Consider the following 57,671-nt stretch of genomic DNA (forward strand, 5'->3'; position numbering starts at 1 on the left):
AGAACCTATCAACTCCACTAGTTGCTGAGTCTGCTGAGCAGAAAGTACTAGATAACAAACAGCGTCGTATGCTTGGTTCACTTATCGCAGTTGCAGGTGTTGGTGTAATGCTAATGTTCTTGCTACCTAACCCATTGTGGGGCCGCTTTATCTTTGTATTGTGTGGCGTGATTGTTCTGAGTGTTGGTTTACTACTTGTGAAAGCAGTTGATGACACCGTTGAAGAACTACGTGAACAAACCGCGAAATAATAGAGTTTTATAATTATTCAATGCGGGCCTTTTAAGCCCGCATTTTTTTGCTTTGCAAACCCTAAAAGAAGAGACAATAAAATGAAAAAAACTGCCATTGCCTTAGCTGCTACGTTAGCTTTGTCTGGATGTAGCCTTTTCAACAACTCTCAACCAGAAGAGCCTATGACGGTTGCGGATGTAAACCGCAGCATGCTTTTAGAAAGTGATCGTTTAACGGTTATTGAAAAAGCGTCTATGGAAGAAGCCTATAAAGGTGAAGTTGATGCACTTCGTGAGAAGATCCTCAATGCGAAAAATGGTGACGTGATTGAAATCGAACCAGGCAAGTATCGCAATCTTGGTCAACTGACTATTGAAGCGAATAACGTAACGATTAAAGCGAGAAAGGCAGGTACTGCTTGGATCACAGGTCTTGTTCAGTTTGAACTGAAAGGTGACGGTATTACTTTAGATGGATTGGTATTCACTGAAGGTGGCCCAAACGAGCGCTTTGGTGGCGTACGTATGATGGGTGACCGAATCACATTGAAGAATTCAACATTCTATTACTTCAATGATGATTACCCATATGAACCAGACGAGCGTCGCTCTGAGTATCCTAAGTACCTTTGGGTTTCTCTATGGGGTAAAGACGGTCAAGTGATCAACAACCGTTTTGAAGGTAAACAAAAGCGCGGTACGTTGATTGGTGTTCAGAAGAATGAAACGCCTGATAACCATATTATCAAGCACAACATTTTCTTGGATCAAAAACCAAATCAATTCAATGAGTTTGATATCAAAGAAGCGATTCGCTACAACGGCAACAGCTGGGAAGCCATTCGCATTGGTGACTCTAAAGCATCACAGTGGCCTTCAAACAGCCAGTTTGTAGAGAACCTAATGGTTAATATGGACGGTGAGCGTGAGCTTATCTCTATAAAGTCTGGTGGTAACATCATTGGTGGCAACACTATTTTTGAGAGTACCGCTTTGATTTCTCTTCGTCACGGCAAAGCCAACGTAGTTGAAGACAACGTAGTTCTGGGCAATGGCAAGCGTCTCACGGGCGGCATGCGCATCTATGATGAAGACCATGTAATCCGCAATAACTACATTGCTAACACTCGTGGTCGTGATGGTCTAATTGAAGGTAATGCGGATCTTCGTGGTGGTATTGTTATTAATACTGGCATTATCGATGTGGCGAATGGCGAAGAGCTTGATCAATCGGTTAAAGGCAAAGAGCTAAACAAGCAGTGGACTCCAAAGAACATCGCGATTGAAAACAACACGTTAGTTGATACAGAGTGGGGCATTGTTTATGGCAACCAGACTCACCGTGTAAGCCTGTTCGACAACAAAGAAGTGGAAAATATCTTTGGTGGTGTAGATGTACACTTTAGCAAGAATCTTGTAGACAACTCTGCCAACCCTGAGTTTGTTGCTGTTCGTGCTACTGCTGACTTCCCGCTTGATGCTGCAACTTATGCTGATGAAGTGTACGTTGGTCAAGTGACAGAAGCTGAGCAAGTTTCTAACTACTCTACTGAATTGCCAGAAATCACAAACGTGAATGGCTTTGAATCTGCAGAAAACGTGGGTGCTGATGCTTCTAAATTGAAGATCATCACCGCTGACGTTGCAGGACCAGACTACGTAATCCAATAAAAAATAACAACGTAGATGGCTAGGTAAAATAAAGGCGAGCATTGCTCGCCTTTTTCTTTGGATTGAACTTATTAATGCTTATGCAGGCATCTTGGCGCTATCTTGTTGGTTCTTGCATCGATTTAACTGATCTCTGACGATTTGCTTGTACACCTTGATCAGCTCAAACGATATGAAGCTGGTGTCAAGATAAAGCAAAGGAGCAGAGATAGCTTCACCCTTGGTGAGATCGTGCATTGAGTCTGCTAGACGAGCAATGGCTTCATCCAGAGTATATTGATTATTAAAGCCCTGATCCTGAAAACGCTTCGCTTTATTAAGTAAATTGCTAGCGCGCCCTACCAGCAGTTTTGGATTTCGTAATCCGTTTTGAACCACCGAACTGATACAGATTCGATATTGTGTTAGAGCATCCACCGTATCCATCAGTGTTTGCCACTGTTCGTTGTAGCGCGTCATTGATAATTCTTGCCCCTTCAGGCTTCTGAGCACAGCGCAATCACAGCAAAAGAACAATAAACGTATAGTTTGTCCGTGAACGACGAGTCGCTTTGACAGTGATTGTTCTTCACTGGTTTGGCTTAAGGCCTCTAGACGCATACTCAAGATGTGTCGCTCAGGTCGACTGCCTAGGTAGCTGTAGCTGCTGACTTTGTTGCTCAGGGAAAACAGCGTCGATTTAACTTCGGCAAACGCCTCTTGATCTATCTCTTCGCCCGTCATTTCTTCGTAGACAAACGAACGATGAAGTCGTACTGCATCTATTGCATCAAAAACAAACTTGACGGCTTGTTGCCCTTGGGTGATAGGGGATTCAAAGGGCGAAGAGAGTGCGTTAGTGAGGCCTGCTCGGTTGATCAGTAGCATGTTGCTTGATATGTCCATAATCACATCCTTATTTATGAAGACATTTATCATATTTAATCAAGCAACTATGATGCCAATCTATAACTTGTTGTTTTCTCTGGTTTTTATTGTTGGTGCACTGAATGTTTGTGCTTTTATCTTGTGCAGTTAGCACCAATTAGGTGCACTAGCATACAGGCTTATACAAGCAAAAATTCGCCTTGTTGTTTTACCGAATAAAGTGGCACAAGTGCTTGAATCTACTAAGGTGTTTACAGGTAATCACAAAGTTGAAGAGTCACTATGCACGAAGATTGGGCTGCGCTGGGTATTGCTGCTGTAGGTATTGTTGGGCTTGGGTGCCAATGGCTAGCTTGGCGCCTGAAATTACCGGCTATTTTGTTTTTGCTTGTAGCGGGTATTATTGCCGGTCCCATCATGGGGTGGCTACAGCCTCAAGTGGTTTTAGGCGAGCATTTCTTTGCTCTGGTATCACTGGCTGTTGCGGTGATTCTTTTTGAGGGAAGTTTGACCCTAAAGTTCTCTGAAATAAAGGGCGTCAGCAATACCGTGTGGAGCATTGTCTCTATAGGAGCCTTAGTGTCTTGGGCGGTAACGAGTATCGCTACGCACTATTTATTGGGCTTTGAATGGTCGCTGGCACTGCTGTTTGGTAGCTTGACAGTGGTAACGGGTCCTACAGTGATAGTGCCCTTACTTAGAACGGTCAGACCCACCGCGCGCTTATCCAACATTCTTCGCTGGGAGGGCATCTTAATTGATCCCCTTGGTGCGCTGTTTGTGGTCATGGTGTATGAGTTCATTATCTCAAGCAGTTCAGCGCAAAGCTTTGAAGTGTTTGGGCTTATCTTAGTGATAGGTTTTGGTATTGGTATTGCTGCGGGCGCTGGTGTGGCTGAAGTGCTCAGGAGAGGTTGGTTGCCAGAGTATTTACAACCTTTTGGCGTGTTAACCATTGTTCTTGCGGTGTTTGCAGTTTCAAACCATCTAGAGTCTGAATCTGGGCTCTTAACCGTGACGGTGATGGGAATGTGGCTTGCCAATGCCAGAGACGTGAATATTCAAAGTATTCTGCACTTTAAAGAAAACCTAACGGTCATGTTTATTACGGGCTTGTTCATCATACTAGCGGCTCGTATTGACCTTGAAGATTTCCAAGCCCTTGGTTGGAGTGCTGTAGCTTTGTTCGTCGTCATCCAACTTGTTGCTCGCCCTTTATCTATCTTTGCTTCTACATTACGCAGCAGTTTAGGCTTCAAAGAGAAGGTCTTCCTGGCTTGGGTTGCTCCTAGAGGTATTGTTGCCGCGTCTATCTCTGCTCTGTTTGCGATCAAGCTATACAATTTTGGTATGGAAGAAGCGAAATTGCTGGTTCCTTTGGTATTTATGGTGATCATCGGTACCGTTGTTTTACAAAGCTTTTCAGCTAAACCCATGGCGAAACTATTAGGTGTAGCAGAGACGGCTCCACGCGGTTTCTTGATTGTGGGAGCTAATGATGTAGCTCGCGCTGTCGCACTAGCCCTGTCTAAGTACGACTTAAGGGTTGTGGTGACGGATTCTAACTGGGATTACATTAGTCAGGCTAAAATGGCCGGTTTAGAGTATTACTATGGTAATCCTACATCGAGCCATGCTGATGAATACCTCGACCTGATTGGAGTTGGGCATGTGGTGGCTATGAGCCCTGATAAGCATTTTAATATCATGGCATGTATGCAGTATTTGTCCGATTTTGGTGTGAATCGAGTGTTCTGTCTAAGGGATATAAAAAACACCAATGGTGATAAACATATTGTGGGTAAAAAGTCCTTTGGACAAACGCTATTTGCTGGGCAGCATAGCTTTAAAAAGCTGGCGAGCTTGATCAATCAAGGAGCGGAAGTTAAGCATACCAAGTTGAGTGATAGCTTTACTTATCAAGACTACCTCACACAATATAATGACAGCCTTATCCAACCTTTGTTTGTAGTCACAGCTCAGCAACGAGTCCATATGGTCGGTGATGATAGCGAGTTTTCCCCTCAGCCTGGTGAAACGGTCGTTTCATTAATTAAAAAGCAGTGGACAGGAGAGGACAGGCGAGGAGATAGAGCCTAGCCGTATCAATTCAAGCCTCGTTTAACACGAGGCTTTTTTAGTTGCCTATCTTATTTATGCCTCTCAAACATTACATCCTAAATGGAAATCATTATGGAAATATTTATCCATAATGATTGGAAATATTGGCTCTTTTCAAAGTGTGATGAACCTCTTATTATGCTCGCCATCGACAACGCTTATGAGGAATTTCATTATGTCGCACCCAATCATTAAAGATCTAAACAGCCGTTACACAGCAAAGAAATACGATGCAGACAAGCGCATCTCTGCTGAAGATATGGAAGTGATCAAAGAAGCTATTCGTCTATCAGCATCTTCTATCAATTCACAGCCTTGGAAATTTATTGTGGTTGAGAGTGATGCGGCTAAGCAGCGTTTTCATGACACTTTTGCCAACATGCACCAATTTAACCAGCCGCACGCTAAAGAAGCGTCGCACGTTATTTTGTTTGCGCATAACCCTAACTACACCAAAGACGACTACCGTAAAGTTGTCGATGTAGAAGTAAGCTCTGGCCACCTACCGGCAGATATGTACGACAACATGTTAAACGGTGCATACGGTTTTGCAGAGCTAAACACTGACGAGAGTGGCTTCAACGGCAACTGGACTAAGGCTCAAACCTATATTGCTGTTGGTAACACACTGCACGTTCTTGCACGTATGGGTATTGCTTCTACTCCAATGGAAGGCGTTGACCCTGAGCTGATTGGTCAAGAGTTTGCACAAGAGCTTGGTGGCTACCAATGTGATTTCGCACTAGCGATTGGCTATCACCTAGATGGTGAAGACTACAACTACGGCAAGCCAAAAGCTCGCCTAGCAACAGAAGACGTTATTACTGTTGTTTAAGTTGTAGCAATTAAATGAATAATGAAAGGCTAGGTGCATAAACCTAGCCTTTTTTCGTTTGTATTGATCCGTCATACCCGCAGTCTCTTATCGGGTATCTAGAGCGCTGAATTCCTAACAGTAGTACCCACTAGATCTCCGATAGGGGCACACGGAGATGACAGTATCGAGATCAGCTGTACCCTTAACGAACCTTGCCATACCCGAAGTGTGTTATTGGATATCTAGAGCGCTGAATACCCAACGTAGTATCCACTAGATCTTCGATAGGAGCGCTCGAAGATGACAGTAGCGAGATCAGCTATAACCATAACGAAACTTGTCATACCCGAAGTGTGTTATCGGGTATCTTAAGCGCTGAATACCTAACATAGTACCGACTAGATCTCCGATAGGAGTGCTCGGAGATGACAGTATCGAGATCAGCTGTACCCTTAACGAACCTTGCCATACCCGAAGTGTGTTATCGGGTACCTAGAGCGCTGAATACCTAACATAGTACCTATTAGATCTTCGATAGGAACGCTCGGAGATGACAGTATCGAGATCTGCTATACCCTTAACGAAACTCGTCATACCCGAAGTGTGTTATCGGGTACCTAGAGCGCTGAATACTTAACATAGTACCGACTAGATCTCCGATAGGAGCACTCGGAGATGACAGTATCGACCTTAACGAACCTTGTCATACCCGAAGTGTGTTATCGGGTATCTAAAGCGCTGAGGACCTAACATAGTACCCTCTAGATCTCCGATAGGAGCACTCGGAGATGACAGTATCGAGATCAGCTATACCCATAACGAAACTCGTCATACCCGAAGTGTGTTATCGGGTATCTAGAGCGCTGAATACCTAACGTAGTACCGACTCGATCTCCGATAGGAGCACTCGGAGATGACAGTATCGACCTTCACGAACCTTGTCATACCCGAAGTGTGTTATCGGGTATCTAGAGCGCTGAATACCTAACATAGTACCGACTAGATCTCCGATAGGAGCACTCGGAGATGATAGTATCGAGATCAGCTATACTCTAAACGAACCTTGTCATGCCCGAAGTCTCTCATCGGGCATCTAAAACCCAGCAGTGAAGTGCCTTAATCAACATAAACCTTCATATTCGGATTCATCGAAAACGCAAAGATCATCTCAATATCTTCCTTCATGGTTCGTCCTTTAGAAAGCTCTGGTAGTTCATCAATAGCAAAGAAACCAATTTCAGAGATTTCCATGTTAATTGTGGGTTCGCCCGACTCCAACTTACACAAGAAAAACATCTTATAGATATGAAAAGGGTAAGGAGGAGTGTAGGGGTGCACAGCTCTGTCTTTTATAGCGACGAGTTCAGGATTAGAAACCACATACCCAGACTCTTCAAAAACTTCCCTGACAACACCTTGTGTTGGGGTTTCACACACATCGCCCCAACCTCCAGGCAGAGTCCAGCAATTGTCTTCACGCTCGCGAACCAGAAGGATTTTTCCGTCCTTAATAACACCAGCTCGAACGTCAATCTTCGGAGTTGGGTATCCGCGTTCATCGATAAATAGATTCGCCACTTTCTCTACAGGCTGGTCGCTCAGTTCAGCAAACATTTTATTTGAGATATCAGCTACTTGATCGAAGCGTTCTAGGTCAAACTTATCTACGGAATAAGTCTTTCCTGCCTGGCTTATTGCTTGTAATTGTTTAGCCCACTCTAGCCATTGACTCATGTTGATTCCTTTGCCGCTGCAATTAAACAGTCATAGAAGGCGGATGCGGCGGGAGAGAGCCCTCTAAGATGATTTCTAAGTACGATGGAAAACTGACTACTAAAGTGCCACTGTTTTGGCTTCAATGCTGTGAATTGGTCTCGATAATCGTGGTTTTCGATAAGGTGAGTAGGAAGAAAACTAATGTGCGTTCCCGCAAGGGTGAGCATTAAGCCTGATTCCACATGCCAACCGTCGATAAGCTTTAGATTTTGATATTGGCTAACATCGAGTAGGGAATACATGGTATCTGCGGCATAGCCTCCGACATTGATTCTCTGAGATTCCAGTGAATAGTTGTTGTTGCGTATGGTTTCGGCAAGATCCTTGCGTGCATACAAACAGCTTTCTTCAGTGAAAATCGGTTCTACATGAGGGTAAGAGTAGGTTTGATGATCGTTGAGAACTACAATCATCATATCCAGTTGGTTTTTTGCTAATTTCTCGTTGAGAACGGTGAAATCTCCAATCTCTAAGGTAAGCTCAACATCGTCGCTGAGTTTGTAATAGGCTTCGATGGCTTTTGATAAAGGGTTAGAAGAGAGAGAAACGGTATTGTCTAAACAGCCTACGCGAACATGGCCGATTAACTTAGATTGAACGCCCTTGAGTTTAGCGGCGTAGTCGGACAGCAAGCTATTGATCTCATTTGCATAATTATATACTTTGCATCCTTCGTCTGTTAACACAAAACCACTTCGTCCGCGGTTGCAAAGTACCACTCCGAGGCTTTTTTCTAGGGTGATGAGTTCCTTGCTAAGTACTGGCTGACTGAGGCCTGTGGTTAAGGTGGCATTGCTGATCCCACCCTGCTCAACGATCTCGGAAAAAAGTTCTAACCGACGTAGGTCTCGCTTGTCTAATTTTTCTATATTAATCGACATAAAAGCAATACATAATAAATTTAGAATGTTTAGATTCAATAATATGTATTTATTTACATGTAACAAGGTGCTAACTTTTTTTATGTGACCAATATGGATAAATATGTAGGAGAGACGGATGTCAGAACAACCTAAGTCAAAGATTGACGATTTCGAATTAGAGCCAGTGCCCGAAAATGCCAAGCGTTCTTGGTGGGTAATTAGCCTAATTTGGCTGGCTATTGGTATTGATATTTCAGGGTTGTTCCTAGGAGCAATCTTGAGTGAAGGCATGGCAATCAACGATGCCTTGCTAGCGACCTTTATTGGTTCGACCATTCTTGCTGTTCTTGCCATGCTCTGTGCAAATATTGGCTTTCAATCAGGTGTATCTACTCCGCTAGTGAGTAGCGCAGTGTTCGGCCGCAATGGTGGTAAATTATTAGGCCTAATTACAGGTGTGTCTCTTGTCGGATGGTTCGCTTTTCAGGCCGATTTCTTTGCGTTAATTCTGGTAGAGGCTCTTGCCAAATATAATATAGACGTATCCCATTTCGCTGCCTTAGTGGGAGGCGGAGCCCTTATGATGGCTACCGCTATTTATGGTGTCCGCGCACTTGGTAAGCTTTCAACTTACTCCGTACCGCTAATGGTTGGTTTGATTACCCTTGGCCTTATCATGGCATCGGGCACACAAACAGGCGGTGAACGAGAGTTAGTTGCGCCAATGTCTATGGGTGAGGCAATTTCCTTTGTTATGTCTATCTGGATTTTGGCTGCGATTGCGTCTCCTGATATCGCTCGTTACGCTAAAACTCGAAAAGATGCCATTCTAGGCGCCGGGTTTGGTTTCTTGCTTGGTAACAGTGCGACTATCGTTGTTGCGCTTCTACTTACTCAAATGACAGGTACAGATAACCTAGTTGAAGTCTTCTTTGCCATCGGGCTTGGCATGGTTGCGATTACCATTCTGGTATTTGCACAGTGGACAACCAACAGTAGTAACCTAGTGTCAGGTGCTCTGGGTATGTCAGTAGCTCTTCCTCGTGTTCCTCGCCCTGTTTGGGTTGTATTAATGACGGTTATCGGCCTTGCGGTAGCGCAATTCGGTATGGTTGATAAGTTTACCGCTTTCTTGACTCTTCTTGGTGTCACGATCGCACCATCAGCGGGTGTTTACCTGGCTCAATATTACTTCATCAATAAGAAAGACTTTACCTTTGAGGCAATTCAGAGCGTTCCGGCTTGGAAACTGAATGGTTTGCTGGCATGGGCCTTTGGTAGTGCAGTGAGTGCATGTACTGCGGGTGAATTTTTCAATCTATTTAGCATCACCTCTATCTCGGCAATCGATGGCATTCTCGCTGCATTCGTCGCTTACATGGTTCTGGCTAAGGTAACGGCATTGGGAAAGAGCAAGGAGACAGTCCGTGATTATTAATGACCAAATCATTGACGATATTGCTCTGGGTGCCACAGTGCTTGGTACAGGCGGTGGCGGTGACCCTTACAGTGGCGCTTTGATGGCAAAGGCAGCTATCGCCCAGTCGGAAAAACCGGTAGAGATTATTTCTCTTGAACAAGTTGATGACAACTGCATGACGGTTCCATCTTCTATGATTGGCGCTCCTACCGTTGCAATAGAAAAACTGAACTCTAAAGAGCAGATGCTGGTGGCCTTTGAGGCAATGGAAAAGGCGCTAGAAGAGACGATCTCTGTGACTTTCCCTATTGAAGTGGGCGGGTTCAACTCTCTCATTCCAATCCTGATTGCAGCTCAAAAAGGCATTCCTGTTGTCGATTGTGATGCCATGGGGCGTGCCTTTCCTGAATCACAGATGGTGACCTTCTATTTAGATGGTTTGCCTTCTGCGCCAAACACCTTGGCGGATGAGAAAGGAAATGTTGTTACCCTTCATCCATTAGATGGTGTTTGGTCTGAGCGTTTCGCTCGCCCAATCACAGAAGAGATGGGTGGGTCTGCCGCTATGTGCGACTATCCAATGCGAGGCGTGGATCTAAAGAAGAGTGCACTTGGCGGAACGCTAACCAAAGCCATGAACATAGGCAAGGCGATTCGCCATGCCAATGACAACAGCGAAAATGCGGTTGATGCGGTTCTCGATATTGTTGGTGGCCAACGCATTGTCAGCGGCAAGATCTTGGATATCCATCGCACAACATCAGGAGGGTTTGTTACCGGTGGTGTTGTGATTGAAAAACTGCAGTATTCAGATAATCAGGATCAGCCTGATTCAGTGGTGGTGCATTTTCAAAACGAATTGCTATTGGCTCACAAAGGTCGCTCTGCGGACGATCTAAGCCAAGAAAACCTGCTCGCGACTACGCCAGATCTTATATCGATACTGGATCATGAGACAGGTCAGCCCATCACCACTGAGCAACTTCACTATGGACAGCGCGTGGATCTCATCGCTTATCCTTGCGACCCTAAGTGGCGCACGGACAAGGGCATTGAGGTGGCTGGACCTAATTACTTTGGTTACGAAGTTGAGTATCAAACAATCGAATCCTTGCTAGAAACAGGTGGTAAGTAGTCATGCAAGATCAAGTTTTTCGTCTAGGTATTGATGTTGGTGGCACCAATACCGATGGGGTGCTGTTAGATAGCGCTCTAAATTGCATCGCTAAGGTGAAGGTAGCAACCTCAGAGGATATTTTCACTGGTATTGATGGTGCTATCTCGGCGTTATTAACCCAAAGCGGTATTCAAGGCAATCAAGTCCAGCATGCTATGCTGGGCACAACACAGTGTACCAATGCCATTGTTGAAAAGAAGGCATTAGACCGAGTTGGAATGATTCGACTGGCACTGCCAAGTGGCAGTAGCGTACCGCCATTGTGTGGTTGGAGTCAGTCGTGGCAGCAACTGCTGGGTGAGCATTTCTACGAGGCGCACGGCGGCTATGAATACGATGGTAAATTGATTGCCGATATTCAAGAGCAAGAGATCCGTCAGCTTTGTCAGAAGATGAAGGGCAATGTTGATTCGATTGCTATCTGTGGCGTGTTTTCTCCGGTAAATGGAGAGCAAGAAAAGCAAGTTGCACAATGGGTATCGGAGGAGCTTGAGGGTGTAAAGATCTCTCTTTCTCATCAGGTTGGTAGCCTAGGGATATTAGAGCGTGAGAACGCGACCATTCTGAATGCGGCATTGCAGGGCACTGCTCAGCGCTTTGTGCAAGGCTTCTGTCATGCGCTTGAGAGTCATAGAATCCTAGCAACCCCATACTTTGGACAAAACGATGGCACCTTGATGTCGCAAGAGTTTGCTCTTAAGTATCCAATCCTTACCGTGGCGTGTGGCCCAACCAACTCCATTCGCGGTGCGAGTCACCTATCCAAATTATCAGATGCGATTGTCGTTGATGTAGGCGGTACGACATCAGACATTGGCGCGCTGGTTCATGGTTACCCAAGAGAATCTAGCATTGCAGTGGAGCTGGGTGAGGTACGAACAAACTTCCGTATGCCCGATATCCTAGCACTGGCCATCGGCGGTGGCACGATTGTGCGAGAAGAAGACGAGGGCTTTAAGTTGGGGCCTGACAGTGTGGGGCACAGATTACTAAGTCAAGCAAAAAGCTTTGCTGGTGACACATTAACCCTGACTGATGTTGCGCTTACGCTTGATCACATGGATTGGCATGATACACGTCAAGTGCAAGCCGTGGATCTATCTCAACCCGACGCTTCAACTATCTATACACAGATGGTTCGAGATGTGGAAGAGGGCATTGATAAGATGAAGACCTCATCGGATGCAGTGCCAGTGATTCTTGTTGGTGGTGGTAGTGCACTGATGCCCGATGCTTTTGTCGGAGTCAGTGAGGTGGTTCGCCCCGAACACTATGAAGTAGCGAATGCGATTGGTGTAGCGCTAGGTGAGATCTCTGGTCAATTCGACAAGATTGTCTCGTTAGAGCCAAGCAAGCGTATTGAAATCATGAAGCAACTTGAAGAGCAAGCAAAGCAAACCGCCGTTAATGCGGGTGCCTGCCCTGAGAGCGTTGCAGTGATAGAGCGCAGCGAGATACCGCTGAGTTATCTACAAGGCAACATGGTGCATGTGAAGATAAAGGCAGCAGGGAAGATCGCCTGATATTTATCGAAAGCAAAATCGGATAATGAAAAAGCCCTAGGTCATTGAAGTGACCCAGGGCTTTGTTATTTATGGTTAGTTTCTTGAAGAAAAAACTTGGTGGGCTAGGCGCTATTAATCGTGCGTTACCTTGAGATCGTAGATAGTTGCCGCAGTCATATCATCGCCATCACCGGTACGGTTTTGCACGTAAACGCCGGCTTTAAAGTAGTTCCAGCTGTCTTCCAGGCTAACACCGTAGATGTCTAGGTCTACAGAAACCTTACGTGGAGCTTTGCCTTCTTGATAAAGTTCGAACGTCAGCATGCTGCCTTCAACATCAATTGCGTAAGAGAATTTTTCGCCTAGCGCAATACCCTCGTCAAAAGATTCAGGAGTGTTTTTCTCACCTTGACGCCAGAAGTTTGGTTTAGTCGAGCCTAGAACAGGGAAGGTGATATCACCGTCACGCAGACCAGAGCGACGATCAGGTTCTACGTTGAACCAGATTGAACCTGTTTTGTGGTTCGGCATCTTGCGGTAATAAACTTTGATTGGTTCATCATTAGGCGCATGGATCTGACCAATGATTACGCGACCTTGCTGCCAATCTACACCAGTAGTCGTTACTTCATCAACAGACATGGTGACTTCCATACGACCATTTACGCCGCCCACTTTAGCGTGATCGCCTTCTGGAGCAGAACCAAATACCCAGTTGTTCTTGTTAGTACCTCGAGTACTAATAGATGTATCACCACAGCGAAGCATTTGACGAAGTTCAGAACGGATATATTTAGTGTTCTCTGATGTCTTGACTCCAGATATTGGTGAACGGAAAACCACACCATCGCCTGCTTCATTGACATAGAAGTATACAGAATGCTGAGCACCTTGCGCAATTTCGTTCTCGCTGAACTCAGTTGGTTTATCACCACCAGTTAGTGATACCGGCAATGTCGTTTTCCAACAGCTTAGGTCTAGAACCTCATTTGGAGTCGGGGCTGCAATTGCGGCAGATGAAAGGGCAAATGTAGATAAAACGCCAATAGCAACTTTGCTAAATGAAGACATTAAGTTTTCCTGCAGATAAGTAATTATGTATGACAAATATGTTATTTGTGTAGGAGTTCTTTGTCTGTGATATAGATCGCGTCAAAATTTACCTGTCTGTAGCCTTGTTTGAAGTCGACTTTCCTATCACTCTGTTTTTAAAGTTATTTTTGAATATTCTGATTGCTCTACATTATTCGGCGTGTAACTTTTGGTAACATTTACTGGCTTTTCGAGTGATTGTTTGGGGGAAAATTAATCACATTTCAGATGGGTATTCATCATACTAATGTCATAAGTCTCAATGAAAATGTTAAGTATATCAAATTGATATGCTGACTTGGCGTATCAATTATTGAAAAAAGTATGTGCTTATATTTGAGTTATTTCTGCATAACTGAAAGGCGAGGTCAAAATAGACTAAAAGTTTTGAATGAATGGCAGAAAGCGGTGGACTAAATGGAGCAGTAGAAAATTTAAGAGTTTCTTAAGATTGCTAGATAAAATAATGTACGCGGCTTTTGGATTGGTATTCAGAATGGACCATAAAAGTTGCAGTATGGCACGCTGGGTAAAACTGGGCGTAATGACACCATTAATTGCATGGGTATTATGAGCATCTGCTTGATTATTTCTCAGAATTAATTACAATAGCCTTATTGTAATACAAATGGTTTGACCGGCAGAAACGAGTGTCTCGATTTGTGAAGGTTTAGCCAATTATCAACTCATATAGAGAATATCACTATGTCTAACAAAGTTGCATTTATCTCAGGCGCTACTGGCGGTATCGGTTTTCAAGTAGCTAAGCGTCTTGGTCAAGACGGTTACACTGTTATCCTTAACGGTATCGAAGATGCGAAAGGTGCTGAACGTCTTGCTGAGCTTAAAGAAGCAGGAATCGAAGCGGAATACCACGGTTTTGATGTAACTGACGAGCACGCTGTAACTGCTGCTATCACCGCTGTTGGTGAGAAGTACGGTAAAATCGACGTTGTTGTAAACAACGCTGGTGGTCTTGGCGGTCGTAGCCCAATTGAAGGCATGGAAACTGATTTCTTCCGTAAAGTAATGGCTCTTAACCTAGACAGCGCATTCTTCGTATCTCGCGCTGCTATTCCATTCCTTAAGAAGTCTGACAACGCGTCAATCATCAACTTCACTTCTAACGCAGCTTGGAACGCAGGCGGCCCAGGTGCTGGTATCTACGGTACTTCTAAAGCAGCAGTTCACACTCTAACTCGCGCTCTAGCGAAAGAACTTGCTCCAGCAAGCATCCGTGTTAACGCTGTATCTCCTGGTACTATCGATACTCCGTTCCACGCGCAAATCAAAGAAACTAAGCCAGAAGTATTTGCTTCTTGGGCTAACAGCATCATGCTTGGTCGTCTTGGCCAGCCAGAAGAAGTTGCTTCTGCGATTTCTTTCCTAGTAAGCAAAGATGCTTCGTTCATCACTGCTGAAACGCTACAAATCGGTGGTGGTCAAGCTCTAGGTATCTAGTACCTAAGTAAAACTACTCTTAGTTTTACTGCTTAGACAGCATCTTTAACAGCAGATCTCGAAAGGGGTCTGCTGTTTTTTTACGACTAAAACAATAGTCAGTGAGCCTATAGATCTGAAAGGCGTTCTTTAATTGCGAGTATTTCTTGTCTGCGCTCGAGGAATAGGTCGACGAGTTTGGGATCAAAGTGTTCTCCCTTCTCATCATTGAGTAACGCAAAGGCATCCTCAACATCCCAAGCTTTTTTATAGGGGCGTGGAGAGGTAAGAGCGTCAAAAACGTCGGCAATCGCAGATATCCTTCCTACGAGGGGAATATCTTCTCCTTTCGTACCTGCGGGGTAACCCTTGCCATTAAATTTTTCATGATGTGTCATGGCTACTGTGTGGGCAAGCTTTAACACGGAAGAGTTATCTGGACCAAATAAAATGTCGCCACCAATCGTGACGTGGGTCTTCATTACTTCCCATTCTTCCTGCGTTAATTTGTCGTCTTTGAGCAAAATGCCATCGGGTATGCCTATTTTACCTATATCGTGCATAGGTGCCGCGTCACGAAGTAGGTCTGCATCGGTTTCACTCATTCCTGCGGCGATAGCTAATAGATGGCAGTAGTGCGCCATGCGCTGAACGTGCAAGCCAGTTTCATTGTCTTTATACTCTGCAGCTCTGCCAAGGCGGTGAATAACTTCGAGTTTAGTCTTGTTTATTTCCTGGGTTTGTTCTTTAACCTTTAAATAAAGCTCGCGGTTTTGGTTGGCAAGGGACAGGTGAGTTTTGACTCTCTGCTTCGCCACTAGTGGTGTGATTGGCTTGGTAATGTAATCAACAGCTCCAAGCTCAAAGCCTTTGATTTCTTCTTCTGCAGTGATCTTAGCGGTGACAAAAATGATAGGAATGTGGGCCGTATTCGGTTGGCTTTTTAGAATATGACACACCTCATAGCCGTCCATTTCGGGCATCATAATGTCTAATAAAATGATGTCGGGGGCTGGAACCATTTGGGCTATCTTTATAGCCAGTTTGCCGCTGTTGGCAACCTTAATTCGATAGTTGTCCTGAAAAGTGCCGGCCAAAACATCAATGTTTGCTGGGGTATCGTCCACGATTAAGATTGTTTGTTTGTCTTCCGCCATAATCTTTTTCATTCCTTAATTAGTTCTTTTAGCAACTTAGCCGCACCCTCATAATCAAAGTTCGACATGGCTTGCTTGATTGATCTTAGTTGCTGATGCATTGCTGTATCTAGTGGTGCAGAAAGTAATGATTCCATGATTTCTTGGGCCTCAAACTCGTAGGCTTCTATTGCCTTGAGTAAGCGGATCAATTGACTATCAATATCGATGGGCTCCAGAGAAGGTGTGATTTTGCTTTCTGCCGGTTGAGTGTTATTGAGAAACGCCTTCGCCAGGGTTAGGCTTTCCATTAACTGCTCTTTTAATGAGGCTACCTTTTGCTCAAGGTAGTCCCTATTATGTGGGTCTAATTGCAAATGAGCTTCTATGTCCGCTGCCGTACTGGCTGGACGGGACATGCCCAGAGTCGCTGCGAGTCCTTTCAATGTGTGTGCGGTTATTTCAACCTTAGGCAATTCATTTGCCTCTAGTGCTTGTTCTATTGAAGTTATCTGGTCAGTGCAGGAATCAATAAACTTGTTCAAAACGGTGGCGTAGAGTTTCTGATTGCCATTGACCGTGCCTAGCCCAAAGTTGGCATCGAATAACTCTGAGGGTATAGAAGGTGAAGTGGTTTGTGTGGAGTCCAGGTTATTAATAGTTTCCCCAGTTAGGTATTTACTTAATACAGACCGCAACTTATCTAAGTTTATAGGCTTACCAATATGGTCATCAAACCCTGCTAATCTAGCGCGCTTGATATCTTCATCCATGACATTGGCTGTCATGGCGACTATCGGTGATGGATAACCGGATTCTCTGAGTAACTTGGTGGCTTCATAGCCATCCATGATCGGCATTTGTATGTCCATTAAGACTAAGTCATAGTGATTATGTTCTATTTTGTCGATGCCTTGTTGCCCATTATTAGCAATATCAATCGCGATCTCGAACGGCTCTAGAATGCCTATCGCTAACTCTTGGTTTATTTCATTGTCTTCGACCAACAATACCCGAGCGTTAGGGAAGATAGTTTTAGATTCTATATTGCTCGAATTGAGAGCTTCAGACGTTGATATTTCAAACACTGCATCATAGATCTCATCGGGTAGTGATGGATTAGATACGCAACGCCAACCCGCGTTAAGGAAATCTTCGACTCGAGTGTCTTGATCCGTTGAAACTACGACATTAAGGCTTAACTTATTAGCAAACACCTTAAGATCGCTGATATTTTCAGCACAGGCCTTATCCACGGTTAGTAGCGTATTACGTTCTGCTCTATTGAGGTTAGCTTCTATTTCGTGGATTGACTCAAAGAAGGTGACTGTCGTGTTTAGCCCATCAAATGCCGATTGAATGAGTTGATTTGATAATGGGTTTTCGCTTTGTATCCAGAGATGATAGTTAGAGTGTTGTTTGATTGACTCCTGCCAATTTCCCTTTAATGTTGGGTCTACTTCTATAGTGAGGTCAAAGTAGAAAGTACTGCCCACATCTAACTCGCTTTCTAACTGCAAGGAGCCGCCCATTTTTTCGACGAGTTGCTTAGATATAGATAAGCCAAGCCCGGTTCCGCCAAAATTACGGGTTGTTGATGCATCAGCTTGGTGGAACGATTGAAACAGTCTCGATTGCTGTTCCTCGCTGATACCAATTCCTGAGTCAACGATACTAAACCTGATCTGCTGATGATTATCGAGATCATTCAACAGTAAAACCTTTACTACGACAGAACCTGTTTGAGTAAACTTGATGGCGTTGCCAGCAAGGTTGAGTAACACTTGAAATAAGCGAGTATCATCCGAGATTAGTTGTCTCTCTACTCTAATATCTATCTCGAAATACAGCTGGATAGATTTTTCTACTGCTTTAATGGAGCAGATATCGGCCAGCCTTCTCATTAACTCTCTTAATGAGAAGGGTTGTTTGTCCAGTTCAAGCTTACCCGCTTCAATCTTAGAGAGATCTAGAATATCGTTAATCAGATTGAGCAGGGTAGAGGACGACTGCTCTACCTTATTCAGATACCGGGCAACGGTTGGCTCTTGGTTTTTTGTAATTGCCAGGTGAGTCATCCCTATGATTGCATTCATTGGCGTTCGGATCTCGTGGCTCATATTGGCCAGGAATTGACTCTTGGATTGGTTAGCTTGCTTTTCTTTTATCCTAGATTTCTCCAACATAGTGGTTAGCTCAATCATGTCACTGACATCATAAGCCCAGAACAAAACGGCTTCTTTATCATTGAAGTGAGTTCGATAGTAGCTAACCCGACCGTTAAAGCGTTCGCCATTTTGTTTTAACAGCTCCATTTCTTTGTCTACAACGGCACCGTGAGCAACCAGTTCTTCATAGACCTTTGCTCTATCATTTGGTGAGCTGTAGATCTTAGATACGTCATAATCGTTGATGTCTTTTCTGGATATTTTGAACAGTTCGAGCGCCCTTGGGTTAGTGTATGCTGGATGGCTGTCTTGAATTATCGCAACGGCAATTGGTGAGGATTCTAAAATGTTGAGAAGCTCTTGTTGCTTATTGTTCAGCTCTTTGGTGCGACGTCCGATTTGCTCCTCAAGCTCTGCATTGGATTGCGTCATGATTTGATAAGAACGCGTACCTACTTTCAAAAGAAAGAAGGAGACGGAAACAATTAGGCTTATAGAGATAAGCAAAAAGGCGATTAATACAAAGCTTGTCGTCTGATAGACGCTATACACTTCTTTCAGTGTGATTTCCGCAACGATAGTAAAGCCGTATTTTGGAAACCACCGAATAGACGTCAGCATCTCTTGATTCTGGGCAGTGGTCAGTTTTTCGATGTTTTGGTCATTATTATTTGGATCTGATTTAAGGTTTTCTATCGTTTCCAGTAATTCCGTTGTAACCGAATTTGAAAGGATCTCATCCGTTTGTTGAGAAGGAGATTGTGAGCGACTATTGGTGATAATAAAGCCTTTATCATCGACTCCAAATACCCGACCGGTTTGACCTATTTTTGCGGCTCGAAAGTTTCGAGTAAAGCCTTTCCCTGGGTCAATAGTGAGGGAGAAAATCGCAAAAATCTCCTCATTTTCATCTTTCACTGGGTAAAGCAAAAACATGGAAGGGTTGTCATCTGATGCGGTTTGCGAGCTTAACTGACTGTGTAGTGGGGGAACAAGAACGATCTCTCCCTGCCAAGCACGCTTCAGATAGCTTGAAGAGGCGGTTTCTAATGAGCTAGAACGGCCAACATAATCATCGTTTGTAGACGCCAGAATGAGATTATTGTGGCCAATGAGAGTAAACCCGGTAGTAGAGGTTAGACTAATGCGACTGCTGACGTGCCGTCTTATGCGCTTCTGAATAGGAGAATTAAGGATGATCTCAGCCTTCTCATCTTCAGGGAAATCAAGGGTAGAGATATCGTCAAGTAGTTGAGCCAGAATGATAAAATTTTCATCGAGAAGAAGCTTTATGTTTGTGGATTTTTCACCTATCCATTCTTCAAGGATGATCTCGATGCCGTTTTGAGCAAGATCTAATCTACCGTTATAGGAGTTTAGGGTGTTGGCTTTTTCGTTTTTTATAACGACAAAAATACCCAGAGCCATACTGGCACAAACACCCAACACCAGCACACTAAAGAACAGCTTGCTTTTTCTTTGACCGAAGAATTGCTCATTTTTTTTTCTGAAAATGTGGTCAAAAATTGAAAGGACTAAAAGCAGCATGATTATGAGCAAAATACCCAAGCTGATCTCAGTCATAGGATTGATGGTGGCGTTTTCGTTAGCAAGTAGCGGCGTAAAGAAAATGCCGGCAAGCAATATTGATGCAATAAGGGTAACCTTTCGATAAAGAAACAGAGCGAATTTTCCTATCATTAGTTCTTAGAATCCTTTCTCTGTTTTTAGGGCGACGTTGTCCAGTTCTTGATGACTAGGGTCTGTTGACCTTTTGCGATTAAATTTTGCTCGACTAGAAACCATTTAATCAAGGCGAGGGGCTTGCCGCCTAGTCATCTAAGCAAAAGACGCTCAACGACGAGTAAATGGTTTCTAGTCGAGCCCTTCGGGTAGCGTTTGTTGGGCATTTCTACGGCGTTAGTCCCTTTTCATGTGGAACCACCACACCTAAAAGTGACTGCCTTGTTTAAATACCCAACAAATCGCTACAAAAATAAACTCAAAAGATCAACAGACCCTAGTAACGATATAAGATATTGACTTGAATACAAAAGGTTACCAATATGTTATAGCACCTTTAAACTACATCGAGTAGAAAAAATGCCTAGACTTAGTCTGCTACATCTCATTTTTGTTTTGTCCGGATTGTCGATCACATATCCTAGTGTGGCGAACGAGGAAATCCAGATTATAAAAATGACGCCAAAGCAATCAGAAGCAGACGTGTCTCATGATTATTTGGTACAGCTTGTTTCAAAATCGACAAAACTAGCTGAGCCACATTTTGGTCCAAGCAAGATCGAATTTATGCCAATTATGTTGAGTCAAGATAGGGTCTTACAGTTGTTGGGAATTGGTGGAGTGTTAGACATTGTAGCCTCAGCGCCAACTGATGAGAGAGAGTCATCCTTTCTGTCTGTTAAAGTTCCTATCTTCATGGGTTTACTGGGATATCGGATGATGATTATTGCTCCTAGTAAGCTGGGGATTTTTGAAAGCATCACCAAGGAAGAAGAGTTAAAGAACCTGATAGCATGTCAGGGGACGGCATGGCCAGATGCGGACATATTGGAGGACAGCGGTTATAGAGTGCTTCGGGTTACGAAATTTGAGCAAATGTTCGAGAAATTGCATAGCGGTGAGTGCGATTATTTCCCTAGAGCGATTACCGAGGGTTATGGAGAGCTTGAGTATTATAATGAAAACAACCCGGATAAACCGCTGGCTAAATTTGATTCAATCTTGATTCATTATCAAGTGCCACTGATGTTTTATACCAGTCATAATAACTACGAACTAGCCGCAAAAATTCAGTACGGTATGGAACAAATGGTTATAAATGGTGAGCTTGAAGCGCTCCTGAAAACCCATCCTGTCACTCAATCTGCTTTCCCATTATCAAAATGGGACAATGCCAAGATCTTTAGTGTGCCTAATAAGCGACTGCCTAAATCTGTACCTACCTTCAATAAAGCAATGTGGTTGAGTTTGGACTGATAAGCCTTGATGCTCGCCTTTTTATTAAACAGGATAATGTCAGATTTATGATTCCCCCTTTTATGGGGACACACACCAAACCGCGAGAGAAATATCCAGAGTGTACTAAAGGCCCAAATTAATTTTAGGACAGTCTAATTAACACAATAACTTAAAGATTGGTGGGGAGTGGAACTGTCGGACACATTTAATAATGTAACGAGTTATTGTTGATGTGTTCTTGAGTGGCTGCATCTGGCATTTTTTGGGGATTTCATGGAAAGTACAGATAATTAGTCAAGTGAGTAGATATGTATCTTTGTTTTTCCAAGGTGATGTTTGATTGTTTGGGTACTGACCGGCCTGCCTATCGCAGTAGCTGTTGAGCTTTCTAGCATAGTACAGACCCTGAACCATCTTTGTTGAGTGAAATTCAGGCGTTCTAGTATCGGTGGTAGTGAATCGTCCATTGATGCCTTATCTTTCCTAAACTGTCGAGCGGTCCAGTCTATAAGGCATAAATAATCGAGTAACTTTATTGGAAGATACTCAGAACTCTTTTTGTTTGAGTTGCCTATTAAAGGGCAGAGGTGAGATGGCGTAATAATGTTTTGCTTAAAGGCATGTAGGCGAGCCCTGACGGAGGTATGTTCTGATTGTTCTGGAGTATCAGCAATGCCTGAGCGAATAGGATTTAAGTCGACGTAGGCCATTGCGGCAATAAGAGCTTTTTCATCCAGAAGAGCTTGGCTTTTGAATCGGCTTTCCCAAAAATGCCCTTTGCAATTGTCTTCTTGGTTCGCTCGACACGCGATATCGTAATTAAGCTCTTTCATAAACCAACTCAGATTCCATAGACGATTTCGCCAAGATTCAATCAGTTCAATACATCTCATTTCCTCTGCTGCGGAGGTCAATTCATTGTTTTTCCAACGTTTAATCAGCTCTGGAAGGGAATGATTTAATCCCCAGCGCCTAACAACTTCTTGAAGCGGAAGTTTTACAGCCTTGTTCATATTAATATGTAAAATCAGGTGATAGTGATTGCTCATGATGGCATAGGCACAAATATCGATGCAGTAGGCTAGTGCTAAGTCTTTTAACTTTTGTTCAATCCAATCTCTACGATGCTCATAACTGATGTTTGTCTTCTTTTCTGTCCCGCATCGGAAACTTTGGCGCACACAGCGAGAAACGCAATGGTAATAAGGGGTTGCTTCTACCGCAACAAGTTGTTTTCTTGCTGTTGTCATTAGGTACCCTATCAATATTGAGATGGCTTAGTAGGAATAGTGCATTTCAGTGCAAAGAGTCATTGATAAAGGGGAAAAAGCAATAAAACCATGCTTCAGGTGGTACTTTTGGGTGAGGGAAATGAATCTGAAGCTAACTCAGCAATATCGAATGTAGTTATAGATCTATGCCTAATAACTGCTGAATTAGGGTGTGTGTCCCCAAAATTTAGTACTTTTGGGTGAGAGAAATAAATCTGAAGCTAACTCAGCAATATCGAATGTAGTTATAGATCTATGTCTGATAACTACTGAATTAGGGTGTGTGTCCCCTAAATTTATAAAGCTCATATAAAAAAGAACCCCACTTAAAAGTGGGGTTCTGTGTTTGGACTCAGATAAAAGTCTTATTTAGCTTGGTAAGTATCGTGAGATACGTCTAGCTGGTAGAACGTTGCTTGTGAGTAATCGTCTAGGTCGCCAGAGATGTTTTGGTTGTAAACACCTGCTTTGAAGTACATGTACTTGCCACCAACGTCATAGCCACTATCGCTCATGTCAACAACTTGAACTACGTCGTCATGACCTTCACGCATAAGGCTAACAGTCATAGTGTTGCCTTTAACTTCAATGCGGTAGCTGAATTTCTCACCAAGAGCGATACCATCTTCACCAACTTCAGCAGTCAAGTCGCCAACTAGAGGATAGAAATCTTCTTTAGTTGCGTCTTGGCTTTCGTGTGCGAAGTAAACAGCACCTGTTGCTTGGTTTGGCAATTTACGGTAGTACAAACGAATTGGCTCATCGTTTTGGTCGTGAATCTGACCAATGATGAAGCGACCTACTTCGTTTGCTGCACCAGTGGTGGTTGCGTGGTCAATCTTCAATGTTGCTTCTAGAACACCGTCAATACCAGCAGCTGCTTCTAGGTCTGCTTTAGGTGCGCTTGAGAATACCCAGTTGTTCTTGTTAACACCTTTGGTTTTAATTGACTGGTCGCCACGACGCATCATTTCACGTAGTTCAGTACGAGCGTACTTGGTGTTTTTAGAAGTACGAACACCTTTAACGTAAGACTTGAATACTAGGCCGCCGTCATCAGCAGTGTAGAAAATTTCTGGGTGTTGGTAACCGTTTGCAAGGTTCCACTCTGAAACGTCATCTGGCTTGCCGTTTTTGTCATGGTCAAACGGTTGAGATAGGTACCAATGTGTCATGTCGAAGTTTTCGCTTGGCGCGTTGCCTGCTACAGGTACAGCCGGTAGGCCAGTTACTGCTGGTAGAGCGCTACGAGTGTCACATTTAACCGTAGTTTCACAAGGGTATACCGCTGCTTCACCGAAGTTACCAGAGCGTAGGTCTTTGCGAGCTTCTTTAGCTGCTTTCTCTGCTGCTTTCATATCAGCAATCATTGCCGCTTCAGCAGCAACTACTGCAGAAGTAATGATTTGGTTTGATGGACAAGCGTTGATACCACAGTTTACAGCTGCTAGTTCAGTAACACTGTTCCAACCATTCTTAGTGTTGCCGTGTCCAACGTATCTTACGTATTGTGCTTTTACAGCAGGAGCAAATTGGAAACGCTCAAGACCGATTGCTAGGCCTGAACTCATTTGGTTTTCAAGTACCGTTGTCCAGTTTTCACCGTCTTCACTGAATTGGATATCAAAGTTGCTTTGACGCTCGTTACCTTTGCTGAATGCAATTTGTACAGCATCAAACTCTTGTACTGAACCGTAGTCCAGCGTTGCCCACTCACCGTCACCAGCTGAAGACCAACGTGTAGTCAGGTCTTGGTCAAATAAACGATCAGGACCGTTACCATCGTGGCTGCTTGCTGTGATAGCAACTGGCGTTAGAAGAGCTGCGCCAGTTTCTTTGTTGTTTGGAAATTCAGGAGCCGAAGGAGTAGAAGTACAGCCAACAGCAAGTAATACTGAAGTAGCTAGTAAGCTTTTTAGATATATATGTTTCATGTAACCATTCACCTAATGTTGTAAAAATCAACAATGTAATTTGTAGTATAAAAAGAGATTTGAATTATTTTTTGATGAAGAAAGCTTAGCTATCCGTGCTTCTACATCGCCTGATGCCTTTTCGAACCTGATTGCTCAACGCATTTACAAAATAAGGATACATAATTTAATAATACAAATGTAAGTGAATGTATGTAAATGCGATCAAGGTCTAATTCGAATGCTCTAATAGTGATCTATGTTCAAAGAACTGAAGCTAACGTCGAATATTTGACCAGGGTATTCAGGTTTGAATTGCGGATAGATACCGGCCTTGAAGTAAAAAGCAATAGCTGAAGATGTCCAATCAGATGATAAAACCACCGTGTCACCATCTTTGTCTATGTAGTTTTGACCCCAAGGTATTAAGTGGTCGATACGATTGCTACCGTCGGTATCAAAAGTGGCAAGATAAATGCCTTCTTCATTGGCGCGAATGGTGTAACTCCATTCTTCACCTGCCGCGTAGGTTCCAAGCTCAACACTGAATGGTTCACAGTGATTACAGTCTTGGTTATCTATTTCGTAATCATCGTTTAGAATGACTCTTACAGGTCTGCTATCACCTTCCCAAAGCAATTTAACTAAGGCTTGATTTATCTTCCAGCCATGTATCTGGCCCAATACAACTTTAGGCTGGCTGATGTTGGGATGCTGTTCGACTTTCAGTGTTGCATTTAATGTATGAGTAGAATCGCCAGTTCTCGTATCGTTTAGATACCAACTGGTGTCTTCATCACTGGTGCTACAGTCTGGATTATTGGTGCTGACAAATAACTCTCTCAACTCAGAGCGAATGTAGCTTGAGTTGGCTGTTGTGGTGCCGTATCCCATATCTGCTTTAAAGTGCATGCGTCCATTTTTAACACTGAAATAATCGAGACCAGTAGACTTGTCTTCTACGATCTCATCATTAGCTAGAATATCTTTTTCAGGGTAGTAGTCGCAGCGCTCAGGTGTAACCTCAGCGGCACTATCACCACCTTCAAAATAATAATCATCTTTGCTCGCAGGAATAGTCAGCTTCCAGCTGTCGATATCCCAATCGTAAGCAGTGTTTGAATCGCCTATTAAAACTTTGAGAGCTCGGAAGTGAGCTTCTGATTCACCATTTTCAAATTGATTGTACACCCCCGCTTTAAAGTAGCTCAGTAGGTGTTCCCAGTAAGAGATATTCAGATCAGCTTTGATAATGTCATTCACTTCAATAGCTAGGTTATTTTCTTGGACGATTAACTCAAATTTAGTGAATGACTCTGTGTCTGCTTCGCCAAGGTCGTATCGATCGTAGGCATTTTGGCATTCTGCCGAATCTGGGTCTGAGCCTTCTCCCTTACAATCGACAGCATTATTTTTTACAACAGCCCAGTAATGACCGTATTTACCGTCACGTTCAAGCTCGTAGACGACGCGCAAAAGAGGGTGAGGGATGTATCCCGTGCCATCACTGGATGTACCTTTATTGTGAATTTGTAAAAACGTGACTTGGTCTCGACTTGAAGAAGAGTCGCCCATAGCATCTTCGATGCCCGGCAGTTTCACCTCTGCAAGTAAAGTGCGTTTCTCATCTTCAACATTAATATCGAAGTTGTCTCTTTCTCGAACTTCATTGCGCATCGAGTAATTCGACATCTTAAACACAAGATACTGTGTATTTTCTTGAGCATAGAAGTAATCGTCATAGTACCCATAAAAGTCCCCGTCTCGCACAACAGTTTCTTTATTGGACGCGCTACCATAAGGATCTGACTGCTGTAAGTCTGAATTTGAGAGAATATCTTGATATTTAGTAATACTATATGGCGCAATTGGGTCGCCTGGCTCAGTAGGCACGTCAGGATCGGTTGACGGAGATTGTGGGTTAGAAGAACTGTCACCGCCTCCACAGCCAGTCAGTGCTGTAGCAAGTATCAATGCTAAAATTGATTTATTCATTTCCATGAGAATATCTGTAACAAAAAGTAATAACTCAGGATGTTATTTGTACTATTTTATGTCAATTCAATGTCATGGAAATTGTGAGCATATGCACAAAGGTGGCTGGGATATGTGAACGAGATTTAGTTTTTTGCATAAAAAAGGCCCATCTTTCGAAGGGCCTAAAAGAGGAGGGGCTTTGTTTATCGTTGAGCTTTGGACTCGCGTTTAACCAGTTCCATTTCAAACTCGTCAGGGTAAAGAACAATGCCCTCACCGTCTTGATCTGGGAAGACAACGAGAGAAAGTTCATCTTCCTCTAAGCCATGCGTCCAGCGGCTTTTCCATTTTGCGATTGAGATAGGTTCAGCAGTAAACCCTTCCCACTCTCCGGTAGCCCAAAGCAAAGCATGCTCTTCTGAAGGCCAAACTGGAACACATTCTTCTTCTTCAGTGTTTAGCATGACACTGCCGTGCTCATCAATTAATAGCCAGATTTTCTTGTCGTTTACCGCAGTTTTAAAGAATAAATTAAAACGCTCTGATGGGTCTTTTGGAACACTTGGAGTAGTAGCAGAAGTCATTGCATGCCTTTGATGTATAAGTATGTCCTAGACAGTATAACCTTGTGCAATTGAGAGCGCGAGATGTGGATCCCTTTTTAGACTAAAGACATTGATTGGGTCGGGCACTAGGAATGAGTAAATAACCCGTTTAATTGAGATTGATAATTCGGAAATCGGGTCATGTACGTCTACAGTTAATCGACTTATCAAAAGGAAGCCAATACATGATTACTCCTCCGAATACAAACCATACCTATCCACGTTCATTTAGTCATATCGGTATATCCGTCCCCGATCTTGAAGCAGCAGTTAAATTTTATACTGAGGTGTTGGGTTGGTATTTGATTATGGAGCCCACAGAAATAGTGGAAGATGATTCAGCAATCGGTGAAATGTGTACTGATGTATTTGGTGCCGGTTGGGCTTCATTTAGGATTGCTCATTTATCAACGGGTGACAGAATTGGTGTGGAATTATTCCAATTCAAGAATCAAGAAAATCCTGAAGATAACTTCGAGTACTGGAAGACAGGTGTATTCCATTTCTGTGTTCAAGACCCAGATGTAGAGGGCCTAGCAGAGAAAATCGTTGCTGCTGGTGGCAAGAAACGTATGAAGGCACCGCGTTATTATTACCCTGGCGAGAAGCCATTTCGTATGATCTATATGGAAGACCCGTTTGGTAATATCTTGGAAATTTACAGTCACAGTTATGAACTTCACTATGCGAGTGGGGCTTATAAGTAAGCTGGCGGCTATTAGTCACTAAAACGAAGAAAAATATGAGAGGTTGCGCCTGACGGAGTGACCTTTTTTAGTTTTAATGGAGAGAAGCAACTCTAGTTTAACGATCAACATTAGGAGACAGCATGAAATCTATTCCTTTACTTGGTGCAGGCACCTACAGACTCAAAGATGGTGCAGGCTATGACTCGGTGAAGACGTCGTTAGAGGCAGGGTACCGTCATATCGACACCGCTCAGATTTATGGTAATGAAGAGGAAGTAGGACAAGCCATTTTCGATTCACCAGTCCCTCGAGAAGAGATATTCCTGACCACTAAGATTTGGATGGATAAGTACTCAAAAAGTACCTTTGCACCAAGCATTACTGAAAGCCTGGAGAAACTGAAAACAGATTATATCGATCTTCTTTTGATTCACTGGCCTCTAAAAGATGACGAAGTCGAAATGGAGGAGTACCTCCCTGAGCTTAAAGCGGTTAAAGATGCAGGTTTGGTTCGTCATATAGGGGTATCCAATTTTACTAACGCCCAATTAGAAAAGGCGATAGACATTCTTGGTGACGGCGAGATTTTTACCAACCAAGTTGAAGTGCACCCGTATTTGCAAAATCACAAGGTAGTTGATTTCTGTCAGGCGAATGGCGTGATCGTTACCGGTTATATGCCTTTTGCCTATGGTGATGTACTAAAAGACGAAACCATACAGGCCATTGCAAAGGATCATGATGCAACCCCAGCACAAGTGGTACTGGCGTGGATGCGTCAAAATGAGTTTGTCACCATTCCATCGTCTACAAAGAAAGCCAATATTGAAAGCAACCTTGAATCTGAGAAAGTGACGCTGTCAGAATCTGATATGGAGCGAATTGCTAAGCTAGACCGAGGTCATCGACTAGCTAGCCCAAGCTTTGCTCCTGATTGGGATTAATGATATCCAATAGGGAAAGCAAAGCTCCTAAATAATAAAAGCCCGAAAGACAGTTGAATCAACTTAATCTTTCGGGCTTTTTTATAGTGCTAGGTTCGGCGTTCTATTGAGCTGGTTTGATCTTATAGAAGGTCGCAAATAGCAAAGGCACAACAACGAGCGTTAGCACGGTTGAAAATCCAAGACCCGCCATTATGGTGACCGCCATAGAGCCGAAGAATGGGTCCGCAACTAGAGGTATTAAGCCTAATATCGTTGTTAATGCAGCCATACTAACTGGCTTCACACGACTGGTAGCACTATCAAGCACCGCGATATAAGGTTCTTTACCACTAGCCAAATCGATGTTGATTTGGTCCATTAGAACAATGCCATTTTTCAATATCATGCCACTGAGGCTTAGCAAGCCCAGCAAAGCAGTAAAGCTAAATGGAAGGTTAGTGGCTAATAATCCATAGCTAACTCCAACAATGGACAGTGGCACAGTTAACCAAATCACAAGGGGCTTTCTAAACGAGTTAAACAGTAGCATGGTGATGATAAACATCATTAGATAACCCATAGGCATTGCCGCACCAAGTTGTTCTTGAGCATCGCCGGAGGATTCGTACTCTCCGCCCCAATCAAGGGAATAGCCATCAGGCAACTCGTAGGCTTCAACTAGAGGTCTCAGGCGAGAGAACAATACCGCTGGCGTCTCTTCACTCAGAATATCGTGATCTGCCAACACACTGATTTCACGCTTTCTATCACGTCTCATGATAAGAGACTGTTCCCAGCTTACATCTAGGCCGTCAATCACTTGCTCAATTGGAACATAAGTCTGTAATACTGGACTCCAAATCTTAAGTAGATTGATGGTTTCTATATCCAGCCTTTCATATTCCGGCAAGCGGGTCACGATAGGCAGTTGCTTGGTGCCATCACGTAAAATTCCAATAGTGCTACCACCAAATGCCATATTGAGCATATTGGACAGGTCTTCTTTTGATATACCAAAGCGACGAGCCTTAGATTCATTGAATTCAGGAACTATGGTCTTGGTTTGTTCACGCCAGTTGTTACGTACGTTTCTCGCGCCAGGATCTTGAGCAATAATGTGTTCAATATCGGCAGCAATGTGCTTGAGCGTTTGTGTATCTGGCCCCACAACCCTTGCCTCGATCTTTGATGCTGGAGCAGGTCCAAACTCGACGACTTGCAATCGGTAATCAGCAACAGGGAAGCGCTTTGGCAACTCAGTGTCTAACACACCAATCAGTTCAAACATGTTATCAAGGTTATCCGCCCTGACTGCGATTTGCGCATAAGACTCGTAAGACTTTTCTGGTTGATAGGTTAGGGCGTAGCGTTGAAGTCCTTGTCCTATCGTTGTTGTAACGTATTCAACATTGTCTAAGGTGCGTACGTAACTCTCAATTTCTTTGGTTAAGTGCGTCGTTTCTCGAATATCCGTCCCTTCTGGCATCCAAACATTCGCATAAAATATAGGCGTGTTCGATACAGGGAAAAACTGCTGTTTCACGTATCCAAAACTGACGATTGCTGAAACCAGCAGAGCAACTAACGCGACGATAGTGGCCCATCTAAAACGAAGCGCTAGTTTTAGGCTCCATCTAAAGAAGCTAAAGATCGCACCCTTATAAAGTTCGTCATCACCGACTTCGTTAGTCTCTTCCTTGAAGAACTTTTCTGCCAAGAAAGGAGTGATAGTCAGTGCTGTCACCCAACTTAAAAAGAGTGAATAACAAAGTACCCAGAACAACGACCCCATGAACTCGCCAGTAGCATCCTGAGACAATCCAATAGGTGCAAACGCGGCAATTGCGATGATGGTTGCACCAAGTAGGGGCCACTGAGTTTGTTTAACGATGGCGATGGCGGCTTCAGATTTGGATAGTCCTCGCCTGATACCAATTAAAATACCCTCTACAACCACGATCGCATTATCGACCAACATACCTAGGGCAATAATCAATGCACCAAGAGAGATCCTGTGCAGTTCAATATTGTTGTAATCCATCAATATGAAGGTACCAAATACGGTTAGCAGCAATACTGCGCCGATGATCAGGCCACTACGTAGACCCATGGCGAACAACAATACGACAATAACGATGCCGACAGCTTGAGCAAGGCTGACAATAAAGCCGTCAACTGAGTTGGCAACCTCGGCAGATTGGTCATAAAAGAAGTTAATCTCCATACCCGCAGGGGTATCTTTATCTAACTCCGCTAAGCGATCCTTAATGTGCTGGCCAATCTCTACAACGTTCACGCCGGATGCAAAGGAAATACCAATGTTGAGAGCAGGTTCGCCGTTGTAAAGCATGATGTTTTGAGGTTTTTCGACAATGCCCTTAGAAATGTCAGCGATGTCTTTTAAACGGATCAGCTTACCGGTATCACGTCCATGAATCACAAGGTCTTCAAGCTGTTCAATGCTAGAAAGGTTGCCTGTTGGACGAAGAGGGAGAGACTGTCCGGAAATCATAACCTTGCCAGCTGATTGAACCGTATTTTGCTGACTAAGAAGCCCAATGACGGTCGAATAATCAAGGTTCAAGCTAGCGAGACGCTCGGTCGACATTTCAACAAAAATTTGCTCTTGTTGGTCACCGGAGATCATTACCTTACCCACACCATCAACCAATTCGAGTTCCCTGGATAGGAAATCAGCAAATCGCTTGAGCTCTGGATAGGTATACACATCACCAGTCAATAGCAGCGACATACCATATACGTCACCAAAGTCATCCATGATACTAATACCTTGCACGCCTTGTGGCAGGCTAGGGGCTAGGTCATTGATCTTTCGGCGCATCTCATCCCAGATTTGGGGTAATTCATCCGGTCCATACTCCATCCCCATGCTAACCATTATCTGGGTCTTGCCCTCAGAGGTGGTCGAGGTGATTTTGTCTATGTAAGGTAACTGACGAATCGCTTTCTCAAGTGGATAGGTGAGCTCTTCTTCGACTTCTAGGGCAGTTGCACCCGGATAGGTCGCAATAACCATGGCATCCTTAAGAGTGAACGCAGGGTCTTCTAATCGCCCAAGATTTGAAAAGGAGGTGATGCCGCCGATGGCTAGGATCACAATGAACATCCAGCTAATAACGCTGTTTCTAATAGAAAGATTGGCAATATTCATGATTACTGGTTTCCGTCCACAAATTGGATAGCTTTACCTTGGGTAAGTTTTGATAGTTGAGAAGCAATAAGCTGATCGCCAGAGTCTACGCCTTGAGCGATCAATGCACCTTTTGCGGTAACTGACGAGACTGACACTGGGGTTAGTTCTGCATTTCCTTCACTGTCTACTTTCCAAACTGAAAATTCACTTGGCTCTGATTGAGCGACAAGCAGTTTCAATGGGACGAGTAAAGCGGTGTGCGTGCTTGCTTCAAATTGTTCAACATCTATAGCTACTAGAGCCGCGGTACCCGGTAGTATTCGACTGCTTGTTTCAACCAGTTCAAAGCGAGCTAGGTAGCCTTTTAGTTCAGTAACTTGCTCCGCTGAGAAGAGCTTAAGCTTGGCTTGGTAGTTTTTATTCAAGCTAGCAAAGCGAACCTCAGCCATCACCTCATAAGGGTTTTGCTGAAGTTTTATCTGATGAATAAACTCTTCAGAAACAGGTATATCCACATGGATAGTCTTGTCTTTATATATCGACAGCACTTGTTCAGCACTCGATACATTTTGAAAGCTCTCCGCTTCAATAGTGGCAATGACACCGTCAAAAGGCGCTAGGATCTTAGAGTGTTTTAGCTCTTGGTTGAGTACCTTATAGTGAACGTCCAAAAGCTTTTGGTTTGCTTTCAGTTCGTCATATTCAGACTCAGAGATCATACCTCGGCTTTGCAGAGTTTCGGCGCGTTTGTATTGAGCTGTTGCTAAGGCAAGTTGTGCCTTGGCGTCTTTGATTTGTTGCTTTAGCTTGGTGGTTTCAAGCACAGCGAGCACATCGCCTTTTTTTACTTCATCACCTGATTTAATCTCTAGGCGCTTTAGCTTGCCGCTGTATCGAAACGCTAGAGGCGTCATATCAGCAGGTATTGTAGTTCCTTGGAAGGTTCGCTCGCTAATAGAGACTTCTTCATGCACGGTATAAGAGTCGACATAGATAGGACGCGGAATGTGTTCCTGAGTGTTAGAAAAGCACCCACTAAGTGCGATACTTAAACCAGAAATAACCAGTAACTTTTTCATTAAATGCCTCGCTCCCTTGTCCAAGGGCGTACACGTTGTGCTTCCACTAGAGAGTGGACGCCACTTTCGACAATAAACTCACCATCCTTTAAACCAGACAGCTCACCCGTTGTTTTATCAATCAAAATCTCTCTTTTCTCGACTCGAGAAGTTTCCTCATCAAATACCCACAACTCGCCCTTGGCGTGTTGTTGATCGGTTTCAATGGTGATCCAAGCACTCTCTGAGATATGCGTATGATCGAGTGATTCTGCAGGAAAATGTACCGTCAGTCTGCCTGAGCTACCAGGCAAAAGGGGAACGTTTTGGTCGAAGATCTCAGTCGTAACTTGATAGCTGTTGGTATCTTTATCAGGTTGACTAGAAACCTCTTTGATCTTGGCTTGCATCGGCTTGTCAGGCACGCCATCAAGTTCAAAGCTTAAAGAGTACTCTCTACCCATTAACTTATGTGCGGTAGTGACAGGCACAGCGACAACAACCTCATAAGAAGAGGTATCAACGAGATTGAAAATAGGTTGTTGAGGTGCAACAAGTTGATAAGGCTGAACAAACCTTAAGGAAATTTCACCACTAAAGGGAGCATGAATCTCGGTATAAGAAAGATCCGTCTGTGCTTGCTCTAGCTCAGCTTGGGCTGATTGATAGCGAGTTAGGGTTTGCTCAAAGGCATCCTTACTGATCAATTTTTGTTTAGCCATGCGTTTTGCTCGTAGGTATTGAGACTTAGCCAGATCGAACTCAGCCGTCTTGCTTTGCAGTTGCAACTGATAGTCAGTTTTATCAAGCGTTGCCAATAGCTGGCCTTTATTCACTTGTTGCCCCATCTCTACATGGATATCAATCACTTCGCCACCAAGCCTAAATGAAATAGGGGTGGTTTGAGTGGCGGAGACTTCGCCTAAAAATTGAAAGGGTGTGGAGCTTGGATTTGCTTCATACCTGACGATTTTAACGGGTTTGGTCATTTCTAATGCTGGCTCATTCGATGTTGCTTGATAGCAACCAGCTATCGATAGGGTTAATAGCGTGATGAGCAGTCCTTTAGGAAAGTTCTTCAAAATACGCGTCCTGTTTATTACACATGTGTGCAGTATAAATTGACAATATAAGTTTGATCAATATATTTTACAGCTGTGTAGTAAAAAAAATTATCAAAATGGTGATACTATGAAGAGAGATATCTTGGAGTAATGAATGAATCAAAGAAAACAGGGGCGCCGAACAGCAGAAGAAGCTGAGCGTACGAAACTAAAAATACTGACGAGCGCGGCTTTCCTTTTTTGTGAAAAGGGTTATAACCAGGTAACTATTCGCGATATTAGCGAGAAGGCCGGTGTTACTCATGGCTTGATTAGGCACTATTTTGGTGTGAAGAACCAAATATGGTCTGCAATTATCCAGAGTATTCATGAGTATATGAGTGACTACACAGATAAGCTTAACGAAGCCATTTCTGCGGATTTACCTATTCGACAACGCGTTTACCTGTTTTTGAGTTATTTGATGGGCTATATGCTTCGCAAACCTCAGATGATTCAAATCATGCTCGATTACATTCATCACCCTGAGAATGAGATTGAAGAGTTGGATAAACATCTTGGTGAAATGAGAAGTAATATCCAAAAACTTGTCGAAATGACGAATACCTGCGCCCCAGATGTTGTGCGAGACGGTACTGTTAATTCGGATGTAGTGATGTGGCAATTCATGATTCATGCGGGTGGTGCAACGGCATTTAAGCCGTTTATGGCGATCACTTGGCCAGGTAAAGATGAAGATGAATGCTTATTGGCACATTGGCGTCTATACGAACAGCAGATCGCTGTGGAATATCAGATCGAACCACAGCATCGACTAGCAGCCACGAAACTGCAAGATGTCATTTTAGACATTCGGGTTATGGATGAAGAAACAGAAGCCATGTTTCAAAGTCATTTTACCGGTTGTGTACTGGACTAGAAGAGCGCTGATTTCATAGATACTTTAATGGATTGATAGCATAAGCACTTTGAGCATCTAAACTAATAATAAGTTTGGGTTCAGAGTTCTGCGTATCAAAACATTACTCCTCTTTTTATCTTGCCTTGCACCACTTGCCATATGGGCGTGGTGCTATGTATCTCCCTATTGGTGGACTCAGAACCTTACCGCTATTCCATTTTTAATGGTCATTATCTACCTGGCGCTGGCTTTATTCTTTGTCATGGCTAAGTGGCGTGCGTTGGCGGTTATGAATACAGCACTTGCTTTGTTGTTCTTGGTTCTCACTCCGACGAAGAGTGCGTTGAGTGGTTCAACTTGCAGTGACAGTGTCACTGTAATTCAGTATAACCTCGCTTTTGAAAACACTAATCTGGAGCAATTTGTTGAGTATATTGAGACTACGCGCCCGGATTTAGTGGTGATGCAAGAGGTCTCCCCTCAGCACGGCCAGTTCTTCGATCGTTTATTTAAACTTTTTCCTTATCGTTATGGGGGACAAGCTAAGATAGGCTATCCATCAAATCAATTGATCTTAAGTCGCCAAACGCTCTACGGCATGTCGGTATATCGCACCCCAGATGGTCAAAATATCATTAGTGGGGTCTGGCAACCACGTCAAGGTATTGATGTGGGTATACTAGCGGCACATCCGCCATCCCCTCGAAATAAAACCCTTTGGTATAGAAGGGACGCCTTGATACGCACCGTTGAACATCTAGCGGCCTCGTCGGCAACACCAAGAAACATGGTAATCGGAGACTTTAACTTGTCTGCCTCAAACCACGCTTATAAAGCAAGGTTTAGTGAATACACTTCGATGCCAGTAGCTAGCTGGAAAGGGGTAAGGTCAGAGATTGAGCTTCCTGCGATGGCGATGGCTTCCATTGACCATTTGTGGGTAAAGTCTGATACGGCTGAGCAAATCACTTTGTGTTCAAGAGAGGCATTGTTAGAGATCTTTGGATCAGATCACGTACCGATCAAGACTACTATTAGTTTTTAGTCCTCACTATTTCTTCAATTAGCAGTTTGGATAATGTGTGCTGTTGATTGAGTATGCCTTTTTGTAACGCAAAATGAGTAGTTTTTGGTTTCATGAATAAGTGCTCAGAGCCGGTATTGATGCTGCATATACATCAAGGTAAAGATTTATTACAGAACTATGAATGTATGATCTGCCTCACATTTAGGTAGGTGCTAAACATCAAAATTCGATGTTAGTATTCGATTAAATAATACAATACGACATAGAGTTGAACCCTCATGATGAATACAAAGACCCTTAGTGTTGCAACTAGCAAGAAATTTGCTTTAAGCACAATTGCTACTTTCGCTGTAGCACTAACCATCAGTGCAGGTGCACAAGCTGAAACGAAAGCACCTTCTGATAAATTTGATCTTCTTGGCTGGACTATCAGCGTACCAGTGGATTCAAATAACGATGGTAAATCTGACCAAATCAAGGAGAAAGAGTTAGCGGGTGGCTACTCAGATGCTGAATTCTTCTACCTAGATGAAGACGGTGGCATGGTATTTAAAGCACCCATTGCTGGCGCTAAGACATCTAAGAACACCACTTACACTCGTTCTGAGCTTCGTGAGATGAACCGCCGTGGTAACACTGCTTATAAGACTAAGGGTGTTAACGGTAACAACTGGGTATTCTCTAGTGCACCGCAAGCAGACCTAAAAGCAGCCGCTGGTGTTGACGGTACGCTAGAAGCAACTTTGAAAGTTGACCACGTAACCACTACTGGTGAAAACTGGCAGGTAGGCCGTGTGATCGTAGGCCAGATCCATGCAAACAACGACGAGCCAATTCGTCTTTACTACAGAAAACTGCCTCAGCATGAAACAGGTTCTATCTACTTTGCACATGAACCACGCAAAAACTTTGGAGATGAAACTTGGCACGACATGATTGGCAACTCACTTCCAAACTATTGGAACCAAGACGCTACTCCAGCAGAGCCTAAAGACGGCATCAAGCTCGGCGAAGTATTTAGCTACCGCATCAACGTAACGGGTAACGAGCTAACGGCGACTATCATGCGTGAAGGTAAAGACGACATCGTTAAAACAGTAGACATGTCTAAGAGTGGCTACGACGAAGGTGGTCAGTACATGTACTTCAAAGCTGGTGTATACAACCAAAACAAATCAGGTAAGCCAGACGACTATGTTCAAGCGACGTTTTACGATCTAAACGTGACTCACTAATCTTCAATTTTGAGTCAAAGCGGGCCACTTCAATTAGAAGTGGCTTTTTTGCTTTTTGGGATTAGGTTAAGCGTTCCATGTTGCCTGTCCTCGTAACTAAAGACATGGTTGAACCTGATGCTTGCTGTCATCATCAGGGTTAGAAATAATGTGGAGTTATTGCCGCTTACGATAAGTAAATAGCACGATTCTTACCACGAACTGCATAAAACCCATTCCCGTTTCAATAGATCGCAACAGCACCAAGTTTTTACTTTAATTATCCGAATGTTCAGTGCGATGAGTAACCAAGGTTTGAGCGTTAATGAAGTCTTGGAATACTCGATCTTGTGTTAATTGTTGATTACCTTCATCAATCAACAAATCTACATCCTTATTGACCAATTTGAAATCTGTACGAATTTGATTAAGAGAGAACCGAGCATCGCTACTCATAGTCTTGTTAAAACTGATTTCAATAAAATAAGGAGTGGCCACTTCTCCATGAATAGATGCATCTGAAGCCCATTCGTCCATAGCTTCAATCATCAAATCTTTGGTCGAATCATTGTATCTATGCAGTTGTATATCAGTAATGGCATCCACGGTCTGTTTTATTGATGGTGGCTCTACACTGTTTGCAATGCCAATATCTGGATTTGTGGAGGCATCGACGGAGATAATCACCAATGGCTTTATTTTACCTTGTTGATTTCTAGGCATGAGGCGATGCGATTCATTCTGTCTCAGATATTCCATTATCTCATAGATAGCCAATAGCCCTAGGTTGTCAGTAATACCACCATCAGCAAGATGCAAATATTGGGTTTGCTCTTTGTCTCTGTAGTGTGCGATAGAGGCTTGAGCGTTTCTATTTCTATAGTTGGACGCATCAAATATTGGAGAGTGTTCGTTATGAATGACGCAATCATCTCTGTTTTCCAGCACTACAGGAGAAAATATAAGGGGTACAGCGGATGATGCAGCAACCGCGCTTGAAACCGAATAAGCGTTTAAATCAGAGCAAATTAAATCGAAGTATTCCTGAGTAAACGAGAAGCGAGTACCTGTCGAGATATCTGTGGCATTAATGATGATAAACGGTGCCTCTTCCTTTGGTATATCTGAAAAGGTGCTGTCATCAAATATATGGCTTTGATAATAATTTTCAGCCTCTCGCGTGCGTGTTTTTTTAGAGAACCAGTGCACAGGAGATAAGACAATAGAGGTAAGATCATCGGTTACATCGTGGTAAAGAAAAGTCTCTTTGTAACTATCAAAGGTGCTTTCACCATGCACACCATAGTAGGCTGCGGTGAAACTACCACCAGATACAGAGCTGATAATATCAACTTCATCAAGGAGCCTTACGTCCTTACCATTGATATTGATATGCGTGTCGCGCAATCCTTCTAATACGCCATAAGACAATGCAGCGGCTCGAGTGCCACCTCCAGAAAATGAAAGTACTAACGTAACTTCATCGTTCGAATGTATGAAGTTTTCTACCTTATAAGCATCTTTGTTCGCATAGACTTTTTGCGTTTGGTTATATGCTTTGTTTCGGGCACTACAACCTAACAGCACTACAGACACAATAATTAACGACAGTAGTTTGTTGGTGTTGGTCATAATAAGCATGCATTCATTGGTTTTTACTTATGCCCTACATCATTTTTAGGAAATAGGGGATGATTATGGCGTTGGCTAAATCGATGAAGAACGCACACACTAAAGGAACGATGATAAATGCTTGAGCAGAATAACCGTATTTGTTTGTGATTGAGGATATATTCGCTAATCACGTTGAAAAGGCACGCGTTGTTTTAGGCGTATACCAAAGAACAGCATAATTGTGCTGTTCTTTGGTAAAGAATGAACTGAGATTGAGTTTGTTCCCGTCAAATTCCATTGTTTCGCCCAGATTAGAAATGTTGTTTTTAGCGGTAACTGATGAGTTGAACCGTCCAAGCGAATAGCTTGGTCTTGGATTTCTTCGACTATTGATAACAATGAGTTCAGGATGACCGTACGATGTTCTCCGCCGGTCATCCGATTAAGGTTAAGCCTTTGGCGCTACGCTCCAATCTCCCCCCAGTGCTTTGTAGACTGCAATGGTGCTATTAGCTGATTGAAGTTTGGCCGCGACCTGGCGATCTTGAATGACACGCTGTTGTCTCTGTGCATCAAGAACGGACAAGTGATCGATTAGACCCGCTTTATAAAGAGACTTGGCTTTGGATACAGCGTTATCTGTTGCTTCCACCGCTTCGTTAAGTTGGGTTTGGTTTTGTTGGCTACGACCATAGGCAAACAATGCAGAATCGACCTCAGCAAACGCTGAATCGACCGTGAATTGGTAGGTCATGGCCGCGGATTTAAAGCGCGCTTCGTTGAGCTCAACCATGGCTTTTCCTCTACCGCCATCAAACACATTCCAGCTGACGCCAACGGCTCCAGCCCAACCAAATGAGTCACTGCTGAATAGGTCATCGAAGCTGCTAGCTGATACGCCCGGAGTGCCGGTTAAGAAGAACTTTGGATACCGGTTAGCTACACTGGCTGCCAACTCCTCATTTACCGCAGCCATTTCCCTTTCTGCAATCCTAATATCCGGTCTGCGCTTTAACAGATCAGAGGGAAGACCAACCGGGATGAGAGCTGATAGTTCAGGCAACTGTGTATCATCTGACAAGCGCACATCAATCTGGGTGAGTGGTTCACCAAGCAAGATAGCCAGTCTATGCTTGTGTACTTGCTCCGCAATCTCAAGTTGCGGAATAATGGATTTCGTGGCCGCCAGCATAGCCTTAGCTTGCGCGTAATCCATCTCCGAACCGTAGCCAGATGCGACCACTCTTTCGACCAACTTTAGTGTTTTTTCTTGATCTTCAATGTTGCGCATAGCAAGTAGTTTGCGCTCTCTGGCACCACGATACTGAACATAGTTATGTACTAAATCCGCCGTAATGAGAGTGGTGAGCCCGCTTTGATATATTTCCGCTTGCTCTACGCGTATTGAAGCAGCGTTAGCTTGGCGGTCTATGCGCCCAAACAGGTCCAACTCCCAGTTAATAGACCCACCAACAAAACCACCATCATGTTGATTATCCAGAAGAGTCACAGAGCCCCCTCCAGGTACATCGATAGGGTTTAGTGCAGGCCCCAACAGTGAGTCGTTCTTACTTAGCTGATAGTTGTAGTAACCGCCACCAATACTGACTGTCGGTACCTTGAAGGATTCGATGGCCTTCTTGTAGGAGTCCGCCATCTTGATGCGCTGTGCAGCAACCTTTAAGGGGATGTTTTGTTGCTGAGCGTCAATCACCATCTGGTTTAGTGTCGGGTCATTGAATTGCTTCCACCAATATTCTGAATCTACGCTGGCGTCACTACCTGCATATAGGTAGGTTTGTGCCATAGTGGTTTCAGGCTCTTGGTAATCGGGACCGACGGCACAACCTGCAATTAACAATGCAAACGCAATCGGGGTAAGTTTTTGTATTAGTTTCATCAAAATATCCCTTATGCCATCTCTGTGCTGGTTTCTTGAGTCGGTTGTTTTTCTTTGTATGCCAGTTTATACATGGCCGGCATCACCATCAGTGACAGAACCGTTGCAGCCGCAAGACCGCCAATAATGGTCGCTGCCATCTGGTCGAACAATAAGTCACTTAATAGTGGAATCATGCCCAACGCGGTCGTCAATGCGCCCATGGAAATTGCCATGGTACGGTTCATAGTGGCTTCTTTAATTGCATCTGAAAGCTCAAGGCCGTTACGTCTTTCAAGCTCGATTTGATCCATCAGCACTATGCCGTTCTTGATGATCATACCGGTAAGGGTGATAGCGCCAATCAAGGCCATAAAACCAAACGGTTTGTCCAACAAAAGCAAAGAGAAGGTTGCACCTGTTGCCGCAAGAGGCAGGGTGGTGTAGATAATGGCGGTTTGTTTAAAGCCATTAAACATCGCAATCATGATGATGGTCATTATGACCAATGCCTTTGGCAGTTGTTTCATGATGTCGACCACGGCCTTGTTCTCATCGTAATACTCGCCACCCCATTCCATGCTGTAGCCAGGAGGAAGGTAGATGTCTTCTATCTGATCTTTAAGTGCATTGCGTACGTTTGCAGGAGTCGTAGAACGAGATACCGCAGCCTGTGCCGTAATGGTTTTAACTCTGTCTCGACGCCAGATCATGCTCTCTTCGTTTTCAAGCTCGAAGCCATCGATAACCTGGCCTAGAGGCACAGAGTGCAAACCCAGTAGCGATTTCACTGACAAAGTTTCTAGTGAAGACATATCTTGGTTAGAGCCACGCAGCTGAATCGGAATTAACTCATCATTCAAATTCATGCGACCAAGTGGCATGCCGTTGGTACCGCGTTTCATGGCAAAGGCAATGTCTGCACGGTTAATGCCAGCACGTAGGGCTTTATCTTGATTGATAATGGGGATGAGCGTTTTGCTTTGTTGGCGCCAGTCATCACGCACGTATTTGGCATCAGGGTTGCGAGCAAAAATAGCTTTGGCTTCGTTTGCAAGTTGATGCAGTACCTCTTCATCTGGACCAGAGAAACGTGCCTCTACAGCATATTTATCTGAAGTGGCTAGCTTGAGGGCTCTGAATCTTGGCTCTGCGTTACTGAAGTTCTCTGCCAGCCATTTGTCTCCGCGCTCTACGAGAGCATCAATGGCAAAGTAGTCGGTAGCATTGATCAAGATTTGACCATAAGCTGGGTCTAGTGGCTCAGGCTCTACGGTTACCGAGAACCTTGGAGCACTTGCACCCACCGAACTAGAGATACTTTCTACCTCAGGTTGTGCCAATAACCATTGCTCGATCTCTTTCATGTCACTAGAGGTCTGCTCTATCTTGGCCCCATTAGGAAGCCAGTAATCCAAGAACACAATGGGACGGTCTGATTGAGGTATGAAGTTGATTGCAATATAAGGAACACACACCGCTGTAGCCACAATCAAAGGAATTAGGGTGGTCAGTGTTTTAATTGGGTTATCAACAATGGCATTGATGATTTTGCTATACAGTGGATTTCTTTGATCTGCGCCTTTCTTACTTGGCTTCAAGAACATCCAACACATTAATGCGGTTAAGGTCATTGCGATCAGCCAAGAAAGCAATAGAGATGAAGCGATAATGCTAAAAACCGACCCTGCGAATTCGGCTGCATCGGTTTTTGAAAACAGCACAGGGCTTGAACCCATGATAGCGATGACGGTCGCACCAAGTAGGGGAACCGCGGTTTCTTTCACTGAATCTATTGCGGCTTTGGTTCGTTCAATACCCTTGTTCATTTTGGACTGCATCATATCGGTAATCACGATGGCGTTGTCTACTAACATCCCCAAAGCAAGAATGAAGGTACCAAGAGAGACTCGATGCAGGTTTATTCCCATGACGTTCATGAAGATTAACGTCAGCAAGATGGTGATCATTAGAGATGCGCCAACTATGCTGGCACTCTTGAACCCCATAAAGATCAGTAGCACGACAAATACAATCGCAATACTCTCCATGAGATTCACCACGAAGTCATCGATGGCGATCTGTACCTGTTCTGGTTGATAAGCCACGGTAGAGATGTCCACACCCAGTGGCAGTTCGGCTTGATAATCGCTAATGATGGTATTGATCGTATCACCAAGCGATACCACATTGATGCCGTCTACAGGGCTCACCGCAAGCGTGACGGAAGGTTCGCCATTGAAGCGATTTTCAGTCAGGGCCGGGGTTTGGTAACCCATGGTTACATCAGCGATGTCGCCAAGGCGGATCATGCCGGTACCCAGCTTGCTTATGCCGCCTTGAATGACCAGATTCTTGATGTCTGCGAGTGATTTAAACTCGCTGGTTTGCTGGACTCGAATTCGCTCTTGGTCAGCAGCAAATTGCCCTGCTTCAAAGGTCATATTTTGAGTATTGAGCTGGCTCCAAACTTGAGCAACGGATAGGCCATATTGCGCTAAGCGCTCATCCGGCATATCGATATTGACTACGCGAGGTTGAACCCCATGAAGCTCAATTTTCTTGATGCCCGAAACCGTCTTGATGCGGCGTTGTAGTTCTTCTGCATATTGGCGCAGTTCTTCTGGAGCGGCGTCGGTACTGTGAATAGCAAACAACATGCCATACACCTCAGAAAACTCATCTTGAATGACTGAGATTTGAGCATTCAATGGCAGTTGCAGTTTCACGTCAGAGACCTTACGACGAAGCAAGTCCCACTGTTGAGGAAGCTCTGTCGAGTTTAAGCTCTCTTTAAGATCCACAAACACCATTGAGATACCAGGACGAGACAATGAACGTAAGCGATTAAGCTGTGCCATCTCTTGTAGTTTTGTTTCAACGGTATCGGTAACTTGTTGTTCCACTTCTTCAGCACTGGCGCCAGGGTAAAGTGTGACCACCACTGCCGTTTTAACGGTGAACGTGGGGTCTTCCAGTTTTCCTAAATCAAAGTAGGAATAGAGGCCTGCAATAATACTCAGCACTGTAAAAAACAGCACAAAGGTTCGTTGTCTGATGGCAAATTCGGCTAGATTAATCATTGCTGTTCCTATATCTCGCGCACAGTAATTTTGTCTGCTTTGTCACCTTCATTCAGGTAGTGCGTACCGCTAATGACGATCTGATCGCCGGCCGATAAATCACCTTTTATGCAGGCGTTGTTTGCATCGATGGAATCCAGCTCTACTGGTCGAGACTCTATAATGCCTTGGTTGACCACGTTGACTCGCATATCGTGCTTATTGCCTAGGATGGAAGAGTAGGGAACACAGTAAGAGGAGTCGCCGATGGATAGATTGGCAACAACAGTGACGGATTTTCCAGGGAACAACATCTCAGATGAAGCATCAAGGGTCATGGTTACCGTATAGGTTTGCTTGATCAAGTGTGGTTGAGAGGCAACCTCACTCACGGTGGCAGGAACTGAGTGCTTGGCTTGATACCATGTCACCTTCGTTGACTGATGCGGTTTGAATTCATGTATCAGGTTTTCAGGTACATCAATATCTACCTCAAGACGGTTATTGTCTTGAAGTGACGCAACAGCAATACCAGGAAGTACCTGCTCGTGTTGCTCGTAGTTAACGCCACCTATCACACCACTAAACGGCGCTCTGAGTTCTGTGTAACTCAACGTATCTTGCGCACGCTCAATGTTTTTTTGTACTACTTTGACCGCAGATAGGCTTCGTTCATAACCACTGATGGCTCTGTCCAGGTTAACGCTGGCGATTGCGTCATCATCGATGGCTTGTTTAACTCGAGAGAGTTCAGCCTTTGCTAGTTTGTGTGCAGATTTCGCCTCAAGCATGCGAGCTTCAAATTCTTCAAGGGCAACTTGATAATCGTGAGGGTCTAGGCGCGCGATTACTTGACCTTTTTCGACAAAATCGCCTTTTTTAATCAATAATTCACTTATGGTGCCTGGAACTCGAAACGCGAGTCCGGCCTTTTCCTGCGAATGTACCACTCCAGTAAACTGCTTTGTAGCTTGAGATGTCGGGTCTTGTAACTCTACGACTTGAATACTACGTTGAGGCTTAGAGGCGATCTCTGGTGTAGATTCAATTTGTTGGCAGGCACTTAGTAGCAAGACTAGGGTGCTCGCTACTATTGTTTTGGAATATGGCATATTCGGGCTCCTTAATTGTAGAGCCCGATTGTAAGAGTTTGCTCAACAGAGATAATCTGTCATTCACAAGAATCACTGTCATGAATTTTGAGACAATAAAGGATATTCTGGGATTTTTTGCGCTAAATAGTCTATCAATATGCGACTAGCATGGTTCAACGTTTGCGGTTTTGGGTGGAGTAGATAAGCCTGATAACCAACGGATGAAAGATCTGATAAAATTCTCACTATCTTGCCTTGCTCTAACTCCTCTTGAACCATGGCATCAGGCAGAAAGCTAATCCCCTTACCCATAACCAATGATCGACGAATAAGTCCAACACTGTTGCATACTAGCCAGGGAGAGACGAGGATCTGGTCTGAATCAAAAAGCCATAGGTTATCAACACTGCCACTGGGCCAGCGATAGCATAAAATCTCATGTTGTTTGAGATCCTCCAATGAGTTTATTTTGGCATGAGATTGAAGATACTCAGGGGATGCCAATAGGGAGTGCTTAAGTGTTATTAATGGCTTGGCTATAAGGTCTGAGTCCTCTAGCTTGCCACCGTGAAAAGAGATGTCTAAGCCATGTTGATAAAACTCTTTAAAGCCATTACTCACAGTGCGCAAATCGATTTCCACATTGGGATATTGTTCATGAAACTCAAACAGTGCGGACTGAATAAACTCGTAGGTCTCTGCGATTAAGCCTAATTTGACTCTTCCTGAGACCTCTTTGCTTGAAAAGGTCACCTCTTGATTTGCATCATCGAGCAGCTCTACGATTCTTTGAACCTTCGAAAAGTAACTTTCTCCATTGTGCGTCAAGGAAAGTGAACGAGTAGTACGGTGAAAGAGTTGAGTATTAATCTCTTTCTCAAGGTCGTTGATGCGTCTGCTGACATTAGCTCGGGGTAGGTCGAGAGCATTTGCAGCAGCGGTAAAGCTACCTAATTCAACAACGCGAAGGAACAGTTTAAGGTCTTCAGTTTTCATGAAAAGTCTATTGCCTGAGTGAGAACGAGTAAGTTTAATTTAGGATATCTTAGTTAGACGGCGTTCGATATAGCCCAGATTACCGTTCTTATCCATAAATGAGTTTTATAGACCATCTAAATTTCAGTGGCGTTATTTCTCCTAAGGGCTTGGTTACAATGAAACGAGTAACAAGAAGAGAACGTAGACATGAAAAAGCTCGAATTCGGAATAGGACAGATTGAGGTAGGGCACGTTGCCATAGCGATCGCTATGCTGCTGCTGAGTATATTCTTTGGCGTGCTATAGGGCGCTAAGGTAATAAATCGCTTTTTGGTGTTTATGAGTAGCCACTGTTTACAGATAAGCAGGGCCTAAGTGTGCGCATAAGAAAAAGGAATAACGCATATTCCTACAGCGCAATGAGGATAACGTAAAATTCGCGCGAAACTCATAACAATAAGCGAATAAAAAATGTCTGCTACGTCTTTACCTTCTTCTAACGAAGGCATGGGAAGAAAAATAGCAAGGAGCATCATTTCAGTTGTCTTATACGTGCTTAAAGCCGTGATTGTTTTTGGCGTTATCGCTGGAGCATCTATTGCTTTATCCAAATTAGGCTCGATCCACGGAAAGGATCTACCCGCTGAATATTTCGTCGACGGATACCCTACAATCCTTAAACTACTCGATTCTGAAGTCTTCATGGGCTTCGTATTCTTTGTCACTATCGCAATATTGGTTTACTTAGTGTATTTGTTCTGGCAACTACATGAAATTGCGGTACATAAGGCGTCAGAGATGTCGAGTGCCCACACCCAAATCGTTTTTGCCCTCTCTTTGTGTGGTCTGTTTATCAACAAGGTTTGGTGGGTTCTGGCCATCATCATCGCATTTGCCCGTTGGGATGTTATTGGAGAGTCCATCTCTAAAATCATTCGAAATGGTATCTCTGGCAAAGCGCAAACTAAAGCATCTGAGGAGTAATCAATGAAAGAGATTATGCTACCTTACATCCTGATTTGCTGGATTTTAGTGAAGACAGGTGTGGTCAAGTGGAACTTGAGAAGCGGTACCTTTATGGTCAGTACAGGCATGTTTTTAGCGACCATGCTATTCATTGCCCACCGTTTTTGGTCACCTGCGGACTTAACAGACAGTACCACAGTGAAAGCCCCTCATGCGGTATTAAGTCCATTATTTGGCCAAGAAGTAGATCAAGTATTTGTTACTCACAACCAGATGGTAAAAAAAGGTGATTTGATTTATACCCTTCGCTCTGAAGATACTGAATCACAATTAGAAAGCCTAGAAGCTCAAAAGAAAGCAAGCGAAGCGGAAATCCTATCGCTGAGACTGCAACAAAAGAACGACAAGAAAACATTAGCAAGGTATGAAAAGCTAAAAGATTTCTCACATGATTCTCAGCGAGATGAAACACGTACAGCCATTGAAACGGCAGAAGCGAAAATCGCTGCAGCACATGCCCAGATCATGAATATCGAAGCGCAAGTAGCATCTGCAAAGTGGCAACATGAGCGCCGTGAAGTTCGTGCTCCATTTGATGGACAGCTATCTATTACCAACATTACCAGTGGTACACGTACTGGTAACATGCACTTGTACTCAACCGAAAACAAGTTTGTTGAGATGCGTATCCCTGATCAAACGTATCGTGGAATCAAAGAAGGGCAGTTTGCTGAGTTTTATGTAGACGCTTATCCTGGAGAGATTTTCCGTGGTCGTGTACACAGTGTGACTACTGGTACGGGTGAAGCGCAGGTTCAAGTGCGTCAAGGTAGCCAGCATGTGAGACAGCACGTTGGAAACAACATGAACTCACATGGTCGTACTATAGTGATTGAGTTTAATGAACCCGAAGGTTACAACATCCCAATTGGTTCAACAGGCTCTGGCTGGGTTTCAGCGGACAAGCCACACCCAATGCTAGGCTTTATGGACATTATTGGTGGTGCTACCGTTCGTCTTAAAGCTTACAAAGCCTATTTGTCAGCGTTGTAGTAAACCATAAAACCATCAAGTAAAAAGGGCAGTATCACTAGGGTCTGTTGACCTTTTGCGATTAAATTTTGCTCGACCAGAAGCCATTTAATCAAGGCGAGGGACTTGCCGCCTAGTCATCTAAGCAAAAGTCGCTCAACGAAGAGTAAATGGCTTCTGGCCGAGCCTTTCTTGCCGAGCCCTTCGGGTAGCGCTTTGTTGGGCATTTCTACCGCGTTAGTCACTTTTCATGTGGAACCACCACACCTAAAAGCGACTGCCTTGTATTAATACCCAACAAATCGCTACAAAAATAACCTCAAAAGGTCAACAGACCCTAATATGATGCTGCCCTTTTTTATATTGAGTGAGAGTTAAAGTGTTGGGTTCTTTTTGAGTTCTTCGTGTACGCTCTTCTCCACCAGATTTGCAATCCAGACACTCTTTGGAGACTTCCTCTTAGAGGCTTTCAATACTATCGCAGTATCAATACCTAAATCAGAAATATCGGCTTCGGCTCTATAGGATATATATCGCATGGTATGTGTGCGATCCATTAACTGAGACAACAGCATATAGTTATCAACTAAAATAGTCGCTTCAACATCAGGAAGGGCGCGCTGGAAGCGGTTCTCGTAATCGTTCACACCTGAAGCGATATACTTTACAAATTCTCCTTCGGTGTTTCCCGCTATAACCCCAGAGCCCTCATACATTTTCTTTTGAAAGAGTGTTTGAGGCTTATCGCTTAAGATATGAAATCCTAGGTCGACTTCTTCATCAAGAATCATATTCTCTGACAGTTTTGTCCAGTTTCTCATTTCAATGATGGCATCGGTTTCTTCTCTTATTTTACTAATAATTGAGTTACCAAAGCGAATGAGTAGGGGCTCCAGAATGTGAATAGTAATGCGGTCTACGTTCACTGGAGAAAATTCTTCTGGTTCTAGAGAGTGAGAAATCTGCTCTATAGCGTTTTGGAGCTTGGGTTGTATGCTTAGAGCATACGATGTTGGCGATAACCCCTCAGCGCTGCGTGTGAACAGAGGATCATCGAGTTCTTCTCGCAACTGGGACAATACCTTTGAAATATAGGATTGTGATCGCCCAAGTTTTTTTGCCGTTCGCTGGGTCGAGTGTGTTTGCATTAAATTCAAAAACACATTCAATGAATTGAGGTCTGTAATTCTCATCCTATCGCCATTACTACACTACATAGTTATAGAGTAGCAAAAAACTAATAAAATCAATAAGCTTATAACGAATAAGTTCCGTTAAATTTCCCAGTGATAATCGATATTCCTACAAGCTATAAGCCTATTCGTATAATACGCATAGATATGGATTTGGCGATTGATGCGCTAAATCCCTAGACCTACTCAATTATAGATTTGGAACATTATGTCAACAAATAGACTTCCATCCATCATATCTGCAGTATCAACTAAGCAATCTTCTAACCTATCACTTTCTCGCTTAACCATGATGACTTCAGTAGCTCTTGCTTCTGCTTTGCCAACAATGGCAAATGCAAGTGGCATATTTCTTCAGGAAGCAGTGACTGCAAATGCAGGTGTTGCCGGTGCAGGTGACGGTGTGTATACCGAATCCGCTGCTGCTATGTGGACCAACCCTGCGACTATGTCTTACATGGGTGAATCTTTAACGACTATTAATCTAATGGCGTTTGATCTCAAGATGAAGTTTCACGATGCGGATACGCCGGCACAAGACGGTGAAGCGCAATCTTATCTGCCGTCTATCTCAATTTTCCATGCGCACCAGGTTTCTGAAAAAGTGCACTTAGGTTTGGCGTTAGGAGCTGCTGGTGGTTCTAGTCTATCTTATGGTGACGACTGGGCAGGAGCGGGTGCGTTAGATTCAATTACTTTAAACGTAATTGTTCTTAATCCATCAATGTCGTACAAGATCAATGACCAGTGGTCTGTGGGTGGTGGTGTGCAGTTTAGTTGGGCTGCGTTTGAGCAAACTACCAAGTTGTTAACAGCTGAGCAAGATACTGATTGGGCCTATGGCTACAATCTAGGCGTGATGTACCGACCTACTGATAATATTGATCTTGGCTTAAGCTATCGCTCCAAGTCTGAACACGAATTTAATATGGATGTTAAGACACCTTTAGGAGTCTCTGATATTGATAGTTTAAAAACCGAAGTGGACGTGCCTGAAATAGTTGATTTTAGCATTCGTTACGGCATAAACCCGGATTTAAACCTGTTAGGTAGTATTCAATTCCATCGCTGGAGTGCTTGGGATGAGACTGTATTAGATCTCGGTACCCCTGTTGGTGGGGTTGCCATCAAACGTGAATGGGATGATGTCTGGAAGTTTGCGATTGGTGCTGATTATCGTTTAAACAGCGACTGGCGTTTGAAGACAGGCTTCTCCTATGAAACATCACCACAAGATGATCCTGAAAAACAGTGGGTTGATTTACCAGTAGGCGAGCAATACCGTTACTCGATAGGCGCATCTACGAATTGGGATGATGTCGGAATAGACTTCTTCTATGAATATGCAGATTTAGGTGAAGTAGAGTCAGCAAAACGTTCTATCGCGGGGGGACCAGGTGTTGGCGTTAACGGCATCTTTGATGGACGCATTCACTTCCTTGGTGTGAACTTCACTATCTAAGCTTTCCGACACTGGATATTGTATAGAGCTGGCAATTCGCCGGCTCTTTTTATAGTTGCTCTTCTATTGGCAAGACACCGGCGACCCACGCTCCCATGCGTCTCCAGATACTAGCATCCGGCTCACTGGTGTAGGTAGTTTGCTCAGCAAGGTCTTGCCAAACTAAATCGCCATCCTCGACTTCAAGCTTATAAGCCATATTACGAATGTGTCCTTCCATCTCAGCCTTTGATTCAGAGACGAACTCTTCTTGTAGAATTAATACCGCCATTTCTGTGTTGATTTGAGCTGAACGTGGGTCCCAATTCATAGAGCCAACAAACAAGGTATCATCATCAATAAGCATTACCTTGGCATGCAGGCTAGAGTGGCTCTTTCCTGTCATTGACCACTTATTTTTGATTTCAGCACTGGCTTTTATTTCCCATAGATCAACACCACCTTCGACAAGTTCTTCTCTGTATTTTGCATACCAACCGTGAACCGCATAGACATCGTTTGAGGCCAATGAGTTGGTGACAATGGTGACTTTTTTTCCGGACTGAACTGCGCTAACCAGCATGTCAGTACCAATTTGAGTAGGAACGAAATAGGGTGAGATGATAATGATTTCACTAGTGACATCTTGAAGCACTATTTGTAAGTCATCTATTAACTGACTTCCCTCACCGATGATTTTAGTGGGCTTATCATAAAGAAGCTTTCCTTTTCCCCAATAAATTTGTAGCTTGTGTTGCCTCATGTCTGAATAGAACTTAAGGCTAGTCATATCATAATGCCCTGACGTAAATTGCCCCTTAAAGTCTTGGTCTAGAGCAAATTGTTTAACTTCTTCACTGGTGAGCTCTTTGTTTGTTGGGTTTATCCATTCGACAGGAACAGCGAATTCGCTATTCCAGTACTCATCATATTGGTCAGCGGTTTGCTCAACTGTGTTGCCATACAGTAAAAGATCAAAATCACCGAACTCAACGACCGATTGATATGAGAAATATTCGTTACCAATATTGCGCCCACCAACTATGCTAACCACACTATCTGCTGTTAGAGATTTATTGTGCATTCGACTGTTCAGGCGAGAGAATTCAGCAAGGAAGCCTAGGTTTCTAGCCTTACGATAATTGTTTGGATTAAAGAGACGGACTTGAATATTGGGATGAGAATTAAGTCGTGCGAGATCGTCATCATTTCGTTCTTGCATGTCATCGAGCAACACCCTCACTTTTACGCCTCGTTCAGCCGCTTCATAGAGCCTCCACGTTAATAGATGTCCCGTTTCATCATCTCGGTAGATGTAATATTGAAGATCTAGGGTGTATTTAGCAGACTCAATTAAGGTGATGCGGGCGAGTAGGGCATCGTGACCAGTGTCTAACGGGTGAAAGCCTGTATATATTGAGGTGTCGTATTGGCTTTGCTCGAAGTATTGCGCGAGCGGACTATCTTCTTGATAGCCCAAGTGGTGAGTCACTGATTTTGGCGGGGGCTCGGATTGCGAAGCACAGCCTGTCACAACGCCAACAAAAAGTATGAATAAAAGCTTTAATAGAAATTTTGTTGGCAATCGTGTTAGCAATGTCGGTCCCTCGTCTAATGCTTAAAAATAACTTGTTCGTTGGCAACTCTGTGACGCACTCCGTATATTCCTTCTTCGGTGCGCTTTCCAACACTGATGATCATAGTAATTTCATCATTCTTATCCAGTCCAAGAAGCTTTTTCGCTCGAACTGAATCAAATCCTTCCATTGGGCAGGTATCGTAGCCTTGCTCTCGAATTGCTGTCATAAAGGTCATAGCGGCTAGAGAGGTACTTTTATGAAGGCAAACACGTAAATCTTGCTTAGTTACCTCACGAAACATAGGTTTTTTGATGCCCATAACCGTCATCATTACCTTGCGAAGCATACCCTTTACGCCAAATCGATCGTTACTGTACACAAACGGAATCAGCTTTTCATAATATTTGGTCGCGCGTTTGGCAATGTCGTCCATTGGGCGATCTGCAAAGTTTTCGCGCACTTGCTTTGCATTCATTTTAGCTCTTTGTTGCCATTTATCTGGCGTAGTGACAAAAACCACCATTTCATTAGCCGTCTTAGCCGCATTCTGTCCCATGCAATACTTGGCCAATTCTTCACGCTTGTCTTCGCTTATCACGCGATGGAATTCCCACAGCTGCATGTTGCTACTATTTGGACTTAAAACGGTAAGTTCTAACGCATCTTCGACCACTTGAGGATCAAATTCTGCGGTTTCATCATACTTTCTTACGGAGCGACGAGAGTGGATTATTTCTGAAAATGGGGATTGCTGAGACATAAAACTGACTGTTAGAAAATATTGGACACTTTTCTAACAGTTTTCGATATTTCGAGCAAGCGTATCAAACAGTTAGAGTGGAATTATTTTCTATCCTAAACTGATTACCTCAGTAGATACGTGCTATATCCATTCATTGATTTAAGTGAGTTATTGTGAGGGGTCATTCATCTCGTAAATTCTATTTCTCTTTCTACAACTTTCTCTGATGATAAACATGACCAGTTAGTTAAGTGTGATATGGTGATTAACTACACCTATGATGATAAAGAAATAGCTCTCAATACATCTTTTCAAGTGTTGATCAAAGAGCAAAAAACTGTATCAAACACCCAAGTAACCGAAGAAGCAGTTACTGATTTTTTTGTTAGAGTTATGGTGAATTAGTTTATGTTGAGAATGGTACTTTTAATATCATGTTTAATCGTTTCTATATCAGTAAATGCTATTTCTCAGGTGCAACCTATGCCTCCGATTGTGCGTCCTGTGATTGGTTTGTGTAACCTAGAGATAATATCAAACAGTGGTGAGATTTCTTTTGGAAACGATTATCAGAACACTTCTAATATATTCAAAGTTAATGTAGATGATCAAAAGAAGAGAATAAAGATTAAGTTAGACGATATTAATGTAAACGGTACAGAAGTTAGACGTGGATATCAGGTAATTCGCTTTCAAGTAGATGTTCCAGATCGATACGAAGGAAATTCGAACTACTGGCGCCGTGGTGTTGAAGTTTCTATAGATGAACTGAATCGCCAGCGAGAAATTGAAATTCAAACACGCGTAGCTGTTCCAAAAATGCAGTTGAAAGCAGGAGAGTATGAGATAAGAACAAATTGGACAATAGAGTGTTAATGATTATGCTGATTTAATCTTGTTCAAATTTACCATTGGATTTCAAATGCTCAACATGGACGTAAAACATCAAGTTGTTATCCATACAGCTGATATGGAATGGCTAGATAGCCCAGCACAAGGCGTAAGCCGAAAACCGTTAGAGCGGGAATCGGCTGAATCAGGGCATGTGACGTCTATCGTCAAATACGAACCGGGTTCTCGATTTGACCAACACTCCCATCCTCTGGGAGAAGAAATTTTAGTTCTTGAGGGGGTGTTCTCGGATGAAGACGGGGACTATCCAGCAGGTACTTACATTCGAAACCCTCCTGGCAGTAAACATTCTCCCTATAGTGAACAAGGGTGCGTGCTCCTCGTAAAACTCAATCAGTTTTCAAAGTTCGATAAAACCTCTCTTAGAATTGATACCAGAGCAACTCCATGGCAACAGGGCATCGGTAATCTACAAGTGATGCCGCTGCATAATTTTGAAGAAGAGAACATCGCTCTGGTGAAATGGCCTGCAGGTGAGCGTTTTAAGCCTCATTCTCACTTTGGTGGTGAGGAAATACTGGTATTAAGTGGTGAGTTCATTGATGAATTTGGTCGTTACCCAAAATACACCTGGATTCGCAGTCCCCACATGAGCCAACACTTCCCCTATGTAGAGCAAGAAACGGTTATCTTTGTCAAAACGGGGCATTTACTGTCACGTAGTTGAGTTTTAGGCTTTTCTAGTTTCATACCCTGTCGTTGTTTGTTAGTATCGCGGCATCGTATTAGTCGGGGAGCCGTTAGGCTGAGATCGCAACAGCGAACCCGTGGAACCTGATTCAGTTAGTGCTGACGTAGGGAACTAGTCGCCATTCTAGCTAGATATCTTACTGTTTTAGCAACAGGGTCTAGGCACAGCAGGCATTGGTTTCGTGCGTCTTACGAAAAGGAATAGCCTGTGTCTCAAACAAATAAAACCCCAATTGTTCTTACTATTGCTGGCTCTGACAGTGGTGGCGGTGCTGGTATTCAAGCCGACATTAAAGCCATCTCAGCAACTGGTAGCTACGCCTGTTCTGTAATCACGGCATTAACCGCGCAAAATACTCAAGGTGTGACTGGCATTTTGCCGATTTCGGCGGAGTTTATCGAACAGCAACTTGATGCTGTATTTACTGACCTTGATGTTGTAGCGGTTAAAGTAGGTATGCTTGCTGAAGCGGGTCTTATTCAAGCGGTAGTCAAAAAACTTAAGCAATACCAACCAAGATATCTAGTTGTTGACCCTGTTATGGTGGCAACAAGCGGTGATCTTCTTCTCCAGCAATCGGCTATCGAAACTCTGAAAACTGAGCTGCTTCCACTTGCGGATGTCATCACGCCAAACTTGCCGGAAGCCGCAACGCTGTTAGGTCAGTCTCTGCCGACGACTGAGGCACAGATGAATGCGATGATTGAAGATCTTCGTGGCTTGGATTGTAAAGCTGTGCTTCTTAAGGGCGGTCACTTAGAGAGGGAGTCTACCAGCACAGATCTTCTTCTCACGCCTAATGACGTTGAAACCTTTACTGTTGAGCGTGTGAATACGCAAAATACTCATGGTACTGGTTGCACCTTATCTTCAGCTATTGCTTCTTTCTTGGCTCAAACGGGCTCACTAAGTGAATCCGTGGCTTTAGGAAAGAACTACATTTCCAATGCCATTGCTCATGCTGATGAATTGGAAGTAGGAAGTGGTCACGGCCCCGTGCACCATTTCTACGCCTTAAACAAATAGTGCAGGTTATGTCGGTTCATTCGCCTATGGGCATTGTGATTGAAAACGGAAGCTTGCAGTTCTCTGATGCAAACTCACCACTGTTTAGTGACCTAAACCTAAGCTTTCCTGAGGGAAGCTTTAGCAGTGTGTTGGGTAAAAGTGGTTGTGGTAAAACGAGCCTACTGCGCTTATTGGCTGGGTTATTACCTGAAGATGTGCATTGGAGTGGTTCTATTCAAAGTGGCTTCGAGCACAATCTATCGGACTCAATTGCTTATATGGCGCAACAGGACTTGTTGATGCCATGGCTGAATGTGCTTGAGAATGTGTGCTTCAGTGACCGCTTTAGTCAAAAAAAGCTGAATAAACAGCAGCAGGCTGAGCGAAAACAACAAGCGAGTAGATTACTGTCTAGATTAGGCTTAGAAGGGCAAGAAGATGTCTATCCAAGACAGCTTTCCGGCGGAATGAAACAGCGCGTCGCTCTTGCAAGAACCCTGATGCAAGATAAGCCTGTAGTGTTAATGGACGAACCCTTTTCTGCCTTAGATGCAGTAACGCGCTATCGCCTGCAAGATCTGGCTTGTGAGATGCTTGATGGTAAAACGGTGGTTTTGATTACCCACGATCCACAAGAAGCCTTGCGCCTTAGCGACCATATCTATCTGATGCAATCTCAACCAGTAGAAATTGAAACTGTGCCTGTACCTAGTGGCGTTACACCGCGCCTGATCAATGCTGAAATGGCCGAGCTTCAACAAAGCATTATTGAGCAGTTGGGAGGTCGTGATGACTAAACAAGTCGTCGTTCAGCAAGGCCTTACTAGCCGAGTAAAAGCGAATACCTCACATGTGATGCGTTTGATCATTTCATGCTTGGTGGTACTTGGATTATGGCAGGCAACGGTGTCATTCTTTGACTTACCAAGCTTTATCTTACCTGAACCTATGGCGGTATTTGATCGTCTGGGTAGCCGTAGTGATGTGCTGCTTCAACATACGATTGTTACCTCGCAAGAGATTGTTCTAGGGCTTCTGTTAGGCCTTAGCATGGGTCTGATGTTTGCTCTGCAAATGCTGTTATTTGAGCCTCTTCGTCGTTGGTTATTGCCTATCTTGATTGCCTCGCAGGCGATTCCCGTTTTTGCCATTGCGCCAATACTGATGCTGTGGTTTGGCTATGGGATAGCCTCAAAGGTTGTGATGGCCGCTCTAATTATCTTTTTCCCAGTGACCACATGTTGTTATGACGGACTGCGTAATACGCCAAAGGGTTATCTTGATTTGAGCAAAACCATGGGAGCCACGCGTTGGCAACAACTAACACAAGTGCGATTACCTGCAGCGATGCCAGCATTAGCCTCTGGTATTCGAGTCGCGGTGGTGGTTGCGCCAATTGGTGCGGTAGTGGGTGAGTGGGTTGGCTCTAGCGCAGGTCTTGGTTACTTGATGCTTCAGGCCAACGCGCGAATGATGATTGATGAGATGTTTGCAGCGCTGTTTATTCTCGCACTTATTTCGGTCACCCTTTATTTCATCACAGACAGACTACTCAACAAATTTATCCCTTGGCAGTTCGATTAACTGCCAATTTTTGAATGTCATTAAGGAAGAGACATGACTTTGTTTAAAAATAGATTCAGCGCAGTACTGGCCAGTATTGCGCTTTTAGTGAGCGCGAGTGTTTCTGCGAAGGACAAAGAACTGACCTTGATGCTGGATTGGTTCGTTAACCCAAATCATGGCCCTATCGTGATTGCCCAAGAGAAAGGCATGTTTGCCGAGCAAGGCCTAAAGGTAACCATTCAAGAGCCAGCAGATCCAAGTGTGCCCTCAAAACTGGTAGCGGCCAATCAAGTCGACCTAGCCATCTCTTATCAGCCCTCATTTCTCATTGATGTTGCAGCAGGTTTGCCCTTGGTGTGGAGCGGTACTCTGCTGGCTACGCCATTAAATACGCTAACCGTATTAGATAACGGCAAGATAAATTCTTTGTCTGATCTAAAAGGCAAAACCGTTGGCGTATCAGTATCGGGCACAGACGAAGCCATTATTGGCAAGATGTTGGGTAATGAAAACGTCGATTATTCGGATATCAAGATTGTCAATGTTGGCTGGGCGCTGTCTTCTTCACTGGCATCAGGAAGAGTCGATGCTATTTGGGGAGGAATGCGCAACTTTGAATCTCACCAGTTAGATCTTGAAGGCTACAAATCTAAGAGCTTCTTTCCTGAAGAGCACGGCATCCCGCCTTATGATGAGTTAATGTTTGTTGCCAATGCAAAAAACTACGATAAAGAGGCTATTCAGCGCTTTAATAAGGCACTGGAACTAGCCACTCAATACATAGTGAATCACCCTGAAACGGCGTGGAAAGAGTTTATCGCCTATAACCCAGATACATTAGATAAC

43 protein-coding genes, 2 pseudogenes and 1 riboswitch (2 of these 46 only partly in view) are annotated in these 57,671 nt (G+C 43.8%); of the genes and pseudogenes, 23 read left to right on the plus strand and 22 right to left on the minus strand.

Going from position 1 to position 57,671, the window contains the following annotated elements; translation table 11 throughout:
• Nucleotides 1-251: the final stretch of a sodium:solute symporter family protein gene (locus D5I41_RS06405; protein WP_119009062.1), read on the plus strand. The gene continues 1,525 nt to the left of window position 1, outside the view; only the last 251 of its 1,776 coding nucleotides appear in the window; the start codon falls outside the window, past its left edge; the stop codon is at nucleotides 249-251.
• Nucleotides 252-332: 81 nt separating this feature from the next.
• The gene (locus D5I41_RS06410) at nucleotides 333-1,904 is read left to right on the plus strand and encodes a polysaccharide lyase 6 family protein (protein WP_119009063.1); all 1,572 of its coding nucleotides are present in this window, start codon (nucleotides 333-335) and stop codon (nucleotides 1,902-1,904) included.
• 78 nt (nucleotides 1,905-1,982) lie between these two features.
• Here the strand turns inward: D5I41_RS06410 and D5I41_RS06415 are convergent, their stop codons facing one another.
• Nucleotides 1,983-2,789: a hypothetical protein gene (locus tag D5I41_RS06415; protein WP_119009064.1), complete on the minus strand. Its 807-nt coding sequence runs from the start codon at nucleotides 2,787-2,789 to the stop codon at nucleotides 1,983-1,985.
• A 264-nt stretch (nucleotides 2,790-3,053) separates the two neighbouring features.
• Here D5I41_RS06415 and D5I41_RS06420 point away from each other — a divergent pair, with 264 nt between their 5' ends.
• The gene (locus D5I41_RS06420) at nucleotides 3,054-4,871 is read left to right on the plus strand and encodes a cation:proton antiporter (protein WP_119009065.1); all 1,818 of its coding nucleotides are present in this window, start codon (nucleotides 3,054-3,056) and stop codon (nucleotides 4,869-4,871) included.
• A gap of 196 nt (nucleotides 4,872-5,067) precedes the next feature.
• A complete protein-coding gene (locus D5I41_RS06425) occupies nucleotides 5,068-5,727 on the plus strand; it encodes an NAD(P)H-dependent oxidoreductase (RefSeq protein ID WP_119009066.1) in 660 nt (219 codons plus the stop codon).
• 1,098 nt (nucleotides 5,728-6,825) lie between these two features.
• On the opposite strand, the gene D5I41_RS06430 is transcribed toward D5I41_RS06425, so the two are convergent.
• Together D5I41_RS06430 and D5I41_RS06435 are read right to left on the minus strand one after the other, a co-directional pair.
• Nucleotides 6,826-7,443, minus strand: coding sequence for an NUDIX hydrolase (locus D5I41_RS06430; RefSeq protein WP_119009067.1), 618 nt, complete (start codon nucleotides 7,441-7,443; stop codon nucleotides 6,826-6,828).
• The gene (locus tag D5I41_RS06435) at nucleotides 7,440-8,366 is read right to left on the minus strand and encodes a LysR family transcriptional regulator (protein WP_119009068.1); all 927 of its coding nucleotides are present in this window, start codon (nucleotides 8,364-8,366) and stop codon (nucleotides 7,440-7,442) included. The genes D5I41_RS06430 and D5I41_RS06435 overlap by 4 nt, the downstream gene beginning before the upstream one ends.
• A 118-nt stretch (nucleotides 8,367-8,484) precedes the next feature.
• On the opposite strand from D5I41_RS06435, the gene D5I41_RS06440 reads away from it, so the two are divergent.
• From D5I41_RS06440 to D5I41_RS06450, 3 genes are read left to right on the plus strand one after another with little or no spacing between them, the layout of a single operon-like run.
• Nucleotides 8,485-9,786 carry a cytosine permease gene (locus D5I41_RS06440; protein WP_119009069.1) on the plus strand — a complete coding sequence of 434 codons (1,302 nt, stop codon included), beginning with the start codon at nucleotides 8,485-8,487 and terminating at the stop codon, nucleotides 9,784-9,786.
• Nucleotides 9,776-10,903 carry an S-methyl thiohydantoin desulfurase family protein gene (locus tag D5I41_RS06445; protein WP_119009070.1) on the plus strand — a complete coding sequence of 376 codons (1,128 nt, stop codon included), beginning with the start codon at nucleotides 9,776-9,778 and terminating at the stop codon, nucleotides 10,901-10,903. Before D5I41_RS06440 ends, D5I41_RS06445 begins: the two co-directional genes overlap by 11 nt.
• Nucleotides 10,904-10,905: 2 nt before the next feature.
• Nucleotides 10,906-12,468 (plus strand): hydantoinase/oxoprolinase N-terminal domain-containing protein, encoded by a 1,563-nt coding sequence (locus tag D5I41_RS06450; RefSeq protein WP_119009071.1) that lies wholly within the window; start codon nucleotides 10,906-10,908, stop codon nucleotides 12,466-12,468.
• A 114-nt stretch (nucleotides 12,469-12,582) separates the two neighbouring features.
• On the opposite strand, the gene D5I41_RS06455 is transcribed toward D5I41_RS06450, so the two are convergent.
• Nucleotides 12,583-13,521, minus strand: coding sequence for a polysaccharide lyase family 7 protein (locus tag D5I41_RS06455; protein WP_119009072.1), 939 nt, complete (start codon nucleotides 13,519-13,521; stop codon nucleotides 12,583-12,585).
• A gap of 726 nt (nucleotides 13,522-14,247) precedes the next feature.
• Here D5I41_RS06455 and D5I41_RS06460 point away from each other — a divergent pair.
• Nucleotides 14,248-15,003 carry an SDR family NAD(P)-dependent oxidoreductase gene (locus tag D5I41_RS06460; protein ID WP_119009073.1) on the plus strand — a complete coding sequence of 252 codons (756 nt, stop codon included), beginning with the start codon at nucleotides 14,248-14,250 and terminating at the stop codon, nucleotides 15,001-15,003.
• 107 nt (nucleotides 15,004-15,110) lie between these two features.
• On the opposite strand, the gene D5I41_RS06465 is transcribed toward D5I41_RS06460, so the two are convergent.
• Nucleotides 15,111-16,151: an HD-GYP domain-containing protein gene (locus D5I41_RS06465; protein ID WP_235868870.1), complete on the minus strand. Its 1,041-nt coding sequence runs from the start codon at nucleotides 16,149-16,151 to the stop codon at nucleotides 15,111-15,113.
• Nucleotides 16,148-19,987 (minus strand): PAS domain-containing hybrid sensor histidine kinase/response regulator, encoded by a 3,840-nt coding sequence (locus tag D5I41_RS06470; RefSeq protein WP_119009074.1) that lies wholly within the window; start codon nucleotides 19,985-19,987, stop codon nucleotides 16,148-16,150. Before D5I41_RS06470 ends, D5I41_RS06465 begins: the two co-directional genes overlap by 4 nt.
• Before the next feature lie 498 nt (nucleotides 19,988-20,485).
• Here D5I41_RS06470 and D5I41_RS06480 point away from each other — a divergent pair, with 498 nt between their 5' ends.
• Nucleotides 20,486-21,286: a substrate-binding periplasmic protein gene (locus D5I41_RS06480; protein WP_147094848.1), complete on the plus strand. Its 801-nt coding sequence runs from the start codon at nucleotides 20,486-20,488 to the stop codon at nucleotides 21,284-21,286.
• Nucleotides 21,287-21,558: 272 nt separating this feature from the next.
• Here D5I41_RS06480 and D5I41_RS06485 read toward each other — a convergent pair whose 3' ends face one another.
• The 4 genes from D5I41_RS06485 to D5I41_RS06500 form a co-directional block, all read right to left on the minus strand.
• The gene (locus D5I41_RS06485; RefSeq protein ID WP_235868871.1) at nucleotides 21,559-22,518 is read right to left on the minus strand and encodes a transposase; all 960 of its coding nucleotides are present in this window, start codon (nucleotides 22,516-22,518) and stop codon (nucleotides 21,559-21,561) included.
• A 386-nt stretch (nucleotides 22,519-22,904) separates the two neighbouring features.
• The gene (locus tag D5I41_RS06490) at nucleotides 22,905-24,473 is read right to left on the minus strand and encodes a polysaccharide lyase family 7 protein (protein WP_119009076.1); all 1,569 of its coding nucleotides are present in this window, start codon (nucleotides 24,471-24,473) and stop codon (nucleotides 22,905-22,907) included.
• A gap of 225 nt (nucleotides 24,474-24,698) precedes the next feature.
• Nucleotides 24,699-26,447, minus strand: a complete 1,749-nt coding sequence (locus D5I41_RS06495; protein ID WP_186811112.1) for a polysaccharide lyase family 7 protein — start codon at nucleotides 26,445-26,447, stop codon at nucleotides 24,699-24,701.
• 185 nt (nucleotides 26,448-26,632) lie between these two features.
• Nucleotides 26,633-27,013, minus strand: coding sequence for a DUF2750 domain-containing protein (locus D5I41_RS06500; RefSeq protein WP_119009078.1), 381 nt, complete (start codon nucleotides 27,011-27,013; stop codon nucleotides 26,633-26,635).
• Nucleotides 27,014-27,219: 206 nt separating this feature from the next.
• On the opposite strand from D5I41_RS06500, the gene D5I41_RS06505 reads away from it, so the two are divergent.
• Nucleotides 27,220-27,741: a lactoylglutathione lyase family protein gene (locus tag D5I41_RS06505; protein WP_119009079.1), complete on the plus strand. Its 522-nt coding sequence runs from the start codon at nucleotides 27,220-27,222 to the stop codon at nucleotides 27,739-27,741.
• Nucleotides 27,742-27,863: 122 nt separating this feature from the next.
• A complete protein-coding gene (dkgB, locus tag D5I41_RS06510; protein ID WP_119009080.1) occupies nucleotides 27,864-28,667 on the plus strand; it encodes a 2,5-didehydrogluconate reductase DkgB in 804 nt (267 codons plus the stop codon).
• Between the two features lie 103 nt (nucleotides 28,668-28,770).
• On the opposite strand, the gene D5I41_RS06515 is transcribed toward dkgB, so the two are convergent.
• Genes D5I41_RS06515 through D5I41_RS06525 form a run of 3 tightly spaced genes read right to left on the minus strand, consistent with a single transcriptional unit; the run spans nucleotide 28,771 to nucleotide 33,943 of the window.
• Nucleotides 28,771-31,821, minus strand: a complete 3,051-nt coding sequence (locus tag D5I41_RS06515; protein WP_119009081.1) for an efflux RND transporter permease subunit — start codon at nucleotides 31,819-31,821, stop codon at nucleotides 28,771-28,773.
• A gap of 2 nt (nucleotides 31,822-31,823) precedes the next feature.
• The gene (locus D5I41_RS06520) at nucleotides 31,824-32,882 is read right to left on the minus strand and encodes an efflux RND transporter periplasmic adaptor subunit (protein ID WP_119009082.1); all 1,059 of its coding nucleotides are present in this window, start codon (nucleotides 32,880-32,882) and stop codon (nucleotides 31,824-31,826) included.
• Nucleotides 32,882-33,943 (minus strand): efflux RND transporter periplasmic adaptor subunit, encoded by a 1,062-nt coding sequence (locus tag D5I41_RS06525; RefSeq protein ID WP_119009083.1) that lies wholly within the window; start codon nucleotides 33,941-33,943, stop codon nucleotides 32,882-32,884. Before D5I41_RS06525 ends, D5I41_RS06520 begins: the two co-directional genes overlap by 1 nt.
• Nucleotides 33,944-34,079: 136 nt before the next feature.
• Here D5I41_RS06525 and D5I41_RS06530 point away from each other — a divergent pair, with 136 nt between their 5' ends.
• The 3 genes and pseudogenes from D5I41_RS06530 to D5I41_RS06540 form a co-directional block, all read left to right on the plus strand.
• Nucleotides 34,080-34,844, plus strand: coding sequence for a TetR/AcrR family transcriptional regulator (locus tag D5I41_RS06530; protein ID WP_119009084.1), 765 nt, complete (start codon nucleotides 34,080-34,082; stop codon nucleotides 34,842-34,844).
• A 271-nt stretch (nucleotides 34,845-35,115) separates the two neighbouring features.
• Nucleotides 35,116-35,871, plus strand: a complete 756-nt coding sequence (locus tag D5I41_RS06535; protein WP_235868872.1) for an endonuclease/exonuclease/phosphatase family protein — start codon at nucleotides 35,116-35,118, stop codon at nucleotides 35,869-35,871.
• 374 nt (nucleotides 35,872-36,245) lie between these two features.
• Nucleotides 36,246-37,088: pseudogene (locus D5I41_RS06540) on the plus strand (polysaccharide lyase family 7 protein); the annotation flags it as partial.
• Between the two features lie 255 nt (nucleotides 37,089-37,343).
• Here the strand turns inward: D5I41_RS06540 and D5I41_RS06545 are convergent.
• From D5I41_RS06545 to D5I41_RS06570, 6 genes and pseudogenes are all read right to left on the minus strand, one after another.
• On the minus strand, nucleotides 37,344-38,699 hold the full coding sequence (locus tag D5I41_RS06545) for a patatin-like phospholipase family protein (RefSeq protein WP_235868873.1): 1,356 nt from the start codon (nucleotides 38,697-38,699) through the stop codon (nucleotides 37,344-37,346).
• A gap of 34 nt (nucleotides 38,700-38,733) precedes the next feature.
• Nucleotides 38,734-38,847, minus strand: a pseudogene (locus D5I41_RS21415) (sodium/glutamate symporter); the annotation flags it as partial.
• A 282-nt stretch (nucleotides 38,848-39,129) separates the two neighbouring features.
• Nucleotides 39,130-40,581 carry an efflux transporter outer membrane subunit gene (locus D5I41_RS06555; protein ID WP_119009088.1) on the minus strand — a complete coding sequence of 484 codons (1,452 nt, stop codon included), beginning with the start codon at nucleotides 40,579-40,581 and terminating at the stop codon, nucleotides 39,130-39,132.
• 11 nt (nucleotides 40,582-40,592) lie between these two features.
• A complete protein-coding gene (locus D5I41_RS06560; RefSeq protein WP_119009089.1) occupies nucleotides 40,593-43,643 on the minus strand; it encodes an efflux RND transporter permease subunit in 3,051 nt (1,016 codons plus the stop codon).
• Nucleotides 43,644-43,651: 8 nt separating this feature from the next.
• Complete coding sequence (locus tag D5I41_RS06565; protein WP_119009090.1) at nucleotides 43,652-44,734, minus strand: efflux RND transporter periplasmic adaptor subunit; 1,083 nt, start codon at nucleotides 44,732-44,734, stop codon at nucleotides 43,652-43,654.
• A gap of 78 nt (nucleotides 44,735-44,812) precedes the next feature.
• On the minus strand, nucleotides 44,813-45,712 hold the full coding sequence (locus tag D5I41_RS06570) for a LysR family transcriptional regulator (protein ID WP_119009091.1): 900 nt from the start codon (nucleotides 45,710-45,712) through the stop codon (nucleotides 44,813-44,815).
• 453 nt (nucleotides 45,713-46,165) lie between these two features.
• On the opposite strand from D5I41_RS06570, the gene D5I41_RS06575 reads away from it, so the two are divergent.
• A complete protein-coding gene (locus D5I41_RS06575; protein WP_186811111.1) occupies nucleotides 46,166-46,678 on the plus strand; it encodes a magnesium transporter in 513 nt (170 codons plus the stop codon).
• A 3-nt stretch (nucleotides 46,679-46,681) separates the two neighbouring features.
• Nucleotides 46,682-47,713, plus strand: coding sequence for an HlyD family secretion protein (locus D5I41_RS06580; RefSeq protein ID WP_119009092.1), 1,032 nt, complete (start codon nucleotides 46,682-46,684; stop codon nucleotides 47,711-47,713).
• Between the two features lie 353 nt (nucleotides 47,714-48,066).
• Here D5I41_RS06580 and D5I41_RS06585 read toward each other — a convergent pair whose 3' ends face one another.
• Nucleotides 48,067-48,885 (minus strand): LysR family transcriptional regulator, encoded by an 819-nt coding sequence (locus D5I41_RS06585; protein WP_119009093.1) that lies wholly within the window; start codon nucleotides 48,883-48,885, stop codon nucleotides 48,067-48,069.
• Nucleotides 48,886-49,093: 208 nt separating this feature from the next.
• Between D5I41_RS06585 and D5I41_RS06590 the strand changes: the two genes are divergently transcribed.
• Nucleotides 49,094-50,347 (plus strand): OmpP1/FadL family transporter, encoded by a 1,254-nt coding sequence (locus D5I41_RS06590; RefSeq protein WP_119009094.1) that lies wholly within the window; start codon nucleotides 49,094-49,096, stop codon nucleotides 50,345-50,347.
• 49 nt (nucleotides 50,348-50,396) lie between these two features.
• Here the strand turns inward: D5I41_RS06590 and D5I41_RS06595 are convergent, their stop codons facing one another.
• On the minus strand, nucleotides 50,397-51,923 hold the full coding sequence (locus D5I41_RS06595; protein WP_235868874.1) for a phospholipase D family protein: 1,527 nt from the start codon (nucleotides 51,921-51,923) through the stop codon (nucleotides 50,397-50,399).
• 14 nt (nucleotides 51,924-51,937) lie between these two features.
• On the minus strand, nucleotides 51,938-52,666 hold the full coding sequence (locus tag D5I41_RS06600) for a nitroreductase family protein (RefSeq protein ID WP_119009095.1): 729 nt from the start codon (nucleotides 52,664-52,666) through the stop codon (nucleotides 51,938-51,940).
• Between the two features lie 390 nt (nucleotides 52,667-53,056).
• Between D5I41_RS06600 and D5I41_RS06605 the strand changes: the two genes are divergently transcribed.
• The 6 genes from D5I41_RS06605 to D5I41_RS06630 form a co-directional block, all read left to right on the plus strand.
• Complete coding sequence (locus tag D5I41_RS06605) at nucleotides 53,057-53,524, plus strand: hypothetical protein (protein ID WP_147094849.1); 468 nt, start codon at nucleotides 53,057-53,059, stop codon at nucleotides 53,522-53,524.
• 46 nt (nucleotides 53,525-53,570) lie between these two features.
• Nucleotides 53,571-54,227 carry a cupin domain-containing protein gene (locus D5I41_RS06610; protein WP_119009097.1) on the plus strand — a complete coding sequence of 219 codons (657 nt, stop codon included), beginning with the start codon at nucleotides 53,571-53,573 and terminating at the stop codon, nucleotides 54,225-54,227.
• 53 nt (nucleotides 54,228-54,280) lie between these two features.
• Nucleotides 54,281-54,378, plus strand: a riboswitch (TPP riboswitch).
• An 80-nt stretch (nucleotides 54,379-54,458) separates the two neighbouring features.
• Entirely contained in the window at nucleotides 54,459-55,277 is an 819-nt protein-coding gene (gene thiD, locus D5I41_RS06615) for a bifunctional hydroxymethylpyrimidine kinase/phosphomethylpyrimidine kinase (RefSeq protein ID WP_119009098.1), read from the plus strand.
• Nucleotides 55,278-55,285: 8 nt separating this feature from the next.
• Nucleotides 55,286-56,056 carry an ABC transporter ATP-binding protein gene (locus tag D5I41_RS06620; RefSeq protein WP_119009099.1) on the plus strand — a complete coding sequence of 257 codons (771 nt, stop codon included), beginning with the start codon at nucleotides 55,286-55,288 and terminating at the stop codon, nucleotides 56,054-56,056.
• On the plus strand, nucleotides 56,049-56,843 hold the full coding sequence (locus D5I41_RS06625) for an ABC transporter permease (RefSeq protein WP_119009100.1): 795 nt from the start codon (nucleotides 56,049-56,051) through the stop codon (nucleotides 56,841-56,843). Before D5I41_RS06620 ends, D5I41_RS06625 begins: the two co-directional genes overlap by 8 nt.
• A 33-nt stretch (nucleotides 56,844-56,876) precedes the next feature.
• Nucleotides 56,877-57,671, plus strand: the 5' portion of a protein-coding gene (locus D5I41_RS06630) for an ABC transporter substrate-binding protein (RefSeq protein ID WP_119009101.1). It continues 159 nt past the right edge of the window; only the first 795 of its 954 coding nucleotides appear in the window; its start codon is at nucleotides 56,877-56,879; its stop codon lies beyond the right edge, outside the window.

The sequence above is a fragment of the Vibrio superstes genome (assembly GCF_003569005.1).
In the GTDB taxonomy this organism is placed as follows: Bacteria; Pseudomonadota; Gammaproteobacteria; order Enterobacterales; family Vibrionaceae; genus Vibrio; species Vibrio superstes.

Excerpts from the sequence above, each read along its gene's own strand:
- D5I41_RS06500 (WP_119009078.1), bottom strand. The coding sequence starts at position 27,013 with ATGACTTCTGCTACTACTCCAAGTGTTCCAAAAGACCCATCAGAGCGT.
- D5I41_RS06465 (WP_235868870.1), bottom strand. The coding sequence starts at position 16,151 with ATGAAAAAGATTATGGCGGAAGACAAACAAACAATCTTAATCGTGGAC.
- D5I41_RS06480 (WP_147094848.1), top strand. The coding sequence starts at position 20,486 with ATGACGCCAAAGCAATCAGAAGCAGACGTGTCTCATGATTATTTGGTA.
- D5I41_RS06585 (WP_119009093.1), bottom strand. The coding sequence starts at position 48,885 with ATGAGAATTACAGACCTCAATTCATTGAATGTGTTTTTGAATTTAATG.
- D5I41_RS06455 (WP_119009072.1), bottom strand. The coding sequence starts at position 13,521 with ATGTCTTCATTTAGCAAAGTTGCTATTGGCGTTTTATCTACATTTGCC.
- D5I41_RS06495 (WP_186811112.1), bottom strand. The coding sequence starts at position 26,447 with ATGAATAAATCAATTTTAGCATTGATACTTGCTACAGCACTGACTGGC.
- D5I41_RS06425 (WP_119009066.1), top strand. The coding sequence starts at position 5,068 with ATGTCGCACCCAATCATTAAAGATCTAAACAGCCGTTACACAGCAAAG.
- D5I41_RS06590 (WP_119009094.1), top strand. The coding sequence starts at position 49,094 with ATGTCAACAAATAGACTTCCATCCATCATATCTGCAGTATCAACTAAG.
- D5I41_RS06450 (WP_119009071.1), top strand. The coding sequence starts at position 10,906 with ATGCAAGATCAAGTTTTTCGTCTAGGTATTGATGTTGGTGGCACCAAT.
- D5I41_RS06600 (WP_119009095.1), bottom strand. The coding sequence starts at position 52,666 with ATGTCTCAGCAATCCCCATTTTCAGAAATAATCCACTCTCGTCGCTCC.
- D5I41_RS06415 (WP_119009064.1), bottom strand. The coding sequence starts at position 2,789 with ATGGACATATCAAGCAACATGCTACTGATCAACCGAGCAGGCCTCACT.
- D5I41_RS06535 (WP_235868872.1), top strand. The coding sequence starts at position 35,116 with ATGAATACAGCACTTGCTTTGTTGTTCTTGGTTCTCACTCCGACGAAG.
- dkgB (WP_119009080.1), top strand. The coding sequence starts at position 27,864 with ATGAAATCTATTCCTTTACTTGGTGCAGGCACCTACAGACTCAAAGAT.
- D5I41_RS06435 (WP_119009068.1), bottom strand. The coding sequence starts at position 8,366 with ATGTCGATTAATATAGAAAAATTAGACAAGCGAGACCTACGTCGGTTA.
- D5I41_RS06625 (WP_119009100.1), top strand. The coding sequence starts at position 56,049 with ATGACTAAACAAGTCGTCGTTCAGCAAGGCCTTACTAGCCGAGTAAAA.
- D5I41_RS06515 (WP_119009081.1), bottom strand. The coding sequence starts at position 31,821 with ATGAATATTGCCAATCTTTCTATTAGAAACAGCGTTATTAGCTGGATG.
- D5I41_RS06410 (WP_119009063.1), top strand. The coding sequence starts at position 333 with ATGAAAAAAACTGCCATTGCCTTAGCTGCTACGTTAGCTTTGTCTGGA.
- D5I41_RS06430 (WP_119009067.1), bottom strand. The coding sequence starts at position 7,443 with ATGAGTCAATGGCTAGAGTGGGCTAAACAATTACAAGCAATAAGCCAG.
- D5I41_RS06570 (WP_119009091.1), bottom strand. The coding sequence starts at position 45,712 with ATGAAAACTGAAGACCTTAAACTGTTCCTTCGCGTTGTTGAATTAGGT.
- D5I41_RS06460 (WP_119009073.1), top strand. The coding sequence starts at position 14,248 with ATGTCTAACAAAGTTGCATTTATCTCAGGCGCTACTGGCGGTATCGGT.
- D5I41_RS06555 (WP_119009088.1), bottom strand. The coding sequence starts at position 40,581 with ATGAAACTAATACAAAAACTTACCCCGATTGCGTTTGCATTGTTAATT.
- D5I41_RS06505 (WP_119009079.1), top strand. The coding sequence starts at position 27,220 with ATGATTACTCCTCCGAATACAAACCATACCTATCCACGTTCATTTAGT.
- D5I41_RS06490 (WP_119009076.1), bottom strand. The coding sequence starts at position 24,473 with ATGAAACATATATATCTAAAAAGCTTACTAGCTACTTCAGTATTACTT.
- D5I41_RS06420 (WP_119009065.1), top strand. The coding sequence starts at position 3,054 with ATGCACGAAGATTGGGCTGCGCTGGGTATTGCTGCTGTAGGTATTGTT.
- D5I41_RS06575 (WP_186811111.1), top strand. The coding sequence starts at position 46,166 with ATGTCTGCTACGTCTTTACCTTCTTCTAACGAAGGCATGGGAAGAAAA.
- D5I41_RS06440 (WP_119009069.1), top strand. The coding sequence starts at position 8,485 with ATGTCAGAACAACCTAAGTCAAAGATTGACGATTTCGAATTAGAGCCA.
- D5I41_RS06610 (WP_119009097.1), top strand. The coding sequence starts at position 53,571 with ATGCTCAACATGGACGTAAAACATCAAGTTGTTATCCATACAGCTGAT.
- D5I41_RS06560 (WP_119009089.1), bottom strand. The coding sequence starts at position 43,643 with ATGATTAATCTAGCCGAATTTGCCATCAGACAACGAACCTTTGTGCTG.
- D5I41_RS06620 (WP_119009099.1), top strand. The coding sequence starts at position 55,286 with ATGTCGGTTCATTCGCCTATGGGCATTGTGATTGAAAACGGAAGCTTG.
- D5I41_RS06530 (WP_119009084.1), top strand. The coding sequence starts at position 34,080 with ATGAATCAAAGAAAACAGGGGCGCCGAACAGCAGAAGAAGCTGAGCGT.
- D5I41_RS06485 (WP_235868871.1), bottom strand. The coding sequence starts at position 22,518 with ATGACAACAGCAAGAAAACAACTTGTTGCGGTAGAAGCAACCCCTTAT.
- D5I41_RS06580 (WP_119009092.1), top strand. The coding sequence starts at position 46,682 with ATGAAAGAGATTATGCTACCTTACATCCTGATTTGCTGGATTTTAGTG.
- D5I41_RS06605 (WP_147094849.1), top strand. The coding sequence starts at position 53,057 with ATGTTGAGAATGGTACTTTTAATATCATGTTTAATCGTTTCTATATCA.
- D5I41_RS06470 (WP_119009074.1), bottom strand. The coding sequence starts at position 19,987 with ATGATAGGAAAATTCGCTCTGTTTCTTTATCGAAAGGTTACCCTTATT.
- D5I41_RS06545 (WP_235868873.1), bottom strand. The coding sequence starts at position 38,699 with ATGACCAACACCAACAAACTACTGTCGTTAATTATTGTGTCTGTAGTG.
- D5I41_RS06565 (WP_119009090.1), bottom strand. The coding sequence starts at position 44,734 with ATGCCATATTCCAAAACAATAGTAGCGAGCACCCTAGTCTTGCTACTA.
- D5I41_RS06520 (WP_119009082.1), bottom strand. The coding sequence starts at position 32,882 with ATGAAAAAGTTACTGGTTATTTCTGGTTTAAGTATCGCACTTAGTGGG.